This is a genomic window from Bacteroidota bacterium, from assembly GCA_016720935.1.
In the GTDB taxonomy this organism is placed as follows: domain Bacteria; phylum Bacteroidota; class Bacteroidia; order AKYH767-A; family 2013-40CM-41-45; genus JADKJP01.
Genome location: JADKJP010000001.1, coordinates 1 through 57671, shown reverse-complemented (window position 1 = coordinate 57671; position 57671 = coordinate 1). Strand labels below are relative to the sequence as shown.

Genomic DNA, 57671 nt, shown 5'->3' with positions numbered 1-57671 from the left:
ACAATTCCGAGGTGCGCGTTTTTCTTTTTTACTTCTTTGGAAATATCTCCGAGATGCTCCGGTAATGGTTCCGGGTTGTGAGGAAACTGCCCTGTAGGTTCACAGTACAATTCAATAATTTCTTCTACGCCAAGCGCTTTAAGCAATACAGGAAGCACAATGCCACCGGATGAATTCACGCAATCAATAACGATCCGGAATTTACGGGCTTTGATGGCTTTTACATCCACCAATGGCAGAGAAAGGATTTTCTCGATGTGTTTGAGGTGATAATGAGGCTCGGTTGTATACTTCCCGAGCTTGTTCACTTCCGCGAAACTGAAAGCATCCTCATTCGCGATCCGCAGTACTTCAGCACCATCGGCAGCTGAAATAAATTCGCCGAGGTTATTTAAAAGTTTTAAGGCATTCCATTGTTTGGGATTATGACTGGCAGTGAGAATGATCCCACCGTCAGCTTTCATATCCTTCACCGCCATTTCAACCGTTGGTGTTGTTGAAAGCCCGAGATAGATAACATCGATGCCAAGTCCCTTCAACGTACCAGCAACGAGATTTTGTACCATCTCTCCTGAAATGCGGGCATCACGGCCAAGTGCGACAACAGGTCTGCGATTACTTTTCGGTAAATTACCCATGAGCCAGGTGCCATAGGCCGCGGTGTACTTAACAATATCTACAGGTGTCAAACCTTCTCCGGGTTTCCCGCCAATTGTCCCTCTGATTCCTGAAATTGATTTGATGAGTGCCAAACTGATTAAATTTATAGGGTAAAAATCAAGGATACAAAGATAATGGCTTTCCCTGTTTTTATTCGGAATATCCGGTTCTTTTATGCTGACTTTTCAACGATTCGGGTGGAAAAACCGCAAAAAAAAACCGGTTCTGTTGAACCGGTTTCTCCTGGTGGACCCAGAGGGAGTCAAACCCCTTTTACTTCAGTTTACATCATTCCCGCTGAAAGATGCGCTGAAGGCCTTGTTTCCAGAGGGTGAACGCAATATGTTGTAAAGTTTGAGCATATTGTTGATAAGTTAAACTAATGTAATTTGGTCCCGACTTGGTCCCGACTTATCTTTACTGAATCAATCTTGGACGATTATGAAATACAAATTCTTTTTGGCTGATCCCCAATCAGCGTCAGAAACTACAATTCTGCTTTTTGTTCGGAGGACTATCAAGTCCGAAGACGGCCTGAGATCACAACGGCAAACCACCAAGATAAGCACTTCTGAACGGATCAAGCCCAAAGCTTGGAACCAACAGAAACAGCGTGTATTGGCTTCTTATTCCGGTGCTGTTGAACTGAATATCAGACTCGAAAGGATAATCAACCGGGCAAAGGAATTTAACGATAATCTCGCAAGAGATGGGCGCAAATTGTCCCCTACTCAATACCGGACTGAAATAATTGATTTCATCTTCGGGAATCCAATTGAATCGAAGCGAGACTTCTGGGATGCTTTTAACAGGTTCACTTCAGAGAAGGAAACAAAGAGAGGTCTTTCAACTATTAGAAAATACAAAAACCTTCAGCGCTTATTGGAGGAATTTTCACAGATCAGGACCGTTGATTTTGAATCAATGAACCCTGATTTCTACAGATCACTTCAAAACTACTTTGTCAAAGAGAAGAAATACGTTAATACAACCACCAACAAGAATTTCAAACTACTCAGAACATTCATGAAATGGGCAGAATTAGAGGAGCTCACAACCAATAAAGGATGGAAGGGGTTTGAATTCTTACCACAGCACAAACCGAATGTAGTTTACCTGTCGAAGGCTGAGATTGAAAGTATTTTATATTACGATTTCAGCAAATCAAATTTATCGGACGCTACTATAGAAGCCTACGAACGTGCCAGGGATCTTTTCTGTTTTGGTTGTTACACCGGGCAAAGGTGGGGAGATATTTCAAAGATCACCAGAAATCAAATCAAGGGTAATTTTTGGAGTGTTTCACAGGAAAAAACAGATACACCTGTAAGAATTCCTTTGTCTGATCCGGCCCTGTATATTCTTTCTAAGTACAAAAGTGACACCTATCCCCTTCCACGTGTTAGCAGTACGAAAGTGAATAAGCATATCAAAGAGATTGCAAGACTGGCAGGAATTGACGAACCGATTACAATAGTGAAAAACAAAGGAACCGCAAAGGAGGCGATCACAAAACAAAAATGGGAATTGTTGTTTGTTCACAGAGGCCGTTCATCATTCATCACAATCAGTCTACTTGATGGAATGCAGCCTGAAGTTATTATGAATGTTTCAGGTCATACAGACTATAAAACAATGCAATCCTACATCAAGATCACTGAAAAAATCACTGAATCTGAAGTCAATAGAGTTTGGAATAAAAAGCCAGATTCAAACATGAAAGTAGTTTAACCAACATAAATTTTCACATTTCTAAAATCAAACACCGATGAAAACCACAGCCAGAAAATCAATTTCATTGCCAGTGAACAAACCATCTGTTGAAGTACAACAGCAAGAATTCAAATACTCAAAAGAACTACTGACAATTTTTCATGCCGCCCTTGATATTGTAGGGATACAGAGTGCGGAAAAAACAACGGAAGAGCTGAATACAATGTTTGAGCTTGCATTAACAGATCCAAATTATGCTGCCCAGGGCACTAAGATCGCTGAAAAACTGACCCTTATCAATAACCTTACAGCAAGCCTCCGAAAAATTGAAGGTGCAATAAACACAATTCCAGAAAACGAATTCAACAAGCTATCAGCTCAGTACATGGGCTTACAAAAATAGTAGTACATTTTTGCGCCCGGTTCTTAATTGTTCCGGGCGCGTTTACTTAAACTAATTTCTTGGACGAATGGAAAGAGAAAAAAAAAGTTTTAGTGATTTTGCGGACCAAAGTTATTATTCATTGGTTTTTAAAAATGAAGCTCGTAAATCGAAATTTCAGATTGAGATTGATGAATTAAGGAGCGAAGCAACAGATTCAGATTTTACATATTTGAATTCTCGGGTTGAAGGCGAATTCATTCACAATTTCAAGAATTTCTTTTTGGAGTTTCAGGATTATATAAAATTTCATCTTGATGAATTCAAAGGAGAAAAACGGGATTTTATTCAACACCTTACTAACAGTATTCATGCTTCGATAGCGAGAACAAAAGGAAGTTTGTTTACTGAAAAAAAGAGAGCTGAAGCTGGTTTTCCAAACAACATTGCATATAGAATGCAAGGAATTAAAGAAAGAGAAACAATACTGGCTTGGATTCAAAGCGACTTATTGCCATTGTTTAACGCAAGCGCCAGTCTGTCACCCGTAAAAAACAGGAATAAGGTTATTGGAACAGTGCTTTATTTAATTTTTACAAAAGAACTTCAACGTGATATCCCATACCATGCCCCGTTACTTAGAATTGAAGTTGAAAAACACTTTTCTGAATGGGGAAGCTTTTCAAATAAGGATATTCAAAATATTCAAGGTGCAATTCGAAAATTTTCTGATGTAGCAGCACCAATACACACAAGTTACACTCAAAACGAAGAACGAGCTGTTAAGGGAGTTCTTTCTAAATTCAATTATACAACTGCTTTGTCTATCGCAAACAGAGAAGTAAGGTATTTACACAAATCCTGATTAGTCCCTAAGTTCCCTAACTTAGGGTGGTTCTGGCACAATATGTTTGTACTTATAAATTGAAGTATAAGCATGAAAGCTGCAATTCTGTCACCAGAAGAAATCGAAGATCTTATTCAACGAGGCGCCAAAGCCGCGTTAACTTCCTTCCTTACCTCCCATCCTGATTTTAAGAAGCAACCTACTAAGGTCCAGGAGCAAGATTCGCTTTTGACTACAAAGGAGCTGCAGGAGGAATTGAAGGTTTCGCGCGTTACTATCAATGCATGGATGAGGTCCGGAGAAATCCGATTCAAGCGCATTGGTCGCAGGGTATATTTTTCGAGAGCTCAAGTGATGGAGATGAACAGCGCGAAGGGGGGCCGGAAGCATGGGCAATAGTTCACCTGCTTTTCAATTTTATCCTGGTGACTGGCTCCGGTCCTTACGTGTTACAATGATGACACACGAAGAGCAAGGAATATACATGAGGCTGTTGTGCTATTGTTGGTTAAACGGTTCAATTCCCAAAAACACCAAACAACTAAAGTCGCTTGTAGGTGGTCGGTGCAAGCAGCAAAGTATAGAAAAAGTTAAAGAAATGTTCACACAAGACCCAAGCCATACTGAAAGTCTTGTGCATGACAGGTTAGAGTCGGAAAGAATAAAACAGGCAGATTTCAGAGTAAAAAGGTCGAAAGCTGGAAAAAAATCTGCCGAAAGGTTTAAACGGATGAACAACACATGTTCAACAAGTGAACAACAAGCGGACAACTCTTCATCTTCATCTTCTGATAGGAACGGTGTTGTTGAAAATGGAAATTATAAACCAGTGAAGGAGCTGAACCAATGAGAGCTGAAAATAAAAAAATCTGGTTTCAGCCTCTTGACATAAAAGACAGGCTTGATGAGATAAAGCGCACCGGTAATTCTCGCGGCAAATCAACTGGATTCAGTAGCCTGGACGATCACATGACACTCATGTTACGGACCACCCTGTATTTTTACGGCGCTCCATTCTCAGGAAAATCTGAAATAATTTACGACCTGCTTATTTACTGCATACAAGTTCACGGATGGAGGGTTGCAATTTTTTCACCTGAATCCGGATCAAAAGAAGAAATTCTTGCGGAAATAATATCTAAAGTAAACAGACGGCCTTTTTACAAAAATCAGGACGGTAATGTTTCCGAAGATCAGATGTATCGGACTGTTGCCGAACTACAGGATAAACTTGTCATCATTGATCCAGGCTACAATGACATAACGCCTGACCAATTTTATGAGCTTATTGACGAGGCCGAAAAGCAAACCGGAAAAATTCAGGTTACTGTGATAGATCCTTGGAATGAGTTAAAGCATGATTTCGGAAAAGCAAACAGGCAGGATCTGTATTTGGAAGAAAAGCTTGGTCTGATCCGAAGGAATGCGCAAGAGAAAAACAGGCTCAACATAGTTTCTACACATGTAGCCGATCAAATGTACGTGCAAGACGGGAATTCAAGATTCTACCCGGTTGCATCTCCCAGAGAAATTGCAGGCGGGCAAGCGTGGTATCGGAAGGGCATGAACATGATTTCTGTCTGGAGGCCACCGTTTGGATTGAATGACGAATCTGGAAGGCCATACGAAGAGAACGAAGTTCATCTTGTTATACAAAAATACAAGCCGAAGGGAGTCGGAAAGCGCGGAACATGCACGCTTTATTTTGATAAATATTCCAATCGGTATTATGAAAAAATAGATGAAGTCAGGAGGTTTCCTGCATCATGAATATAGAGGCACTGGCTCAAACATTCGAGCCCATCAATAAGATGAAGGCCGACATGCTTGAAATCGAATTAGCACACAGTCTTGGAGATAGACTCGACTTACTTCAAAAATTAAAGTTGTTGTTTGAGATTTATCACGAGGCCTACGATCAACTGAATATTGCTTTGCCGGCAGCCATATCGCTGAGTAAACAAAATAGACAATACGAAAGCAAATTACTTGACACCCTATCAGAAATTGAACGACTGAAACTTGAATTAGAATTCCAAAAATAAGACCACAATGATAAACCCACTAACCAAGAAGCTTCAAAAGCAAATTCACCGGCTCGAAAGCGAGCGCGATGAAGTTACCAAGACATACAAAGCAAGGATCAAGGTTATCTCCTCAAAAATCCACTGGCTTCGTGATCAGGTTGCCAATAATAGTGCCCGTTAAAATAACGGCAAAATATCGGGTACAGAAAAAATCAATTAGCGAAGAGATACGCACACGCGTTACAAGGACAATAAAGCAAGGGACAATACAAATGATACAACTCACCAACTCGAAAGATATCGTTCAAAATTTGGAGCCACTGCGCTCTAAAAGCGGGTATTCTTTGACCCGTGTCCATGAATCAGAAAAGGGATTCATTTACGAAGAGGTATTTAATGCATCCGGAAAAATCCATGGATATGAAGTTTTCAAACGAATAACATTCGGTGCATTCAGTATTGCGGGCAAAAGCTTCCCTGCAGGTACACGGTATCCAGGTAACGAAGATTTCGGGAAATGGGCATGGAGTGTTCATAGCTCCTCCCGGGACTGAAATAAAGGAATCCATAAACTTGAATAACAATCGATTGAATCCGAGACATCAAAATAACGGGACCACCAAGGGACCTAAAAAGCAGAAACCCGGCTTTTTACGCAGGTAAAAGACCGGGTCCTGATCAAAGCTTGGACGAATTGATAGATCAAATGTACATGAAAAAAGCAAGATTCACCACAACAGAATTTCTTCTTGATGTAGTTCAGGACCCGAGTTATCATCCAATTATGAAGGAATGCGAAAACACATTCCCAGGCGTAAGCACAATGTTGAGAGAGGCAGTTAGCGGCTACAGGCCAGATGGAATTGAAATGAGTATTGATTCGCATGAGGGAATCATATCAACAAGGTTTGGGCTTGTAAATGAAGTTGGAAGTAGATGTGAAATGATTGCATTCAAGGATCAAGAATTGGGTGGGAAAATTATTGTCAGCTTAAAGTTCCGAGATATCAAGGGAAAGGAATTGCAGTCTTTCAGTTTGTCAGATTACGGTATCGAACAGTTTAAAACCGCTCTCAAGCAAATAAAAAATATTGGACTATTAAAATGAAATCAAGCTACTCCTATTCTGAAATAATTGAGCAAATCAACAGGCCTTTAAGTTATGAAGACAGGCTGATTGCTTCCGAACGTTTGTTCCCTGGGGTTATCGAATTTGTTGATGATCTATCGGATCTGCTTGACAGCAAAGGAATCACTGTTCAACTTGAAATAGATTCTTTGAATCGTGAAGTTATGGAGGTCACGCTATACAATCAGAACAGGAAGTTCATTAAATGTATCTACACGTGCAAGCGCAGTGCCAATGACGAGATTACTACCTCGCAAGAAATCGATTTATATAATTCATCCGGATTGTTAGCCCATGTATTCAGGCAGGATGATTTCAGTCGAATCACCTTTGAATTAATGTTAAACCAAATAAATATTCTCATACAGTGCATTTAAAAACCAAAACCAAAGCAATGAAAACAACAAATGAAAAAGTACTCGTCTACAAAAATGAAGATCAAATAAACAGGAGAATCCTTTCAGCAAAACAAGGGCTGATTCCTATTCAGGTATTTCTTGACGAAGCGAAAGAAGCGGGAATACCAATTTCAACAGACAACCTTTCAGAGGCGCTTCATGATCCCGAAAGATTCGCAAAACGCTATTTTGAATCTATCGCTCCCGAAACTCCCGCGCTTCCTGGTGGATTCAAAGAAAGTCGACGGTCGTTTCTTGATAGAATTGAATGGCCCAGTACGTCCAGATTTTGTCATTCCGCGAATGAGGGACTGAAACGAACTGAAAGAATTGCCGCCCCTTTGGACGCTTATGTTATTTCGGATTATGATGTAACTATTTCTGAAACATGGCTGCATTCAGTTGAAATCGAATCTTCAGTCTTCGCAGTCACAGAAAAAGAAAAAGAACTGCACGAAGCATATCAGGGAATGATTGATTCAATCACAAAGTTCAATGAATTCACGCGCAAAGAAACCGGACTGAATCGCGCTATTGACCCAAATGGCACACAAGGCGGAACACTCCGGGACTATGTTGGATTTGACAAAAATGGCGGTCTTGCTATTTCTTTGGGCCCATGGATCGATCTGGTCAAACGTCTGAAAAGTTAAAGTGAACACCTGTTGCAACAGTGTTGCAACACTTATTCAAATTCAATAAGGTAATTTAAACGAAAGAACAAAAAATGAAATCCAATGAGAAAAATTCCGGACGAATTTCTGATACAAGCGCTATGAGATTGAAGGAAAGAATCGAAAAGCTTTCCCTGGATATTGCCAGACTGGAAAAGGCGGACCGGAAAAAGCAATACCGTTCAACTAAGTCGAATAGTGAAGCGAGCGAAGTAATTGGTCGCAACACAACCGGGAGGAGGTATTTCTAATGGCAAGAAATTCAACTTCATTTAATGTTGAACGGGCAAAGCTCGCTAAACAAAAGGCAAAGCCCAGAGGTCCGGATAAGCGAAATAAACTTGCAAGAGAATTAATCACGAGCCTGATTGAATCAGAATATGACAACATTCTTGCAGCTATTGCAAAGCTCCGCAGGAGAAGCCCAGCCAGGTATCTTGATATCATGATATCACTATTTGAGTATGCAATCCCGAAATTATCAAGGGCTGAACTCGAAGTGAACAGCACCGCGGAACAAATCCTTACAATCGTTGTACCCAATGAAGATACCAGATTAGAAATTGAAAAACTAAAAGCGTCAGTCCAACACCCTCCTACTCAAGGATCACAGCAAACTGTTATCGGGCCGACAGTTGAATGATTTCCTATTTAGTAAACATTAATATTTTAAACAGAAAGTAATGAGCATTGGCAGAGGTAAAAGATAAAGTCCTCCTTCAGGTGGATGTGGACATCAAAGGTCTGATCACCGGAATTGCAACAGGAAGAGAGAGCCTTCAGAAATTATTCAAAGAACAGGCAGAGGTAGCAAAGCAGATGAGCCTGCTGGCAGCTGCCGGAAAAGAAGCCACTCAGGAATTTAAGGACCTTCAGCGTGAAGCCATCCTGCTTGAGCAAAAAGAAAAAGCCTTAACCACAGAAATCCGCAACCAGGAGAAGGCGGTACAGCTTTCTCTCGCCGCTGATCAAAACAAACAGGACTCGCTTCGTCAGCTTCAGAACCAGCTCGCGGCAAGTATCCGGGAATGGAATCTGCTTTCTGAATCGGAACGCGAAACATCAGAACGCGGAAAAGCTCTGTCTGCTTCCATTACTTCTCTCAATACAAAGCTGAAGGAGCAGGAAGCAAGTACCGGAAGGAATCAGCGGAATGTCGGTAACTATGCCGGAGCTCTTGAATCGGTAAAGCAGAAACTTACAGAGCTTGCTAACCTGAAAGCCGATATCAACAAAGCAGGTTTTGAGAATGCGCAGAATACGCTGGATGATATCAACGCAGGAATTTCAAATCTTGCTGCTGAGTCAAAGGATAAATTTTCACAGGTTCAGGCTGCTCTTCTTGCAACCGGAAAGACGACCATCGAGCAGGCGGGTTCATTAAAGGAACTCACCCAACTCATCAAAGCATACAGTGATGCTTCACTCCTTGCAACCGATGATGTGAAGGCTCAGTTTGTTAATCTGGCAGCGGAGGCCAAGGACAAACTCGGAGACATCAAGCAGGAGATCAAAAACCTCGCTTCAGATACCTCCACATTCAATGCGATTACCGAAGGGGTGAAGACCGTTGTTGCAGGGTTCACGCTTATTCAAGGAGCTTCCGGACTTTTCGGCAAGGAGTCTGAAAATATTCAGCTCGCTATCCAGAAGACAGCATCAGCACTTCTGGTTCTGAATTCAGTTACCGAGATCACCAATGCGCTGCAAAAGGAATCTTCTCTGGTAGTGAAAGCAACTGCCGCGGCTCAATTTCTCTGGAATGGTGCGCTTGCAGTTTCCACGAACCTTCTCAGGATTTTCGGTATCACCACATCTGCCACAACTGTTGGCGTAAGAATTTTCACGGCTGCTTTGATCTCGACCGGCATCGGTGCGCTGGTTGTTGGTATTGGTCTTCTGATTGCGAATTTCAGTAAGGTAAAATCAAGCATTCAAGACCTATCGGCATTCATTCAAAGCAAGGTTGGAATCTTCGGGGTTATCTTATCGCCGATTCTTCAGCTCATTTTCCTGGCCGATAAATTAATCGACATCCTTCCTAAAATAGGTAAAGCGATCGGACTACTTGACAACGATCAGGCAGAAGGACTGAAGAAAAATGCGGAGGCTCTGAAAACACAACAGGAAGCGATTGTACAGCGTTATGAAATAGAATCTCGTCTTGCCAAGGCTGCAGGTCAGGATACTGCCACAATCGAAGCAGAGAAGCTCAAAGCGCAGAAGGAGAATATCACCAAGCAAATCGGAAACCTGCTTCTCTTAAAACAGGCAAATGGTAAACTCACAGATGATCAGATCAAGGATCTGGACGAACTCAAGAAGGCCTATGTAAAAACGTATGCCGATATCGTTGTTGCTCAGAAAGAATTCGAAACGGAGAAGCAGAAAATTGCGGACAAATTACAGACTGATCTCCTTGCCATAGAAATCAAGCGCAGACAACTCGAAGGATCTGATACTACCAACCAACAACTGGAACTGGCTGAGAAAGAACGTGAGCAGGCCGTGAAAATTGCCACAGCAAAAGGCGAAGACATCACAGGCATCGAAGCAGCATTCTCACTTCGTGTTGCTGAAATCCAAAAAGAAGCTGCCGACAAGCAGCGTGCGCTCGCTTTTGATGTACGTCAGTCAATTATCGATATCACAAAGGACGGTCTTGAAAAGGAAATTGCAGCCGAACAGCTTGCTCGGGACCGGAAACTTGCTGCCGTGAGCGGGAATTCGAAAGAAGAAATTCGGATCAGAGAGAACATTCTTGAGGAAAGTAAAAATAATCTCAAGTCACTCAATCAAAAATTTGCTGAAGAAGAGCTTCAGACCCTTATCAGAAATGAAGAACATGAACTTGAAATAAGAAGAACTCTTGCTGAAGCAAAGGATCAACAAGCAATCGCAGAAGCAAGAACCCAGCTTGAAAGAAATGCAAGGGAACTTGAAGAAATAAATCATCAATCAAAATTAAAGATTGAGGCACTTGAGCTTGCAAAGAAAAAGGAACTGGCTGCAGAAGATAAACTCACAGCAGATGAACTACAGAGGATTCAGGGCACTAAGGATTTCAAGCTACTTTCTGAGCAAGAGAAAATAAATAAACTCAATGGCATTACTGAGCAAGGTGCTGTCAACAGGGAGTTAATTCAACAGAAATATGATGCATTAGAATTTGAATCGGTTAAAAGCAGTACCGATAGAATCAGTCAAGTAAAACTTGAAGGACTTAATGCACTTGCCCAGGCTGATTTAGAATTCGCAAATCTTCGCCTTGATGCAGGAGCGGAGAATGCATCCAAGGAACTGGACCTGATGATGAGTCAGCTCAATGCTCAGGAGGCTGTTGAGATTTCAAGCAAGCAACGTACCGAGGAAGAAAAGAATCTGATTCATGAGAAGTACGAAAAACTCAGAACCCAGATCACACTTCAGAATGAAGCTCAGAAACTTGGTGTCATCACAAATGCCCTGGATACAGCTGCAGGATTCTTTTCCAAAGATTCAGCCCAGTACAAGGCTCTTGCCATCTCAAAGGCACTGATCAATACATATCTCGGAGTAACGCAATCGCTTGCAGCTTACGCATGGCCTTTCAATGCCATTGCTGCTGCTGCTTCACTTGCCGCAGGACTTCAGAATGTGGATGCTATCAGAAGTCAGAAGTCAGGATTTTATGATGGTGGTTATACCGGTGACGGAAACCCTACATCCGAATCAACTGCAGTCGGGCCAAGACCTTGGACGTATCACAAGAGGGAATACGTGATTCCTCACAAGGTACTATCGCATCCAGAGGTATCTCCGTTTGTAAAGAATGTGATCGAGCCGCTCAGAAGACGCACCCATGGAAGACAGAGTGTACATCAATTTTCCGGTGGCGGCTTTGCGCCAACTGCCGGGTTTACTTCTTCTCAAAGCATCCCCGTTCCAACAACCGAGGACATGGAGATTGCATTCACCAGGGCGATTTCAAAGATGCCTGCTCCGGTTACATTTATTGAAGACATTAAATCTGCTACTGATAGAACTACCCGTCTTGCAGAAAGGCAGAAGGCATGACAAATATTTAAGAAGTTGATAGGTTTGAATTCCTATCAACGGGCCGGTACGCCATTCCGGTCCTAGTTTGTTTTGAATGATGCAATTAGCCCGGAGAAATCCGGGCTTTTTGTTTATATTTGAAATACCAAAAACTCACTTATCATGAAAAAAAATAAATATTTTCTATTGTTAATTATTAGCTTAATGTTTACATCATTGTGCGAAGCGCAAAAAGACACTCTGTATAAAAGCCTTTTGGAGAAGTTTTCAGAACGCTCTGGATCTTTAATGAAAAGAGAATTTTTTGATGTTGGAAAAATCCGGGGTATGAAAATCAAAATGATGAAAATTACCAACCTGACAGATCCAGGGAGTAAAACATTGAGTGGTGCACGGTTTGAATGTTCAACACAATATTCAGACTACATTGCGTTTGTTGATGCGGATGAGCTGGATGGACTAATAGCTTCGTTGGATTTTATTCAATCGAAAATATTTAATGATACAGCTAAAACTTATACTGAAGTAGAATTTAAAACAAGAGGAGGATTTAAATCAGGATGTTATTTCTCACAGAACGATAACAAGTGGAGCGGCTATATTCAGGTGGCTTCTTATTCAGATAAGTCCATGGTGTTTCTTGAGCAGGAAGATTTCGGTAAGTTCAAAAACATGGTAGAACAAGTCAAAGAGCTGATGAAGCAACCTTTTGTTAAATAAATATAGAAATTCGACTTGTGCTAACATAATTACTTATGATTTTTAACACAGAACTTAGAAGGTCGGCTGAAATTTACAGGTTTTACGAAGCAAAGATTATAAATATTGAGCAAGTCGGACTTATCGATAAACTGCTGAAGGGACTATTTGTTTATCGGGGTCAATCCGATGAATCCTGGAGGCTGGAATCTTCGCTTGAAAGGTTTATACGGGACTCAATAACTGCAAGAAGCGAATATACTTTTTCAGAAAAGTGGATGCTACATGAATTCAAAAGAAAGGCACATTTTTTTAATATTCACAGACCATCAGAAAATAATAACATAGAATGGTTATCGATTATTCAGCATCATGGCGGTCCTACCCGATTGATTGATTTTACAAATTCATTTTATGTTGCACTGTTTTTTGCATCAATGGAACCCAAAAAATCTGGGTTCTCTGTAGTTGGTATAAATAATGATGCAATTTTTAACAGACTCCATGATTTAAAGGTTACTTCATACGACCGCGAAGAGACAACTATTGACGAAATTTACCACCTTCAAAGAGATGTTGCGAATTCATTCATTGGAAAAGAAAGTTCAAACGTTCGGCCGGCATTGATATCATTCGAACCCGAAATATTTTCAGAAAGAATATCAAGGCAGCAAGGGTTGTTCGTATTAGGTACAGATTCAGAAATATCATTTGAAAAAAATGCAATGTCGTTCTTTGACAAGGGAAAAGAGGCAATAAATTATGAATCGATTGGAATTGAAGATTTCACTGACCTATTTCAAGACCAAAAAAGAAGGCATGAAGTAGCTTTGTATAAATTAAACTTCTCAGCCAATCTTCGAGGACCCATCAATAGAATGCTTCGGATGATGAATTTGAATTATGAAATTTTATTCCCTGGGCTTGATGGGTTGGCAAAGTCTTTAATTTATAAAAACGGTTAAAACCTGATTTATCTAAAACCACCGATTAATTCATTCACGTATTTTTCCAACAAATAACTCAGGGAGTAAACCAATTTGAAAAATAAAATATTCAAATCGTCTGGTCCGGTAATAACCCACGTAAGCCATGAAAAGAGCTTGTGGATCGTTATTGCATTACCAATACCCTCAGACAGAAACTTTATTCCATCAACTATTTGTTGAATGGTAATCTTTGATCGTCCTTTCTTTTTTCGAGCTTGTTTCTTTAGTGTTCTCATCGGTTAGATTTTGAACACACAAAGTATCTTCAGAGGGGTCTTTAAAAAAGGACAGGTGCGGTTTTGGTCCCGTAGCGGTCCATTCAAAAAAAAAACACCCGACTATCTTTTTGACAATCAGGTGTTAACGCTTTTCAAAAGTGGACCCAGAGGGAGTCGAACCCCCAACCTTCTGATCCGTAGTCAGATGCTCTATCCAATTAAGCTATGGGTCCTGAAATAGATTTTGAGGGCGCAAAGATAGATTAAAAATCAATTCTGCAAATTCTTTCAGTTTGTTCCCGGATGATAATACTTTAAAGCGGTGGGCATGAATTCTCTAAGATTTTTAATCCGGGTTTGATCACTTGGATGTGTACTCAACAGTTCCGGTGGTTTTGCTCCTCCTTTTGAGGCCATCCGTTCCCAAAATGTGATCGACTTCTGAGGATCATAACCTGCCATCGCGGCGAAAATCAATCCGAGTTTATCGGCTTCTGTTTCGTGTGTCCGTGAATATGCAAGTGTTCCTAATACAGAACCTGCTCCGTAGGCTGTCATAAAAATATTCCTGGTCTCCGCGCTTTTTTGGGACAATGCCACATCAAGCGCCATTCCGCCCAAAGTAGAAACCATCATCTGGCTCATCCGCTCATTACCATGTCGCGCAACAGCATGGGCGATTTCATGACCCATGACAATGGCCAGACTCGATTCGTCCTGCGTAACGGGAAGTAATCCACTATATACGACAACTTTCCCGCCGGGCATACACCATGCATTCACTTCCTGAGAATTTACGAGATTGAATTCCCATTTATAACCGGCAACTCTTTTTGCATAACCGTTTTGATTCATGTAACGCGTTACGGCAGCTGAGATTTTTGCTCCTACATTCTTCACCATGTTCGCATCCGCGGTTCCATTGACGGCAGGATGTTGATTGAGGAAATCTTTGTAATTGCTGAGGCTCATCGACATCAATTCACTCTCAGGTAATAAATTCATTTGCTTCCTTTTTGTGATCGGAACTTTACTGCAGGAGAACAGGAAAAGCACAAGAAAGACAGAGGAAAGAAGTTTCTTTTTCATTTGTTTGGCTTAAGTACACTGTAAAAACAAAAACCCTACCAACATCAGTTTTCTGATGAAGCGGGACGGAACAAATTAATTCGAAATTATTTGATCACGGCTGAAAGACCACGGTCACACAATGCTTCACGCATCGGGTTGAGATCAGAATAAGAGCCGGATTTCACCACACATTTACCATTGTAATGAACAATATAAGTACACTGCTCCGCCTGAAGCATGTCGTGATTGCAAACTTCTACCAATGCTTCTATCACAAAGTCAAAGGTGTTTACATCGTCATTAAATAAAACGAGATCCCGCTGGCGAGCTTCGACGACTTTTTCATCGACGACTTCTTTAAATTCCAGATCGTGTGCAGTTCCGGAAAGATTCATGGCTTATTTCTACAATTGTGAATTGTAAAAATAAATAAAATTTGGGAATAATCAATTCCGGATCTGTTTAAAAGCTTCCGAAAGGCTGATTCTCTGCCCGTTTCGAAGCGCTACGATAAAGGCGTCCTTTACTCCTTTTTCGATCACTTCCTGCTTTAATTGCAATGCAGGGGCATATTCCGTGAAAGTTCCGGCATAGAAAATATGCAAGCCACGACTGTCTGTTTCCTGATTAATCCCCTTATCGCTGATCTTTAAGAAGGATTCTACCATCTGATAGGGAACGTTGTTTTTAAAGGCTCCCAATTGAACACGGAACACAATTCCGGGCTGAACTGCTGATTCATTTGCAGCAGGAACAACAGTCTCCGTTGTAGACCTCACCACTGGCTGGTTGCTCACAGCGGAACGGGAAGAAGCTGTCTGACCGAGACCGGCAAGAGAAATTCTTCTTCCATTTCTATAGACGATGATAAAGGCATCTTTAACACCCGTATTCACTGCGATCTTTTTGGCAGAATCAGCCTGAGCAAAATAATTGTAACGGCCATTTGTGAAACGGTACAAGCCCTTTGACAAAGGTTCGGTATACAATGGTTGTAAGGTGGTCAGGATAGCCGGCGGATTCTGATTTCTATAAACTCCAACCTGGACTGCATACAATACTTCTTCAGTGGCCGATGCACCTCCAGAACTAACAATCTTTGATGCATCCGATCCATAGAATTGTCTTGCATCATCATCCAGATTCTGTAAATTGGAAACATTAAACTCTTGCGCGATATCCAGAGTTTTCAACATGGCTATTTCACGAGCAGCTTGCTGTGCATAAGCGGCTCTCAAGGCTGACTCCTCACCATTTAATTTCAAATAAGCTTCACGTAATGAGATTCTTTTACCATTGAAATAAGCAACAACGAATGCATCCTTGAAGCCATTTTTTCTAAGATCCTGTTTCACGAGATTCGCAGGCTCAAAGGTTTTAAACATCCCCACACAATATCGGATCCAGCCCGGTCGGGTGTTTTCACCGGTTACAGGTTGTAAATTCTTAAACGTTTCATCCGGTATTGGTTTGTGGAATGCTCCAACCTGAATTTTAAAGACCAGACCTTCCGGTAAGGAAGGATTCATTGGAATCGGATTCAATGTGGAATATACCGGCGCGGCGCTACGACTGAAAACTTTCACAGCCATAGAGGTTTTTTCTTCTTCTGTGAGGACTACAGCCGGACCTGCGAGGATACTCTGGATTTCGGCAACCGGACTTCCATCCATTGCAGGAGTTGTGCCTGCATCATTTCCGGATGTCTTGTTTTCAGTATCTGAGTTGGTATTTACAGCAGCAGTATTTGCTGCAGTTTCCTGTTGCGGGTTTGTAATGTTGTCAGTGACTTGTTGAGCAGAGGTAGCTTGTTTCGTTGCAGAAGGAATCACCAGTTTACTTTTTACTGATTCCAATTGCCAGGTCAGGACTTTTACTTCAGAAGTTTTTTGCTGGGCTTCCGTAAACTTCTGCTTAGACAGTGCTTCTGTCTTTTGAGATGCCTTTCCTAACTTTTCAGCTTCTTTAAACAATTTATCCTTTTCTCCCTGGTCAGATGTACGATCAGCTTTTTCTAGCAGATCCAATTGTTTTTGCTTTTGTTCTACAGCCTTTTTATTCAGGTTAATGGCTGTAGCGAAAATATTAATCGTTTCTACCTGTGCGTTATTGATATCCTTTTGGATTTTAATATAACGAGGATATTCTTCTTTTGTAGTATCCAATTGTTCCTGTACTACCGGAGAAGATGTTGTCGCGGAAGTATTCCTCTCAGTTATTGCCCCTGCTTCTTTTTCCTGAGCTGCATTATTTGTTACAGGTTGAGAAACTGAAGATTGTTGAGAAGCTGGCTGTCCTGACTCATTGGATTGCTGAGTTTTGCTTTCAGCTAAAACATTTTGAGAAGGAGTTGTATTTTCTGTGTTTTCAGGTTTTACCGCCTTATTTGATTCGGGTTGAGTTGAAGCTGGTGTTGCAGATTTTGTATTCGAAGTTGTTGCCTGTGCCGGAACTTGATTTTTTTCGGTGTTTATTAATGCTACATTCTGAGAATTATTTCCTGAAGTAGGTACAGATTTTTCAACTGTGGTATTTTCATTTGCATTCGTTTGACCGGAAGTTGTATTCTTCTGATTGTTTTCAGTAGCAACTTGATCAACCGACTGTTTTGTTTGTGTGTTCTTTGTTTCGACAGTCTGTACAGACTGATTATTGCTAACCGTATTGGATGCCGGAACATTTTTCAAACTTTCTGAATCTGAATTATTCTCAGCAGGTTTCTTTTGCCCGGAAGCTGGCTTTACCTCAGCATTTTGAGCCGTATTTGATTCGGTAGATGTGATCGGAGTTTTTTGTTCAGTTGCCACTACCCTGTTTTCATCCGTATTTATTCCAGAATCAGAACCGGAGACCGAATTGTCCGGTGCGACAATAGCCGGATTTGAAACCGTCGAATTCTGTTTCGATGTCTGATTCGTATTTTCGCCTGACTTACTATCACTCACAACAGTTTGTCCATTCGTGATTTCGGCTTTTGAGTTATTGACAGAAGGTTCAGTTCCGTTTTGTTTCTGTGCAGTAACAGGAATTGTCTCAGTTGACTTGCCGGAAATTTGATTTGTCGGAGAACTACTTGCTTTTTGTTCAGAACGAACGGCAAGTTCAGATTGTCCCGAATTATTATTTTCCAGAGTACCTGAATCGGAATTTTGATTCCTGGCAGTTGTCTGTTTATTGTCTACAGTTGAATTATTACCGGTACCGCTCGTTGCTCCTTCGGGACTTTGAACTCCCGATGTTGTTGACACAGAATGATCTTTTCTTGCAGTGTTGGATGCACTTACAGTAGAAGCGTGTGTTGATGTATAGGTTTGAACCTTATTCTCAATTTCAGGGTCAATGCGTTTCGCATCTGCCAGTTGTTTTTGTGCCTCCTGCCAGTTTTGGATAGATTCACGACTAATTGAATTTGAAACTTCAATTAAACTGTCTCTCACCGGAGAAATTTTCATGGATGCAACACGCTTTTGCAAATTCTCTGACTGTGACGCCAGTGAACGAGAACGTGTCATTTTATCTTCGTAACCTTTATAAGCTATAACGGCTTCAGGTTTTACATCCGGAATGGCGTTGAAATCAACACCTGTTGTACTCGTCGTGCTTTCGTTTTGATTTACCGGTACACTGCTGGTGCGTAATGGTGATGTATTGCTATTTTCGTTTCGTTCAGTAGCAGGTTCATTATTAGCAGCAAGATTTTGTTGCGCATTGTTGCCTTGATTTTCAATTGATCCTTGCTGAGCCGAACCATCCTGATTCGTTTTCACTGTTCCTGCAACCTGATTTTGTTTGACCAAAGGCTTCGAAGGCTGTTGTGTTGAGGCCGTTTTGCCTGATTGATTATTCACATTTTCTACAGTATTCAATGCAACTTCTGAATTTGAAGGAACCACAGTATTCTTATCTGTTGCCGGGTTTTGACCATTCAAAGTTGAATTATTCCTTTCTTCAGTTTGCGCAGATTTGGTTTGTAGGTCAGCCTGCTCTCCTTTTGATTGAATCGGAGTTTCCGTTTTGTTCTCTGAAATTTGTTGATCAGCAGCCTTGTTTCCTGTATCCCCTGAAATCTGATTCTGTGCAGTACTCTGATCTGCGGTTTCGCTTCGCTTTTCACCGGAATTTACAGGTGAATTTGAAACAGCTGGAGAATCGGATGTAATACTGTTTTGTTTATTAGTTGTAGATGAAGTACCTGAAACATTGGATGGACTTTCATTCAATGCGATGTTATTTTCACCACTTGTTTTCTCGGCATTTTTCTCCGTTGCTTTATTTCCAGATGGTTCCGCAACAACCGGATTTGCAATTTTCCCGGATTTATGTTCCTCAGTTGAATTAGTTTGTTCCGCGGAAATATTTGATTTTGTTTCTGATGTTGAAACCTGATTATTGGTTGTTACATCACCTGATTTGCCTTGTTCATTTGTTTGAGGAAGGCCAGAATTTTCCGTTGCGGAAACTTCCTGCTGATTAGGATTTCCCGTCTCACTGACCGGAATATTTACAGTCTGTGAATTTCCCTTTATTGATTTTTGATTCTTCTTAGAAGAGTTATTTGCCAATGTCTTGTTTTGTTCATTTATTAAAACAATCTGTTTGGCATCCTGCAATGCAAGTCTGGCTTCTGCCTCCCTCTGTGAAGAAAGGTCCTCAAGCAAAGACGCCTGTTGTACCAGTTTTTCTGCTTCAGAACGGGAGTCTTCTGATTGGGTTAAAAGAGCATTGGCTTTTTCTTCGTCTTTACCTTTCGACTGTTCTGATTCTGTTTTAAGGACTATAGACAAACTATCTTTCTCCGTGGCCTGTGCCCGGAGCGATTGCGCCTCTTTCTTCAGACTGTCTGCTTCCATCTCCATGGAACGCGCATCATCAAAGGCAAGCTTCGCAAGTTCATCATTGCTTACATTCACATCTATTTCTTCCGCCTTTCCCTTTTCTTCAAGTGTAACTTCCCTGGTCCGTGTTGCTTCTTCCTGCTTCTGTTGAAGCTCATCAGGAGTCATATTCTTCTCCAGATAAGGATCGTACTTTTCTTTAGGGGTCTTTTTTGAAGAGCTTAATTCTTCTGTAGTATCTTCAGGCAAATCATTTGCTGCCATCTGTGAAGCCGGAATCGGATTGTTTACGTTCGTCTCTGTAACGGGAGATGTGCGTGTATTTTTACTGATTGTTTCATTGCTGATGTCGACAGGAGATTCTGTTTCTGTTTTAGTGACATTATCTTTTCCTGAAGGAGGTGCTACATATACAACTTCATTATCAATACGAACAGGAATCAAACTGCTGGTGTCGCGGTTGGTCACATCATATGCCTTGGATTTCGTTTCTGTTGGAACATCAGACACCGCCAGTGCACCCTGATTTGAACTTGCCGTGATTGGTGTAAAGAAATTGACGAGAGTCATTTCTTCCTTTTCTTTCGATTTGTTGAGCTTAACCTCCTGGCGCAGATTTGCCATTGGCATGGAAGGTATTTCAAAAGTCTCGGCATGCGGGACATAACTGCCACCTTCAACAAGAAGAGTGTATTCATGACCGGGTTCCAATACGAGTTCATATTTACCTGTCCTTGGATCCGTTCGAACTGAAGTGATAATCCCCCGGTCACTGGTGCGCAACACAGTTACACGGGCATCACGTCGGGTAACCTGGTCAAGTGAAAAATATGTACCGGAAATGGTAACATAGTTATTGCTTACATCCCCAACCTGAATTTTATTCAGCTGAATCTTCCCGCTCCCTGCATCCATCGCGGAAACATAAGTGGCAAGATCACCTTTCATGGAAGGCAAATACAAAAAGTCATCTTCAACAGTATTAATTGGAATACCTAAGTTCTGGGGTTCCGACCATTTACCCGTATTAAAATCAAACTGACTTTTAAAAATATCATACCCTCCGATACTGTTGTGGCCACGGCTACTGAAGTAAAGTGTTCTGTTGTCTTTATCGAGGTATGGGTAATCTTCATTCTCAACAGAATTTACAGTAGCCCCTAAATTTTCAGGCTCTCCCCACTGACCATTGGTCATCTTTCTTCTCAGATAAATATCCTTACCACCGGTAGTATTTTTCCCATAGCTCGCATAATAAATGATCTGTCCATCCTTACTCATAAACATGAGCGGATTTAGTTGAAGATCTTTATCCGTACCGGTAAGAAATTGTTCGGCAGTTGGAAGCAAACGTCCATTTGACTCGGAAAAATCATATGAATTGTAAAAATTTGTTCTGCTTATTTCCTGGCTGCTGAGAACAGCAACATTTCGTCTGGATTTTAGTAACTCCTCTGCATTGGTACAATTTCCAATCAATAAGTCGGCTTCGAATTTCTTTGCTTTCGCCTGACCTGCATTTTTCTTGAGTTGTTCGAAAGCATTTTTTGCATTCTGAAATTTCCCGGCATACATGTAACCACGTCCGAGGTAAAACCAGACATCCTGTTCCATGTTCGTCTGAATGGAAGCATATTCTAAATATCCAATTGCATTGACTTTCTCTTTGCCTGCTTTAATGAGGCAAACTCCGTATCGATAATTATAAATGGGATCTTTGGGATATAAACTCAGCAACTGAGAATAAACCGGCATGGCTGGTTCATACTCGCCTGAATTAAAAAATCGTTCCGCTTTTTTCTTCAAATCATTTTCAGAAGCAGTGTTGGTCTGTGCAGACACCACACCTGAAAGGAGCAGAACAATGAGAAAAATCCAATACTTTTTTCCGGCAATCATTTGTTGTACAAGAATATACTTAGACTATTATTATTTATACTCGAAAAGACCCGTTTAGTTTCTGGTAAAACTTGTTTTTCAGAAAGAAAACGTGGATTTTTAATAGCCCAATGCCATTTTTGAACAACTAATGATGTTTCTTTTTTAGCCTGGCCACAAAAAGTGTATCGGCTCCGATCGCTGAGCCTTCCAAATAATCCATGGAAATTACGGAAAAGCCAAAATTTTTCTCAAAAAACTGAATATTGCCTTCATTTTCTTTCTCAAAAATGGAACAAGTGATAAAAACCAATGTGCCAGAATTTTTTAGAGAAAGTGTAAGATTTGAGACAATTTTTCTCTGCAGAGGGACGAAATGCTTTGAGATCAATTCCGGATTGAAACTGATGAGGTTCTCAGGAGTTCTCGTCCAGGTTCCCGAACCTGAACAGGGAACATCAGCAATAATTCCATCAAACAAATCTTTGGATGAGCTTCCACTGGTATGCAACAGGTCCAGCATTTCAACACGAAATCCTCCGATCCCTGCCTTTGCCATTCTGAGTTTAAGGTTCATCAGAATGGACTCTCTGTTATCGGTCGATAGCAGGTCGACTCCCGGTTGCAGGTCTTTCAGCAAGAGGCTTTTCCCTCCCGACGCCGCGCAGGCATCCCACCATTTTTCACCCTCCCCGGCTCCAAAAAATTGCCCGGTTTTTTGAGAGTTCAGATCCTGTATTTCAAACCATCCTTTCTCAAAGGAAATAAGTGTGTTTAGAGCAATACTATTCCGGAAACCCAATGCCAGCGGCATTGAAGGCTCAGTGATGTATGAAATATTTTTTTCTGATAGTTCATTTTTAACATCCTCCAGAAATTTTCTTCGGACACGAATCCACACAAAAGGTTGCTTGAGGAAGGATAAATAAAAATCATCCTTATCAATCCGCGGAGACATTTCAGAGGAGAAAGGAAAAATCTCATCTACATTGAATTCCGGAAAAGTATTCCGGACAATCTGAATCTTTTGCTCAAGTGTTTTACCGGGATCTTCACCATTCAATCCGGGAACTTTTGAGAGCAAATAGTCCAGCGAAGGATAGGAATTAGTACTGCATAAAAAATTTGCTGTGGCCAGTCGGCTAATAAAATCAGCCCCAGGAATCGCATTACCGAGTCTGAAAAAATTGAACATCCATTCACGGGTTTCCCTGCGATCCCTACCCCCCATGTTTCTGTTTTGGGCGAAATAAGCCTTCAGGTAACGTGCCAATGGTTCCTCATGACGATATTCCTGTAACAGCTGTTCTACTTTTCTGATTCTGGCTTCTTCCCTCATGGTACAAAGAACGCAATACAATTCATAAGTGAAAAAGGATTTTTTCCACTACAATCTTATTACTTTTGAGTACTTGAATGCTAACATACTTTCGCCTGATGAAAATTTCAAGAGTGCACTTTCTGTTGTTTCCACTGATTGCCACCTTACTTTGTTCCTGCAGTCAACAAGAGAAGAAAAAGACTGAAACGGTAAAAAATCAAGAGGTAAAAATCCAAAAAGATAATTTCAAAACTGATTCAGTTTATGTATCTGTTTTAAGTTCAGACGGGCTTCAACATTTTTCAGTTTATCTGCCGGCCGGATGGAAACCAGAATTGCATTTACCTGTCATGATTTTCTTTGATCCCCATGCGGATGGTTCTTACCCTGTACAGAAATACAAAGGGCTCGCTTCAAAATTCAATTTCGTATTGATGGGTTCGAATGATGCGGAGAACGGAATGAATTTCGATCAGACCAATGCAATTGCCGGCAAACTCATCAATGAGGCAATCCTCCGTTTCTCATGCGATTCAAAACGGATAACTTTGTCGGGTTTTAGCGGTGGTGCAAAAGCAGCACTGGCAGCGGCAAGTACTCATCCTGAAGTAACGTCGGTTTGTTATTGCGGAGCAGCTTTCCCTGCGGGAAGTTTAACCAACATTCCTCCTGCTCTGGGATTTGCCGGGTTAAAAGACATGAATTACACTGAAGTAATTGCCTTCAATGCAGCTCTGGATTCGTTACCGATTCAATATGCTGTTGAAGAATGGACCGGCAAACATGAATGGCCGGATAGTTTATCATTTTCGGCGGCTTTTGCCTGGGCCTTATTGAAATCTACAGCAGTGAAAAATGAAGATCAAATCATATTGACTGAAGCTTTCCTTTCCGGATTTGAGAAAAGATCTAAAAGTGTCGACATTTTAGTAAAAGAAAAATCTATGCGTGAATTGATCGCCTTTACGAATGACATTACAATGAAATCAATTTACATCAGGCAACTTCAGACCCTTCGAAAGAATGCGTCCTTGATATCCAGAATAAAACAGGAAGAAACAATTTTCGCGAAAGAAAATTACTCGAAACAACAATATGTCCAGGCATTTGAAGCAGCGCCACTTTCCTGGTGGGAAACTGAAATCAATAAATTAAAAACAAATAAGAGTGATTATAGTCAGCAAAGACTTCTGGGATATATTTCCCTGGCGGGCTGGTCCTTTTCAAATAATGCATTGAAGCAGGGAAATTTAACCGCTGCTGAAAAATCAATTGCCATTTACGGACTCGCAGATCCTGAAAATCCGGAACAACATTTTTTTGAAGCCTGTTTGTTAGCAGCTAAACATGAAGACGATAAAGCAATAAATGCTTTGAAAAGATCCGTTGAACTTGGTTTGACAAAAAAATCCAAAGTAGAAAATGAACCGGCTTTCAGCGGTTTATTTTCCAGAAGCGATTTCCAGGAAATATTACGAAGCTTGAATTAACTTTTACTAAGGATTTATTCTTACGAAAGTCGGCCCAATGAAGTAAGAATATTTTTCTCAATTCTTTGTATTGGATTTGCAGTTTCCTGCTTTGGAAATTTCTCGCCAATTAGTTTCTCGTACAATTCAATGTATCTGCCGGATATCGTATCTACCCACTCATCTGACATTTCCGGAACAACCTGTCCTTCTTTTCCCTGGAAATTATTTTCGATCAGCCATTGGCGGACAAACTCCTTGGACAATTGTTTCTGTGCTTCACCTTTTTGCTGCCGTTCTTCATATCCATCCGCATAAAAATAACGTGAGGAATCAGGGGTGTGGATTTCATCAATCAGCGTAATAACATCACCCGATTTTCCGAATTCATATTTGGTATCGACCAGAATTAATCCTTGTTTTTCGGCAAGTTCTGAACCACGTTTAAAAATGGCATGGGTATAATTTTCCAAAGCTTCATAATCAGAACGATTGACAATTCCTTTCTCAACAATATCTTTTGCGGAAATATCCATATCATGTCCAAAAGCTGCTTTGGTAGTCGGAGTAATAATAGGACGAGGAAATTTATCATTCTCTTTCATTCCATCGGGCATTCTTACTCCGCAAAGCATGCGTTTACCCTGCTGATATTCTCTCCAGGCATGACCTGACAGATAACCACGAATTACCATCTCAACTTTGAAAGGGGAACAAACCTTTCCGATTGTCACATTTGGATCCGGTACATCAATAACCCAATTGGGAATTATATCAGCGGTAGCCTTCAGCATTTTCGCTGCGATGCCGTTCAGAACCTGTCCTTTGAAAGGAATTGCTCTGGGTAATACAACATCGAACGCGGAAATTCTATCACTCACAACCATTACCAGGTATTTATCCCTGATGGTATACACGTCTCTTACTTTTCCTTTGTAAAAGGCAGTCTGTCCGGGCAACTGAAAAGCTGTTTCGGGAATAGATTCAGCTATTGGATTCATTGTATTTGACATTGATTATTTGTTGTATGCTTCAATGATTTCTTTTACCAGTCGGTGACGTACAACGTCCTGAGAATCGAGGTAAATGAAATCCACACCTTTGATATTGGAAAGAATTTTAATCGCCTGAATCAATCCAGATGGCTGATTCCTTGGAAGGTCAATTTGGGTGACGTCACCAGTGACAATGAATTTCGCGGAAGGACCCATCCGTGTCAGGAACATTTTGAGCTGACTTTCTGTAGCATTCTGAGCCTCGTCAAGAATAACAAACGCGTTATCCAGTGTTCTTCCCCTCATGAAAGCAAGAGGTGCTACTTCGATAATTCCATTTTCAACATAGTTCTTCACCTTTTCGCCTTGTATCATATCGTACAATGCGTCATAAAGTGGCCTGAGGTAAGGATCAATTTTTTCCTTGAGATCGCCCGGCAGAAAACCAAGGTTCTCCCCTGCTTCCACAGCGGGACGTGTAAGAATGATCCGTTTGATCTCCCGATTTTTAAGAGCTCTTACGGCGAGTGCAACAGCAGTATAGGTTTTACCGGTTCCGGCAGGACCGATGGCGAAGACGATATCGTTCTTCTCCGAACTTTCCACCATTTTTTTCTGGTTCGCGGTTCGTGCCCGAACCATGATACCATTTTGTCCGAATACCAGAACATCCGTTGGTGGAGCCTGTGGTCCACCCTCCTTATTCGACTTATCTGCAAGGAAGTGTTCCACATTATCAGGAGTAAGGCTTCCGAATTTCTGATAATGCTGTATGAGACGGTTTATTTTTTCACTGAAGAGATGAATGTTTTTTTCATCTCCGATGACTTTAATTTCATTGCCTCTGGCCACCAGTTTCAGTTCAGGGAAATTTCGCCGGATTACTTCCAGGTTGCTGTCGTTAACACCGAAAAACTCAACGGGATTAAAGGTATCGATTGGAATGATTACTTCACTCAAGGTGCTAGGGTTTTAAGTTCAACATAAAATCTTCTATTCAGGCTAATAACATTCACTTGTGAATAGTCGATGGATATTACGTTTCAATACTACCTAAATCTAGTTACTTTTGGCTTCGCTGAAATTACAAGTTATCAACACAGCGCGTTTGAGCACCCGAAACGATGGCACTACTGACATTAACTACTGACTGGGGTTTACGGGATCATTACGTCGCTGCATTCAAGGGCGAATTGTTAGGTCTGTATCCGGAAATCCAAGTGCTTGACATTTCGCATGAGGTAGAACATTTCAATATTCTTCAGGCGTCCTTTATTCTTCGGAGTTCATTTCCATTTTTTCCTGCGGGAACGATACATTATATCGGCTTGTCAGGATCTGATCCGAGTCAGAAATCCCGGAACCCCGACTTTCTTATTGTGAATTCCAAGGGGCACACATTTATCGGTCAGGATAGCGGAATTTTTTCATTGCTTCTAGGCGATAGTCCCAAGGAAATTGTTCGTTTGAATTCAACAAACAACTACACCCCCGAAGAGCAATCAAAAAACCTGATGAATGCGTTGGTTCATCTGGTAAAAGGAAAATCTCCTGCTTTACTTGGAGAAAGTCAAAGTACATTGCATCAAAGTTACCTAGCTCAGCCGACTGTTGACAGTGACAGTATTCGGGGGACAATACTTTATATTGACTCATTTGGAAATGTGATTGTGAATGTTGAAAGGCAATTGTTTGAACAGGAAAGAAAATCAAGAGACTTTACTATTTACCTGAGAAAATCGATGTATGATATCAATAAAATAAGCAACAATTATCACGAAGTTGAAATTGGAGAAATTGTCGCATTATTTAACAGGGAAGGATTTCTGGAAATTGCCATCAACCACGATTCCGCTGCCCATTTGCTGGGTTTAAAAATGATGGATCCCATTCGAATTGAATTTTATGATCGTTAGAATTGTACAAATGACCTTCGAACCCGCTAAAACAGAGGAATTTTTGAAGGTTTTTAATAGTGTGAGCGACCAAATCCGTGCATTTCCGGGGTGCAGACACCTGGAGTTGTGGCATGCCCATGATCCGACAAATGTTTACATGACTTATAGCATCTGGGAATCTCAGCAAGCGCTGGACCATTACCGGTTTTCGGACTTGTTCAAATCGACCTGGTCGGCGACAAAAGTGCTCTTTTCAGCGCCACCACTGGCTTTCAGCCTTGAGAAAAGCTGGCCGACAAGTAGTTAAAATTACCGAAAACCTTGTCAGGAAAGGATTTTATAGGTAACATTGTGTAACCAAATGGATTTCAAAAAGCACGTTTCTTGAATTACCGTTATTTTCACAGGGAATTATCTTACGCTCGCCAATTTTGTGTGGCGCTTTACATAAGAATTTAAGTCTTCGACTTAGCAATAGCCTATTTTTACAAAATATTCAAATAAGCAAAACAAACCAACCCAATAACAACGATGATGAAAACAATCTACACAGCTTGCATTAACAGGGTTCTGCGATTAAGGATAGCTCTGTTGTTTCTAGTTGCCACGGTGTTCACCGCAAACGACACGTTTGCGAGTCACATGGCAGGAGCCGATCTGACGTACGAGTACATTGGCAATGGCCAATATCTCGTAACATTCACACTTTACCGTGACTGTTTTGGTATTCCTGCACCAACAACTGAGTCTCTTACATTGAGCTCTGCAACATGTAACAACTTTTCTCAGTTCTTCACACTGGATGCGGTGCCGGGAACAGGTCAGGAAATTACCTATACCTGTGATGGTACATTGACAACTTGTAACGGTGGTACAGCTCCTGGTATTCAGGAATGGCAGTACCAGACTATCGTTACAGTTCCTGCTCAGTGTCCGGATTGGGTGTTTAGTGTTTCAGACTGCTGCCGTAACCAGGCCATCACTACAATTGCAAATGCAAGCGGTGATAACCTGTATATCGAAGCGTACCTTAACAACACCATTTTCGATAACAACTCACCAACTTTCTCAAACGTTCCGATCGCTTTCGAATGTATCGGTCAGAACAATTTCTACAACCATGGTGTGATTGATGCTGATGGTGATTCACTCGTTTATTTCTTCATTCCTCCAAGGAATGGTCCGAACGATCCACTGGCTTACAACCCTACTTACACCATTGCTAACCCTATCACTTCAATTCCTGCAGTAAGTATCAACCAGCAGACCGGTGATATCGCTATGCATCCTACACAATCTGAAATCGGTGTCATCGCGATTTTGGTTCAGGAATGGAGAAATGGCGTACTGATCGGAAGCGTAATGCGTGATATGCAGATTTATACTGTTCAGTGTAACAACACTCTTCCTTCAGCAACAGGTATCAACGGTACAACAGATTTTACTACTACATCATGTATCGGTGGTCAACTTTGTTTCGATGTAATCTCTGCTGATACTGATCCGAACGATACATTAACAATGACCTGGAATCAGGCAATTGCCGGAGCTACATTCACTACTACAGCAGGCCCTCGTCCTGTTGGTCATTTCTGCTGGGCACCAACCCCTGCTGATGCACGTCCGCAACCTTACACATTCACTGTGACTGTTCGTGACAATGCATGTCCTTCAAATGGTGTTCAAACTTACTCTTACTCAATCACTGTTTCCAATATGTCAGTGGCTGTAACATCTACACCTTCTGTTGCATGTCATGGCGATCATAACGGATCAGCATCCGGAACTGCTACCGGAAATCTTCCTCTCAGCTATGTCTGGACAACACCTTCCGGTGAATTGTTTACTCCTTCGATCTCTCACCTTAGCGCAGGTAATTATTCAGTGAATATTACCGATGCCAATGGTTGTGTTGGAACTGAATATTTCACTATTGCTGAACCGGCGCCTATCAGCCTGACTCTTTCCAGTGTTGACGCAGGTTGCGGAAGTCTTTTTGGTGAAGCAAGTGTTGCCGCTGCTGGTGGTACAGGTGCTTATTCTTACCTCTGGAATGACGCGAATGCACAAACAACTGCTACTGCAACAGCACTTACTACCGGAAACTATTCAGTAGTTGTTACTGATGCAAACGGTTGTCATGCCGGTGGTTCTGTTGACGTACTCGGTGGACTTCCAGTTTCTGCGACTATTTCTTCTACTCCTGCTACTTGTGTTGCAAACGATGGTTCAGTTACCGTTGTGGTAACCGGTGGTAGTGGCGATTTCAACTTCGCTTGGACTCCTAACGTTAGCTCAACTTCAAGTGCAAGCAACCTGACTGCAGGTGCTTATGATGTTGTTGTAACAGATAACCAAACCGGTTGTATCATCAACCTGACCTCAATCGTTAACAACTCTTCAGGTATTACAGCTTCAATTACCGGTGCTACTGACGCTACTTGTCAGAACGGTGAAGATGGAACTGCTTGTGTAGTTGGCTCAGGCGGAATCGCTCCATACACTTATGACTGGATGCCTAACGGTGACACCACTGATTGCGTGAGCAACCTTTCTCCGGGAACGTATACTGTACGTGTTACAGATTACACAGGTTGTAGTGCTTATGCATCTGTAACTATCGGTTACATTAATGCTTCTCCTGCAGTTGAACTTGGTCCGGATACAGTTGGATGTATCGGCACAACAATCACTCTGGATGCAGGTGCAGGTTATGCAAGCTACCTCTGGTCTGACAATAGTACTGGCCAAACTCTGGATGTAAGCGCTGACGGTATCTATTCTGTTCTGGTGACAAATGCTGCCGGTTGTGAGAATTTTGATGCAGTGAATGTTACATTCATCAGCTGTCAGACTCAGCGTCCGGTTATTCACCACGCGAATAACACCCAATCATTCACCCTTTCTCCAAATCCGGCTCACGGAAATGTGGTTATCGGAATCGCTAAAATCAGAAACACTGATGTTACCGTAACAATCTCTGATATCATTGGAAATAAGGTGTTCATGTCTAAAGAAACTGCTGATTACAACTTTAACAAAACCATCGACATTCATGAATTGCCTGCCGGTGTATATATGGTAAAAGTTGAATATGCAGATCAGGTAACAACTACACGTCTTATAAAAGAATAATTCCAAGAAAGTTTTATTAAAAAGGTCGTCCTCATCAGACGACCTTTTTTTTATGCCTGATTTTCAAAAACAACCTTTTTCATTCAATTTCAAAGGTTTTAAAATTGCCACTGAAGAGCTTTTTACCTTAAAAAAACCTCCATTTACTATCTATTTCCAGGTGTAAACAGAAGATTATTGATCCGGGCATGAACCAGGGTTATTTTGCCTTTGTTCATTTAACCCTGATTTATGATCCAAAAACAAATCAAAGCAAAGCGTGATGTAAAATCTAATAAAGTGCTGATATTTAGCATTTTATTTACACTTACAACACTCCTCCAGCAGAGCTTCGCGTCCGGCAACAGAAAAGAAGTAACAGTTGATCCGGCTGTCAGCCATCTGATTGTAAGTGGAATTGACGGTACTGAGGATTTCAATACCAGAGTATGTCCTGGTGCCGCTTTGTGCTTTGATGTTTTCACAGATTTGGTTTTTGACAACCAGTCAGTAGTAATGTCATGGGACGCAGCCATTCCCGGGGCGAGTTTTAATGTTGAAGGAAAATCTGCTCCGGTAGGTCATTTTTGCTGGACTCCTGCGGCATCTGACGCCAGGACCGAACCGTATAATTTTACCGTGAGTACCTATGATGAGAATGGCCTTCTCAGCAATAGAAAGGATCAGATTTACAGCATTTTCGTAACTACCCCAAGTATTTCCTTGCAAACAACCCCAGTGAGCTGTTGGGGCAAAATGGATGGTTCTGCAACTATTATAAACCTGAATGGAGAAGAAAACCTCCAGTATTTCTGGTCTCATACAGATGAAAATCTACCCGCAGTAAAAGGACTGGCAGGAGGTTATTATTCGGTAGTGGTGAGTGACGAATCCGGCTGCAGTACAAATGCCTCCTTTTTCATTGACGAACCACAAAAATTGGAGATTGCAACAAGCTCTACTCCTTCTGATTGTCATTCAGGTACCGGAACCGCACGTGCGCTTGTTTCAGGCGGAACCATGCCTTACCACTATTCGTGGCTTCCGGGAAACGCTGATGAAGCACAAATTGAAGGATTAAATTCCGGCTGGTATACGGTTAATATTGAAGATGCAAACGGTTGCAGGAGTTCCTCTCAGATAAAAATAGGTGGCAATGGTCCGGAAGTAGAAATAGCAAGCGTAAACCCGGCAAGTTGCGAAGATTCACATGATGGGTCTGTTCAGCTAAACCTGAAGTCCACCGGAAGCCATGTAACAGTTGAATGGAAACCGGAAGGCGGACATGAACTGAGTGCTACCGGTTTGGCTCATGGCAATTATGAAGCAATCATCGTTGACGAATATGGTTGCTCCTTCACGCAGACTGTATCGATAGGGTTCAAGCATCGCCTGCCGACTCTTGATCTGGGTAACGACAAAATCATAGGGAATAACGAAACGATTGTCCTGGATGCAGGCGCAGGCTTTAGCAGCTATTTATGGTCTGATAACTCCATGGATGAGTTCCTGGAAACCAATCACCCGGGGACCTATTCCATTCTTGTCACCGATGAATTCGGTTGCCAGTCGATTGAAGCAGTAGAGCTTCGTTCTGTTAATGATACGGATGCTGATAATTCCATGAATCAGGAGACATTATTATTGTACCCAAACCCGGCGAGTGAATCTGTCTTTTTAAACTTTTCCAATCCTGACAAGGAATTGGTTTCAATTGATGTTTATACGCTGTTAGGATCCCGTATTCCAGCAAAGCACGTTGAGACAAAATCCAATAGCGGTGAATTGAATGTGCATGACCTCAGTTCCGGAATTTATCTTATCCATGCTAAATGTGGTGAAATGGTGTATGCTGCCCGACTTGTCAAATTATAATTCGCGGATGCCAATTGCTGTTTCTCTGTAAAAATATTATTGACGTGTATACATCAAAAAAAACTACTTTTGGGGGCTAATTTAGTCCTGTGTTCGCACTGTTAAAAAAAGAAATCGACAGCTTCCTCAATTCCCTGATAGGATATGTTGTCATCCTTGTTTTTTTATTGAGTATTGGTCTGTTCCTTTGGGTATTTCCTGGTACGGAATTTAACCTTGTCGAAAACGGGTACGCGAACCTGGATCCTTTGTTCATTCTTGCTCCATGGCTTTTCCTCTTCCTGATCCCGGCAATCACCATGCGGATGTTTGCCGAAGAAAATAAAACAGGAACGATCGAACTTCTGCTCACCCGACCTTTGACAGATTTTCAAATTGTCTTCGCGAAATATGCTGCTGCGGTAATGCTGATTTTATTTTCAGTACTCCCTACTATCGTTTATTACATTACTGTTTACAAAATCGCATCCCCTGCGGGAAATATAGACACTGCGGGGATTGCCGGATCGTATCTTGGACTTCTGTTTTTATGCAGCGGCTTCGCTTCGATCGGGATTTTCGCATCCGCCCTTACCAATAACCAGATCATTGCATTTATCCTTTCAATGCTGTTGTGCTTTTTCTTTTATTCAGGATTTGATTTTCTTTCCTCGCTCACCACTTCCACATTTGCCGGCAACATTTTCAGTTATTTCGGAATTTCCCGTCATTATGCTTCCATGAGCCGGGGTGTTATTGATACCAGGGATCTTGTTTATTTCATTTCGCTGACTGTTTTTTTTCTCCTGCTTGCAAAATTTATCCTTGAAAAAAGAAAATGGTAATCCTCTTTCTCTAACCGATCCACATGGCCTCCAGGAACCTGAAAAAACAAAGTCTGCTACAGCTTTTCTTATTGCTGTTGATTCTTGTATTTGCAAATATCGTTGCAGGCTCGTTGTTCACGCGTTTCGATCTTACATCTGAAAATAGATATTCACTTTCGTCTTCTTCAAAAAAGATCGCAGGAAATCTGAAAGATATAGTGCTCTTTAAAATATATCTTGATGGTGATCTACCTCCTGGATTCAAACGACTGCGAAACAGTACCCAGGAATTACTGGATGAATACCGGATTTACTCAGGTGAAAATATCCAATACGAGTTTATCGATCCGTCTTCGAATCCGGATGAAAAGGAACGGGTTCAGTTGTACAAACAACTTTCTGAAAAGGGGCTCACTCCTACCAACCTTGAAGAAAGAGACAAAGACAGTCGTTCCCAGCGTCTGGTTTTCCCGGGTGCCATTGTTTCCTACAAATCACGATCTGTTCCTCTTCAATTACTCAAGAGTAAAATCGGAACCGAACCCGAGGTAATGTTGAACAATTCGATTGAAGGTCTGGAATATGAAATCACTTCGACTATTCGAAGGCTGACCAATGATGTCGCACAGGGCGTCGCTTTTCTGCAGGGCCACGATGAACTGAATACAAAACAGATCACCGATATCGCCAAAAGTCTTAGTGAATATTATTCGATTGATACTGTTACAATCGATGGCCGACTGGATGCACTGAAACACTACAAAGCCCTGATCATTGCAAAACCAATGCTCGCTTTTACTGAGAAGGATAAATTTATCATTGATCAGTTCATCATGCATGGTGGCCGTGTGTTGTGGCTGATTGACCGTATGGAGATCAATATGGACAGCCTTGTTGAAACCAGCACCAATATTGCCATTGCCAATGATCTGAATCTGGATGACCAGCTCTTTCACTACGGTGTTCGTGTAAATCCGAATCTTGTCATGGATTTGCAGGCGGCTCCCATTCCCGTTGTAACAGGCATGGTTGGCAATCAGCCCAAGCAGGATCTGTTTCCATGGTTTTATTTTCCACTCCTTAACCCGATCAGCAAGCATCCGATTGTAAACAATCTGAACGCGATCAAAGGTGAATTTATGAGTACGGTAGATACTGTAGAAGCTGAAAATAACCGAAAAACCATTTTACTCACGACATCCAAATATTCCAAAGTACAGTTTCCTCCTGCCAGGGTGAGTTTGAATATCCTCCGTGACCAACCGGATCAACTGGAATACAACAAGCTCTACCTCCCTGTCGCGGTATTACTGGAAGGAACTTTTCATTCTAATTTTACAAACAGGATTCCATCCGCGATTGCTGAAGCAAAAGAAATAGGATTCAAGCCAATCAGCGACTCGACCAAGATGATAGTTGTATCGGATGGCGACATCGCGGCTAGTCATGTCAGTAAAAAAGGTACCATTTATCCTTTGGGTTATGATCGTTATACTCAACAAACGTACGGCAACAAAAATTTCATACTAAACTGTGTTGACTACCTTTGTGATGATTCAGGCATCCTGGAATTGAGAGGAAAGGAATTCAAATTGCGATTGCTGGATACATCGAAAACAGAAAATCCCGGCTTCCTTAGCTGGACAAATGTGTTGTTGCCGGTTACCTTAGTTTTTCTTTATGGATTGATCAGAATCTGGCTCCGTAAGAAAAAATATACGAGATAATTTTACTAAAAAATTTATGCTTTAGTATTATGAGAAAAAACAGAATTTTAATTCTGCTCACAGTTTTGCTGGGAATTCTGGCAGTTTATTTTCTTTTTCGTAATGACAAGAGTTCGTTCAAAAAAGAACTCAGGGATTTTGCTGTAAAGGATACTGCCGCGATTTCTAAAATTTTCCTTGCTGACAGAAATGGAAATTCCATCACACTTGATCGAATGCAAGATGGTAATTGGCTGGTGAATGAGAAATTTGCCGCCAGAAAAGATTTGTTGCAAAGTCTGATGACAGCGATCTACAAAGTAGACGTAAAAGAAAATGTCACTCGTTCAGCATATAACAACACTATAAAATCGCTTTCTACTTCAGGAGTTAAATGTGAAATCTATCTTCACAACGAGGACAAACCATTCAAAGTGTATTATGTTGGAGGATCTACTCAGGATGTATTGGGAACATACATGATGCTCGAGAACTCCAGTGCTCCATTTATCACTGAGATACCCGGTTTCAATGGCTACCTCACTCCACGGTATTGTCTCAATTTAAATGACTGGAAAGATCCGGTGTTGTTCAAATACACTCCTGATCAAATTCAAAAAATTGAAATTGATTATGCTAAATTCCCCGAAAGGAATCTGTTTCTTCAACGGAACGGAAATAAGTTTCTTGTTTCGGTGAATGCAAGCACTCCCGGCATTCGCAGAGTTGATTCAGTTGCTGTAGACAATTACCTGGAATTGTACAGAAACCTGTATTATGAAAGTCAGGAAAGTGATCTCAACGCTGCTCAACACGACTCTTTGAAACAAACAACTCCGATTTGTTCAATTGGAGTAACTGATGTTCAGGGTAAAAACAGATCGCTGATTATTTTCCCTATGCCACTGAGTGAAAAATCCCTCACACGTCAGGACACTTTGGGTAATCCCTTGAAATACGATGTCGACCGAATGATTGGATTTCTTGAAAATGAAAGTGAATGGGTTGTAATTCAGCACTATACATTTGACAGAATTTTCAGATCCTCCATAGATTTCGACATGGATCGCAGGAAGCAAATGAAAAATAGCTTTTAAAAAAGCAATCTGAAGATTCGCTTTTGTTGATATTTTCTAATTTCCCTGCTGTTCTTTTCTTTGCAGTTTAGATCGAATGAATTAGGTTTGTGTGCATCAAAGTGGAGAGCTAAAGCGGGCTCATTTTCAACCAATTTCAACATTTAATTTGGACCGGGATTAATTTTCCGGGAAGAAAAAAATGAAGAAAAAATTTATCGAGAAACAATGAAATTTATCGTATCAAGTCAGACTCTTTTAAAGCAATTGCAACAAATCAGCGGGGTTTTGAATTCAAGCAACCCTCTCCCTATTCTTGACAATTTTTTATTTATTGTTGAGAAAGGAACTTTGATGATTTCCGCATCTGATCTTGAGTCTACAATGACAACACAAATTAGCCTGATTGAAGGAAAACAAGGTGGTAAAATTGCAGTTCCCGCAAAAATCTTACTGGAAACTTTAAAAACATTTCCGGAACAACCTTTGACTTTCATAATTGATGACAAGACGCATGGAATTGAAATTGTTTCTGATTTCGGGAAATACAAACTCACCGGTTTTGACGGAGAAGAATTCCCAAAGGTTCCCGCGATGGATGGAGGAAAATCCCTCGAGATTGCAGCAGGTGTGATGCAAAATGCGATAAGCAAAACTTTATTTGCCACAGGCAATGATGAATTACGACCGGTAATGTCAGGTGTATTTTGCCAATTGAGTAAAGAAAACATCACTTTTGTTGCGACTGACGCGCACAAACTTGTTCGTTACAGAAGGTCTGATTCAAAATCAAAATCTGAAGGCGCATTTATTGTGCCCAAGAAACCATTGAATCTTCTTAAGAATATCATTTCAGACGCTGAAGAAAAAATCAAAATCAGTTATACCGATAGTAACGCATTTTTTGAATTTGGAAACTACTCGCTGATCTGTCGTTTGATCGATGGAAGATATCCAAATTATGAAGCAGTGATTCCTGTTGATAATCCAAACAAACTCACCATTAGCCGTCAGGCATTGTTGAATTCAGTGAGAAGGGTTTCCATCTTTTCGAATAAAACAACACACCAGGTTCGTTTGAAAATCAATGGCAGCGAACTGCATATCAGTGCTGAAGATCTTGACTTCGCGAATGAAGCAAATGAACGACTCAGTTGTCAGTATGCGGGAGAAGATATGGAAATCGGGTTTAACGCGCGTTTCCTGAGTGATATGCTGAGTAACCTTGAATGCGATGAAGTCACTGTGGAAATGTCAGCCCCCAACCGGGCAGGTATCCTTGTTCCGGCAAATCCTGAAAATAAAGACGAGGATATTCTTATGCTTGTAATGCCTGTGATGCTGAATAACTAAGAATTAAAATCATTCTATAAAAGAAAAGCCCTGCCTGGTTGATACAAGCAGGGCTTTTTTATTTCACTTCGCTCACCTGTGTTCCATGCCATAGTTTTGCTGACCGGCAGAGTTGTCTGAATTCATCGTGTTTTCGTGCGGGACCAGGAGAAAAATAAAAACTGCGAGTCCGATACAGAAGAGAATGAACATCAGATTGAATGTGCTAAGCTTTTTCATGATTGATTAGTTTACAATTTGCGCCATGAGGATTGTCGATTCATTCACAGGGCGACCCAGTTTCATTGGAGCATCCATTTGATGATGTGAACGTGCCGATTGATAGGCAACTACGTTTTTCGCCGGAATGAAATAGTATTCAATTTTTGCTTCCGGAATGTTGTAACGTGATACGATCATTCCTTCGTCAGTATTCCCGTCAATGAAAGTGAATTTACCAGTTTGACTGATCAGGTTTTGCATTTCGCGTATACTCATTGTTTGTTTTGTTTTAGGGGGTGAATGATTATGAAACAAAAGTATACCGATCGTGACCGGACTTCAACAATGTTTGGTAAACGGCATGAATAAAGGGGAATGGCAATGGTATTTGTTGGTGAATCGATATGAGAAGGAGGTAAAAAACACTTTAAAAATCCTCCAAAAAGCCCGCCAATACTGGAAAAACATCAAAAATAAGCTAAAAAGAAAACCCCGCCAGTACAAGTACTGGACGGGGCTTCTCGTCTAACCAAAAACCACTCTTTAATGGATTACCACTTTTATATTTTCATGACCCTCCGTACGATTTACATCCAGAATATAAAGTCCTTTTGCAAATCCGGTGAGATCAATAACTTCATTATTTAAACCTGATATAGATTCACGATTCAGAGAAACAACTTCTCTTCCTGTGATATCAATCATCCGTATTGAATACTTTTCATTCGCAGCTCCTTCGAATTGCACTACTAATTTATCTGTAGCCGGATTCGGGAACACATCTACTTTTGAAATTGAGACTACGCTTCCATCACCGGTTGTACGGCAAGGATTTACAATTACTCCCACTACTCTTGCAGGACTGACTCCGCAATCATTCTTTGCGGATACACTTACATCTCCGGATGTCGCACCGAGATATTCAATAGTAATTTGTGTCGTTCCCTGACCAAGGATGATGGATGCACCGGGAGGAGCTGTCCAGATATATTCTGTTGCACCGAAGACAGGTTGTACTTCATAATATGCCTGACTAATCAAAGGATTGGAGTTACATGCACCCGTTGGACCATCGATCAGTCCAGGTGTTTGCGGACGTGCAAATACAACTCCGCATCGTGCCACACTGCTTCCGCAAGAATTGTCAGCGGTTACACATAATGTAGCCTGACTGAACCCCGCATTGAAATCAACATAGATAGTATCATTTCCATTACCAGAAATAGTAGTGTTTAAACCCGGTGTGAAACTCCATGAATAAGAAGTTGCTCCCGGTACGGAATCCACCCAATACATGACCGCGGAAAGGTCACAAACCCCATAGAATGGGCCGTGAATGCCACCCGGTTTAGGAGGAACGGAACGGATTTTTAATTCACGACGAGGGCTTGAATTACATCCGCTGTTTGCTGACACAAACAAAGAACCATAAGTAAAGCCTGCAGGGAATGTAATTTCAACACTGTTCACACTTGATGTAAGCGGATTACCACTCGCTGCAGCAGTACTTACAATACAACCAGCAGGCGCATACCATGTGTACGATGTTGCACCTACTACAGGAGCAACTGAATATGTATATGTTCCACCCGCACAAGCACCTACTGCAGGTCCTGTTACAGCACCTGGTCGGCCCGGAGCTGAAAATACTCCGATCGTATATTGACCGGATGTTCCACGACAATTCGATGCAGATACACGAAGATATCCCCACACAAAGCCTGTGGCCACAGAAACGTTAATTGAATTTGTTCCCTGTCCGTCAATGATGCTCATATAGTTTGGTACAACCCAGTTATAGGAAGCAGCCAAAGGATCAGCAGTTACTGAATAAGTATACACATGACCCGGACAAACTGTGTTTGTCGGACCGTTCATTGAAGTTGGTGTATAAGGTTTATGAGGTGCCAGGCTTGTTGTAATGCAACTTGCAGCACCCGGGCCGGTACCATCATCACCGGTAACACAAATGTCACCGAATGTATTTGTGAAATCAACAGTAATTGTATTTGTACCTTGTCCTGAAGCAACGCTGGCTCCTGCGGGAACGGTCCAATCATAAGTAAGAACACCTGCAACAGCTTCAACAGAATAAGTTACCCCGGTTTGGTTCTCACACACTGCAGCGGGACCAGAAACTGTACCCAAAGCAATGGAAACCTGGTTTGATTCGCTACCGGGACTTGCGCCTGCTACCATGGCCACTGCCAGATTCAGCAGTACCATAAGAATCATCGTAAAGAGCTTTTTCATAAGATTGATTTTTGATTTTAATCCAGACTCTTATAGTAAGGCAGACACAACTTAGTTCCTGACTGAATCTCACCAATCTGACATGTGTAAGATTTCTGTCTTTATAGTAAGGACATTTTGTAATTCACATGGAGAAGAATCCAAAATGGTTTGTTCTTTTGGATTATTTCGAAAAAAAGGAAGTTGACTTATAAAACTCTGGTACCTCCATGAAGAGAATAATCTGTTTCCTTTTTGTAAGCCTTCAGTAGAACTTACCTGAAATGGATTTAATGAGTACTTTGAAAATATTCCTTACACATTCATCCTAAACAGAAAAATTAAAAAAGATTGTACGCAGACCAGAAAAGGACTAGTACTCTGAACTTTGTTATGAGGAAAGACAATATTTGAGTCCATTTGGTCCAAAAAAATTGTTGTTCCGATTCTATGTAATTGCCTTTAACAACTTTAATTTTCTTTCAAAAAAGAGAGACAACCCTGTTGAAATTCGGGAAAAATTGTACTTTTGCAGCCCTATCCTCAGTTTTTGCCGATAATTGGCACACTGCTTTAATAGCAAAGTGTTGATTATCAAAATAAAATGAATAATGCGCAGGTGGCGAAATTGGTAGACGCACCACTTTGAGGGGGTGGCGGGCAACCGTGCGAGTTCGAGTCTCGCTCTGCGCACACCGTTTACCAGGGTACATTGTCTTTCACAATCTTCCTGGCTCGTAGAGCCGAAAAGATGCCCGGATGGCGAAATTGGTAAACGTTGCGGTCTCAGAAGCCGTTGGAGTTATATCCTTGTGAGTTCGAGTCTCACTTCGGGCACCGAAAAAAAATCCTTCCAATTGATTGGAAGGATTTTTTTTTGAATAGTGCCTGGTGGTTGGTGGTTAGTGATTAGTGCTTAGTGATTGCAATTTGATTGATTTTTTTTTGATGTATAAACTAATTCTGTTGCAATTGAATTTATTTTAACTGCACGAACATCTAAGCTCTAAGCACTAACCACTAAGCACTAAGCACTAACCACTAAGCACTAAGCACCCATAAATTACTTCAGATACTTATCCAGCCAATCATAAAATTCCCTCTGCCAGAGAACACTATTTTGTGGTTTGAGTACCCAGTGACCTTCATCAGGAAAACAAATAAACCTGGCGGGAATATTTTTTATGCGGGCCGCACTGAAAGCTTCGAGACCTTGTGAATAAGGTATCCTGTAATCTTTTTCGTTTGAAATAATCAGAATCGGTGTATCCCAATTTTGAACAAAGCGATTCGGTGAAAATTCATTGTAACTTTTTGGGACAGGACTTTGCCAGTAAGGTCCCTGGAATTCTTTGTTCTGGAAAAATAATTCTTCTGTTCCCCACATGGCTTCAAAATTGAAAACACCGCAATGTGAAATGAATGCTTTGAATCGTTTTTCATGATGACCGGCAAGCCAGAAAACGGAAAAACCTCCATAGCTGGCACCAACAGCTCCCATTTTGTCTTTGTTTACATAAGGTTCTTTTGAAACATCATCAATGGCACTGAGCAAATCACGCATTGGCTGTCCGCCCCAGTCGCCAACAATATCATCATTCCATTTGGATCCAAAGCCGGGTAAACCGCGTCGATTGGGAGCAACAATAATATAGCCGTTAGCAGCCATCAGCTGAAAATTCCATCGGTAAGAAAAGAACTGGCTCACTGTGGATTCAGGACCACCCTGACAATATAAAAGCGTTGGGTACTTTTTTGAAGGATCGAAATCCGGAGGATAAATAACCCAGGTGAGAATTTCTTTTCCATCTGTTGATTTCACCATTCTCTTTTTGACATCCGCAAGTTTGTAATTGGAAAGAAAATCCTTATTCGTGAATGTGATTTGCTTTGAAACCCCTGACTTTGAATCGATCAAAAATAATTCAGTGGGTTCAGAGATGGACATTCTGGAAGCGACAATAACATCCTGCTTTGCCGGAAAGCTTGCTACCGATATTGCGGTGTAATCAGCAACATCTTTTGTCAGTTGATACATAGGGTGAGCAGACTTGTTGTACAGATCATAAAAAAAGATCTGATCCGTCGCCTGGATATCAGCCTTGAAATAAACTCTTCTTCCATTGCTACCCCAGACCGGATTTTCAACATTGAAATCAAAATCAGCACTGAGTTCACGTTTTGACTGTGTCGCGAAATCATAGAGGAATAAACGATGACGATCGGCTTCGTTTCCATTCTCCGCCTGGCTTTCCCATACCAGTTGATTTCCCTCCGGAGAGAATGCCGGATTCTTATCATATCCAACCATTCCATTTGTCAGGTTGGTAGTTTTCTTATTTTCTACATCGTAGAGATAGATGTCTGAATTTGTATTTAGTGCATATTCTCTTCCGGAATATTTTTTACAAGTGTATGCAAGCATCTTTCCATCCGGTCTCCAACTGATTTGCTCCTCACCTCCATCCGGTTTCATCGGTGTATCAAAGCGCTCATCTTTCATGATGTCTACAGGACGACCGGAAATTTTTCCATCCTGAAATGGAGCAACAAAAATGTGACTGTAATTTCCATCCGCCCAGGAATCCCAATGACGCATCATCAAATCATCGTAAACCTTTCCGGTGGATTTTGGAAGATCATTGTAAATATCTCTACCGAAAAAATTATCCAGTTTTACATCCTGAGCAATCCAAATCATTGTGCCGGATGGTGAGATCCCATACAGATTGATATCGCTTTCAAGTTTTGTATTTTGCTTTTTATTTATTCCGTCTATCGAGCAACTCCAAAGCTGACTGCTTCCTCCGGCATCATTCAGATAATAGATTCCCGTGCCATCCATATTCCAACGAGGCATGGTTTCATTTGAACTGTCGGTGGCTACAGCGGAGGCAAGGTTTTTCTTAATATCATAAACCCAGATATCTGAATTTCCTTTGTTTGTCGACAGGTTGTAATTCCTGATCGAATACACCACCTTTTCACCATTCGGAGAAAGTTGCGGGTCTGAAACTCGTCCCAGTTTCCACAATGACTCCGGAGTGAGTACCTGCTGTGCAAAAGAAACACCTGCAATGAATGTAAGCAGGCAGAAGAGGATAATGTGCTTGTTCTTCATAGTAGTAAATTTACCATGCGAAGTTAGAAACTCTGTTGATTTTCCCCAATACAAGGAAAGAGAACAAAGTTTATCTTTACAACCTGATAAAAATGCCGGTTTATGAAATCAAACTTCCTGTTATTTCTGTTTTTACTTCCTTTATGGGTTGCCGCTCAAAAGGATAAAGTAGTATGTGATACTTTAAAAGCTGACCTGGATTCCGGTTTCGTTAATAAATTGAAGCCGGATGCCCATATTGATTCTTTGAAAAAGTACTTGCCCTGTTATTCAGAAGAATTACAGGCAGGAGAAGATTCAAAATGCGGCGCCGGTCTGGTCTATGACAGGTTGAACTTTGCTGCTTACGTCGACAACGATTATTTTGAATTCCGGAAAGGATTTATCGGTTCCATCAATTATCAATTGTTTGGACACGATGAAGAATATGTTCAGTCTGTCCTGGGAGAACCTGTGCGGGTAACCGACGTGCAGGAATTTGACGGATCACCAATGCAAACGGTGTTTTTCTATAAAAAGTTCTACGGGTATTTATTGGTGTGGCTTGATCCTGATCACAAGGTTTTTAAATTGCAGATGTATGCTAAAGACCTTGACAAAATTGATCTGTGTTTCTGATGCTGATCAGGTGAGCATGCCACCATCTACATTCAACACCTGACCGGTGATGTAAGCCGACATATCCGACGCTAAGAACACCACTGCATTTGCCACGTCAGCAGGTGTTCCGCCACGTTTAAGTGGAATAGCTTCTCTCCATTGTTTTACAGTTTCTTCGGCCAGGACGGCTGTCATCTCTGTTTCAATAAAACCGGGAGCAATTGCATTGCAACGAATATTTCTGGATCCCAGTTCCAACGCGATTGATTTTGTAAATCCGATAATTCCGGCTTTGGATGCTGCATAATTCGCCTGTCCTGCATTTCCTTTCACTCCCACTACACTACTGATGTTGATAATGCTACCGCTTCTTTGCTTCAGCATTTGTCGCTGACAGGCCTTTGTGATGTTAAAAACGGAATTCAAATTCGTCCGGATCACTTCATTAAAATTCTCCTCTGTCATTCGCATCAACAAGCCATCACGGGTTATACCGGCATTATTGACAACAATATCCAATGCCCCAAACTCGGTGACTACTCCATTCACCAATTCTTCGGCAGCTTTCATATCGGCTGCATCCGAACGGTATCCTTTGGCTTTTACGCCAAACTGCTGCAATTCCTGCTCCAATGCCAAACCTTTTTCTACTGAAGACAAATAGGTGAAAGCTACATTAGCACCATGTTGCGCCAACGTGATTGCAATTCCCCTTCCAATCCCTTTAGAAGCACCGGTAATAAGTGCAGTTTTTCCCTGGAGTAGTTTTACCATTTTTGTTAGTTGTTAGTGATTAGTGATTAGTGATTAGTTGTTAGTGATTAGAACCAAATACACTCAATAACTCAATAACTTAATAACTCAATAACTTAATAACTCAATAACTTAATAACTTAATAACTCAATCAAGCCGGTATTTTCTTCAATACAGATGCCATGGTCAATCCAATAACAGCGGGAGAATCGACAACAGTAATTCCACATTCACGCATGATTTTCATTTTAGCAGCGGCGGTATCGTCGGCACCACCAATGATCGCACCGGCATGACCCATACGTCTACCCGGAGGAGCTGTTTGTCCTGCGATAAATCCTACTACAGGTTTTGTTCCGTTAGCTTTAATCCACTTTGCAGCCTCGGCTTCCAGACTTCCACCAATTTCACCGATCATGATGATTCCTTCAGTCTCCGGATCATTCATAAAAAGTTCAACTGCTTCTTTTGTTGTAGTGCCAATGATTGGATCTCCGCCAATTCCAATAGCAGTAGAAATTCCCAGGCCTGCTTTCACTACCTGATCAGCTGCTTCATACGTCAACGTTCCGGATTTAGAAACGATACCAATTTTTCCTGGCTTAAATACAAAGCCGGGCATAATACCAACTTTACATTCACCGGCAGTAATTACACCCGGACAATTGGGTCCGATGAGGCGAGTGTTTTTATCTTTTAAATATTCTTTCACCATGATCATATCCTTCGTCGGGATACCTTCAGTGATGGTAACAATCAAACGAATCCCTGCTTCTGCAGCTTCCATTATCGCGTCCGCGGCAAAAGCCGGTGGAACAAACACAATGGAAACGTCAGCTCCTGTATTTTTAACGGCGTCAGCAACTGTATTGAATACCGGACGATCAAGATGAGTGGTTCCTCCTTTTCCCGGAGTTACTCCTCCTACTACATTTGTACCATATTCAATCATCTGAGTCGCATGGAAAGTGCCTTCACTTCCTGTGAAACCCTGAACAATAATTTTGCTTGCTTTGTTGACGAGAACACTCATTGGATGGGTATTAGTTGTTGGTTATTAGTTGTTAGAGCTTAGTGGTTAGAGCTTAGTGGTTAGTGGCTAGAGAAACGTTCCTCGCCCCCAGTCCCCCGTCCCTATTTATGCTTTGGATAATTCGAACGAAGGTAAGATGTCCCTGATTCAATTTCCAGGCTTTTGAAGCACTGCGAAAATAGAGCTTTTTTTAGGAAGAGTTCATTGGAATTTGGATAAATTTGGTCTCTTTTTCAACATGTACACAATCAACAGAACAGACCCGATTATTGCAATCGCCACCGCGCCCGGAACAGGAGCAATCGCGATTATACGCCTATCCGGTACGGGCTGTATTGAGATTGTTTCCAGGCAATTCAAATCCCTGAAAAAGAAATCACTGCACCTCACGCAAGCAGCATCTCACAGCCTTCATTTTGGCATTCTGGAAAGTGAAGACTTAGTTTTAGACGAAGTGCTGGTATCTGTATTCAAAGGCCCTCATTCTTATACAGGGGATGATACCATTGAGATTTCCTGCCATGGCTCTCCCTTATATTCAGCAACAAATTGTCTCTTCTTTCCTAAAAAAGGGTGTTCGTCATGCTCAGCCTGGAGAATTTACTTTACGCGCCTTCTTGAATGGCAAAATGGATTTGTCGCAAGCCGAAGCTGTCGCGGATCTGATCGCATCCGATTCAGGTTTTTCTCATCAACTGGCTTTACAACAAATGCGTGGTGGTTTTTCAGGAGAAATAAAAAAACTTCGGGAAGAGCTCATCCATTTTGCCTCTTTGCTTGAACTTGAATTGGATTTTGCTGAGGAAGATGTTGAATTTGCTTCCCGCAACGAGCTCATGAATACCGTGAATAAACTATTAAAGACCATTCATACACTCATTGAGTCCTTCGAGCTTGGAAATGTTATTCGTACCGGAATTCCTGTTGTGATTGCTGGTAAACCAAATGTCGGGAAAAGTACTTTATTGAATGCCTTGCTGAACGAAGAACGTGCGATCGTCAGCGAAATAGCGGGAACTACACGGGATACTATCGAAGAAGAAATTGTTCTTGGCGGCATTAAATTTCGATTCATTGATACAGCAGGTATTCGTGAAACAACCGACACCATTGAACGCATCGGTGTACAAAAGACCTATGAGAAAATAAAACAAAGTCCGATCATCCTTTATTTATTTGACATTCACGAAACCGATGCGCTTGAAGTTCAGAATGAATTGAATGATCTTCGCACACATCTTGCTCCCGATTTTCGATTAATCCCGGTTGCCAATAAGATTGACGGACATGATCCTGAGCAAGTGATTCAGGATTACAAATCAGTTCCCGGAACCATGTTCATTTCCGCGAAGGAGAAAAAAAATGTCCATGCGCTGGCTACTTTTCTGAGAGATCAATTCCAAACCGGAAATCTGAAAGGAACGGATACTACCATTTCAAACATTCGTCATGCCGATGCATTACGCAAAACTGCAGAAGCTCTTGAAAGGGTTCATGAAGGTTTATCGAATAAGATAACCAACGATTTTATTGCAGGCGACCTGAGAATTGCATTGCATTATCTTGGAGAAATTACCGGGCAGATTTCTACAGACGATTTGCTGGAGAATATTTTTTCGAAGTTTTGTATCGGGAAGTGATACGTTCACATTACATTTCAATTTCAATTTGATTTCAAATACATTTCAGAAAACAATGACCATCAGCTCCACCCTCTTTAAAGATGCCTCTCTTGTAATTGATATTGAAAAATATTCAAAGCACAAGCAACTGGAAAAGGATGACATCCTGATGGAAACAGGCGATGCAATTCAGTTCATTCCGATTGTACAATCCGGTGTCCTGCGTATTGTACGCCAGGATCCTGATGGCAAAGAGGTATTTCTGTATCATTTGTATCCCGGACAAACCTGTGCCATGGCGCTCAATTGTTGTCAGACCGGGAAAAAGAGTATGGTGAAAGCGATTGCTGAGGACAAAACAGAAATCCTGCTGATTCCTGTACAGCAAATCGAAGACTGGTTCAAATACCCGGAATGGCGTTCCTTTATTAATACAACGTACGGAAACCGGTTTTCCGAATTGTTGAATGTGATTGACATGATTGCTTTTAACAATCTTGACAAGCAACTTCTTCATTATCTGCAACAAAGAGCAAAAGCTGTGAATACCAAAGCTTTATACATTACACACCAGGAAATCGCGGATGAATTGCATACTCACAGAGAAGTTGTATCCCGGCTTTTAAGAACCATGGAAGAAAAAAGATGGTTATTCTGGGAAGAAACACCATCGAACTCCTGGTCGATTGACAGTTTCTGCATTTCAATTATAGAAATTCTGCTTTTTTAATTCTCTCCATTCAATTTTTATGATTTATCCAACAATTGTCACATGGACAGCGGTTGCTTGTCCCGACATTTGCATAAAAATAAGCAGATATCTAAATGGAAAAACTAATTCAGGAACTCCGTAATGGCAATGCCACAGTAGTTGACGTTCGTTCTTCACTTGAATTTATGGGTGGACATGTAGCGGGTAGTATTAACATACCTATGGACGAAATAGAAGAACGAATTGAAGAATTGAAAAAAATGAAAAATCTGATTCTTTGTTGCGCCAGTGGCAACAGAAGTGGCATGGTTGCCGATTATCTAAATTCAATTGACATCCCTTGTCACAACGCAGGCTCATGGCTTGATGTAAACTATTTACAACATTCAAAATAAAAAGAATTATCATCACTATACACACTACACACTTCACTCTACACACTTCACACTACACACTTCACACACACTTCACACTCATACCATACCTCACACCTTACTAAATCATGCTCTCTCTCCTCAAAAAAGCTTTCGGAATCAGTCCATCTGTAAATGTCCATGAATGGATTCAGAACGGCGCCATCATCGTAGATGTAAGAACACCGGATGAATTCAGATCCGGTCACATCAAAGGATCGCTGAATATCCCGTTGAACAATTTGCCGGGACAATTATCAAAAGTGGATAAGGAAAAACAAATTCTCACCTGTTGTGCTTCCGGAATGCGTAGCTCTTCCGCCCGACACATTTTGAAGTCAAAAGGATTTGTGCATGTACACAATGCCGGAAGCTGGGTTAGTTTAAAAAAGTATTTCAAATGATTAATTCTCTTGTACGATCACTTGCTGCCTGGAACCTGGTTCGCTGGATACGCTTTGGTTTGGGAACTTCCCTGCTGATTCAGGGAATTGTCTACAAAGATTCCTTGTCGGGTTTATTTGGTGCATTGTTGTTCTATCAGGCAATAACCAATACCGGATGTTGCGGTGTGAGTGGATGTACAACTGATCCCAATCCGAAAAATTCCTCACAAAACAGTATTACTGAATTCGTGGAAATAAAATCGAAACCTTCAGAATCTATAAAACAAAATTCTCGCTCCTGAATTTAGCTCAGGTTAGAGATATAAAACCAAAATAAAATGTCATCCTTTCAAGAATTAATCAGTTCCGGAAAACCCGTACTGGTCGACTTTTCCGCAGAATGGTGTGGTCCATGTAAAATGATGGCCCCGATCCTGGAGCAGGTAAAATCCAATGTCGGCGACAGGGTTACAATCATCAAAGTTGATGTGGATAAAAATCCTGGTGCCGCGGGAATGTATCACATCCAGGGAGTGCCTACGCTGATTTTATTTCAAAACGGAGAAATAAAATGGCGTCAATCCGGTGTTGTACCAGCCGATCATCTTACCAATATCCTCTCAAAATTTAATTAAAAGACTATGGAAAAGGTTCATTATTATGATGTAAATTTGAAATGGGATTCGGATCGCAAAGGAACTATGAATTCGCCGGTGCTGACTACTTCCATAGAAGTCGCGACACCTCCGGAATTCGCAAAGGGAATGCCGGGAATCTGGTCTCCGGAACATTTGCTTGTCGCTGCCGTCAATTCCTGTCTGATGACAACCTTTCTGGCCATTGCTGAAAATTCTAAATTGGAATTTCTTAGTTTTGAATCCGCAGCAAAGGGAAATTGGAAATAGTCGATGGTAAATTTATGATATCGGAAGTTGAACTGATGCCAAAACTTTCGATTGCTAAAAGCACTGATCCGGAAAAAGCATTACGAATACTTCAAAAATCTGAAGCTGCCTGTTTGATTTCTAATTCAGTTAAATCAAAAATAATATTCAACCCAACAATACTCGTTCCTGAAACCATATGAGAAAATTCTTATCTGTTCTTAGTCTGCTTGTTTTTATTTCAACTGTATCATTCTCCCAAAATTCAGCAGAGAAACAGGCTCCAAAGACTCAAAGCAACACTCCGATTTTAAAAAATCTGAACGTTATTGCATATGATCTGTTGATACAAAATAAAAATGACATTCAGATTGTAGACGTAAGAACACCGGAAGAATACAAAGGCGGACATCTGAAACATGCCATGAATATGGATTTCAGAAGTTCTGATTTCAAGACCCTTATCAGTACTCTTGACAAAAGCAAACCGACATTTGTTTATTGTTTATCCGGTGGTCGCTCCTCCTCTGCCGCTACTATGATGGCTGAAATGGGATTCCGGGAAATTTACAATATGGAAGGCGGAATGATGAAATGGAATGCTGCAGGCAAAAGTGTTGAAAGCGCGAACGATGCTGCAAATGAACCGGGAATGAGTCCTGAAGATTTTAAAAAATCACTTTCACCGGATAAATATACTCTGGTTGATTACAATGCAACATGGTGTGCACCTTGTAAAAAGATGTTGCCGGTTCTGCAGTCACTTGCCAATGAAAAGAAGGATAAAATGATTCTTTTATTGATTGATGCTGACAAAAACAAAAATCTGCTGAAGAGCAAAGGCATTGATGCAATCCCATATCTTGAATTGTATAAAAATGGCAACCTGCTGTGGAAGCATAACGGATACATTGAAAAACAGAAGCTTTTAGACGAAACAAAATTATAAAACACTGATTCATGTCATCTGACATGATTTTAATTGAACATTTTTCACTCTTTAACAGTTCATTTCTTCAACTTATTTTTTCCTGGCGCAATCAAACTTTTCTTTCCTTTGCACCACGAAATTATAGTCATTTATGATTGACAGGTATATTTATTCCAGAGCCGATGAGGCATTACGTGTAATTAAAAGTGGTCAGCGCGTATTCATACACGGAAGTGCCGCTACCCCAACCTACATGTTACAGAAGCTGGCGGAAAGAGCTCCCGAACTCAGAAATGTTGAACTGGTGTGTATCAGTGTTCTAGGTGATTTCCCGGTAGCCAATCCGGAATACGCGAACAGTTTTTATACAAATTCATTATTTGTCTCAGAACCCATCCGACAGGCCGTTCACGATGGCCGGGCTGATTATGTTCCGGTGTTTCTCAGTGAGATTCCGGATCTGTTTCGGAATAACATTCTGCCGTTGGATGTCGCTATTGTACAGGTATCCATTCCTGACGAACACGGCTATTGTTCCCTTGGTGTTTCTGTTGACATTGCCCGTACAGCTGTAAACCGTTCAGCACATGTTATTGCTCAGGTGAACCCCCAGATGCCAAGAACACATGGCGACGGAATGATCCATGTAGATGCCTTTCACGCACTTGTTTATGCGGATGAACCGATCCACGAAATGACTTTTGGAGAACGGGTTTCAGATGATGAAAAAAGAATTGGTGAATACATCGCGGAATTAATTCCGGATAAAGCGACGTTGCAAATGGGAATTGGCGCTATTCCCGATGCTGTACTCAGTTTCCTGGGAAATCACAAAAACCTTGGAATTCACACAGAGATGTTCTCGGACGGAGTAATTGATCTGATCGAAAGTGATGTCATCAACAATAAATTCAAAGTCAAACATCCGGGCAGAAGTGTCACCGGTTTTTGTCTGGGATCAAGAAGATTGTATGATTATGTGCACGACAATCCATCCTTCGCTTTTCATGACATTGATTATGTAAACGAAGTTTCTGTGATTCGTCAGAATCCTAAAGTACATGCCATTAACAGCTGTATTGAAATTGATCTCACAGGACAAATTTGTTCAGATTCAATTGGAACATATCAGTATTCCGGAGTTGGAGGACAGATGGATTTTATGCGTGGTGCGGCATTATCTGAAGGTGGAAAACCAATCATCGCGCTTGCATCCAGAACCCGCAAGGGTACTTCGCGAATCGTTCCATTTCTGAAACAAGGCGCCGGTGTTGTAACTACACGTGCACATGTACATTATGTTGTTACGGAATTTGGTGTCGCTTTCCTGCTCGGAAAAAACCTCAGACAAAGAGCACAAGCCCTGATCAGCATTGCACATCCTGATGACAGAGAAATGCTGGACCGTGCAGCACACGACAGGTTTGGTGGAAAATTCATTTGATTTGATCAGAACGTTTTAATCTGATCAAATTCATTCATCAGAAGTCAATCATTTCAGGCGTATCCTGTTGTGGCATATTTCCACGTTGATTCTTTTTCTCTGGAACAGATTGCTGTCTTGTTTTCCAAAACGATAAGTCAGTGTCAGCATTCCAACTCTGGATTCACGTGTCCGAATCATGTGGGAAATGTAATAATCGTTAAATGAAGTGATGTCCATTTTTCTGGTGCCAAAAACATCCGTTACATTCAGACTTAATGATCCTTTTCCTTTCCACAAATCCTGTCGTATCCCCGCATCTACTCCACTCATTCCTTTAAATCGTGATATCGGGCCCTTGAAGGGTGACATGTAATTGCCTGTTAGCTGAAATCCTGTAGTCTTTCCTAATCTCAAATTGACATTCAACCTTGCTGACCACTGTGTAGAAGCGCTTTGCAAATCCGCTTCAATATTTTTTCCGTTGATCGTATTCTGATAAACATTAAAACTACCCATGACATTGCCGAGCTTATCCATTGTATACCGAAGGATTGCTTCCGCTCCGATATTTTCCGACGAACTGTAATTGATAAAAGTAGCGGTAGAAATCCCGGTTGTACCTTCAATGGTCCGATAACGTGAAATCAATTGATCGGTGTGACGATAATAAACTGTTGTAGTCAAATTAAAATTGTTGATCATTCTTGAATAACCCAATTCAAGTGAATGAATAAATTCGGGTTTTAATTCCGGATTCCCTTTCCTGAGAAATAAGGAGTCAGAATAATCCACAAAAGGATTCAAGGAACGCATTTCCGGTCGGTTAACTCTTCTGCTATAGGAAATTTGCATATCCTGTTTATCAGAAATTATATATTTCAGAAAAGCGCTTGGAAAGAAAGCAAGGTAATCCTTACTGAAAGAAGTTGACTGCGACCTGGAATTTCCATTCGTCAGCGTTTGTTCAGCCCGTAAGCCGGCATTGTACTCAAATTTTTCCATTTCCCTGTGTACATTGAGTATGCCGCAAAAAACCTGCTCATCAAAAATAAAATGATCGGATTTTAATGCATTGGTGAGGTAGTCTGATCCGGCACTATCGAGGCTGGAAATTATCTGATCGTTATCGAATTGACGCAAGGTATTTTTTAAACCCGCTTCAAACTTTGAATTGTCTTTTATTGGCTGGACAAAATCAATCTGACTGATGATGGTCTGATATGTATTCAGGTTATCACTCAACTGATAAGGTTTATCCTTGTCAAAATATTTGCTGCTTGATAAACTACTTTCTTCTGTTCTTTCATTGGAAGTATAATTAACACTGCCGGAAAGCTCACGCTTAGAACCTGTCCAGGTTCGTTTGTAATCCAGTCCTGCATCATAACTCGTGTTTTTATCTACTTCAGTAGACATCGTGTAATAGCTTTCATCACATTACCAAGACTATTCATAAAAGAGTAATCCGACTGACCAGGCTGATCATTTTCCGTCTTGTAACGGAACCATTTATCCCAAGAACATTGTTTTTATTGAGATAAAAATCAGCACCGATTTTTCCGGTGTGAAATTCAGATTTATTTGTGGAATGTGAATTGTACTCATAGGAATACCGATCCTGTCCCGGGAAATAATTATCCTGATCGCCCGATCCGGTGTTAGTACGGTTTTCATGGCGAAATGAATAGTTCGCATAGAGATTCATTTTGGAGCTCCTGTTATTTAGTCCAAGCGAAAAGTTGTACTTATCATTGGTGCCAACTCCGGCAGCGACATTTCCATTCATCCCCTGCAATTTGCCTTTCTTGGTTTTGATATTGATGATTCCTCCCATTCCGTCAGCATCGTATTTCGCGGATGGATTTGTAATGACTTCTATCTGATCGACAGCACTGGCCGGAATCTGCTGGAGAACTGCTTTTCTGTCACCACCCAGCATACCTGATGGTTTTCCATCGATGAGGATGGTAACATTTTCTGTTCCACGCAGACTCACTTTTCCATCCATGTCAACATTCACGGAAGGAATATTGGAAAGTACTTCAGTAACAGTTCCTCCGGTATTGACTATGTTCTTATCGACATTGTAAACTTTTCTCTCCAGTGAATTGATCAGGTCGGGCCTTTCAGCGGAAACATTGACTTCTTTCAATCTGGCAGTACTTGGATCAATAGAAATAATGCCTGCATCCACTTCAACATTTTGCGGAGTGATGACCATAGGTTCAGTAAACTGAATACCATATCCAAGAATTGTGATCTTGAGACGAAAGCGCCCCATGGGTAAATCTTCTATGAGAAATTTACCTTTTGTGTCGGTCAGTGCACCACCAACCATAGAAGAATCACGGGGTTTGATCATGACGACGGAAGCATACTCGACCGGTTTATTGGTTTTGGAATCAATGATTTTCCTGACAATTTTCCAATTTTAGGCATGGCGTTACGCAGGAATCCGAACCGGGTCTGTTCATCCTCCCTGAATCCTGTGCTTTCAGAAAAAACCTGCGCTGACAAAAAGCGCGATGAGAAAAAATAATCTTATGGCATTCGTTTGCTTTCCATCGCTGCAAAGGTAATCATTTGGGTAGGTCAGACTAACTATAAATATTTCTTCATTCGTCCTTAAGAATCGTTAACCTGTTCAAGTTCAAGGATCGAGAATGGAGAATACAGAATAAATTATGCTGATTCTGAATGAAAATTGAACCGCCTTTGTAAGTATCTTTATCGGATCAAATTCCAAGATGACACCACTGGCAGAAAGGATGCGCCCAAATGATCTTGACCATTATATTGGCCAGGAACATCTTGTTGGCGAAGGAGCAATTCTAAGACGCTCCATTCATTCAAATTCAATTCCATCCATTATTTTCTGGGGTCCTCCGGGTGTTGGTAAGACTACGTTAGCCGGAATTATTGCACGTCAACTTCGCAGACCTTTTTATGTTTTGAGCGCTGTAAGTTCAGGTGTAAAAGATGTACGGGAAGTCATTGAAAAAGCAGCCCGGTATGCTACGGAATTGAAAGAAGTTCCGGGAGCCCGGTTTTGTTCATCGATGAAATTCACCGGTTCAGCAAAAGCCAGCAGGATTCATTATTGGGTGCTGTTGAGAAAGGACTTGTAACACTCATTGGCGCGACTACGGAAAATCCTTCCTTCGAAGTAATCTCTCCATTGCTTTCAAGATGCCAGGTCTATGTTCTGAAAGAATTATCAAAGGATGATCTTGTGCGAATCCTGGATCAGGCGATGAAAACAGATCCGATTTTACAAAAACGAAAAATAAAACTTGAAGAGACTGAATCATTACTTCGTTTATCAGGTGGTGACGCACAAATTGCTGAATCTGTTTGAACTGGTTGTCAATACTTTTCCGGAATCTGAAGAAGCCGTGATTACAAACGCTGTTGTGCAGGACATCGCCCAGGAGAAAACTGCTCTTTACGACAAAGGTGGTGAGCAACATTACGACATCATCAGCGCATTTATAAAATCCATGCGAGGTTCTGATCCAAACGCGGCAGTGTACTGGCTAGAAAGAATGATGCAGGGAGGAGAAGATCCATTGTTCATTGCGCGCAGAATGGTCATTCTCGCTTCCGAAGATATTGGGAACGCGAATCCTACCGCTATAGTAATTGCAAATGCTTGTTTTGAAGCTTGTCAAAAGATCGGTTTTCCGGAAAGCCGGATCATACTTTCTCAAACTGCCGTATACCTCGCATCTTCGGCTAAAAGCAACGCGTCTTATATGGCTATTGAAGAAGCATTGTCGCTGGTAGATAAAACCGGTGATCTTCCGGTGCCTTTAAATATCCGCAATGCACCGACTAAACTCATGAAAGAGCTTGGTTATGGTAAAGGCTATGATTACGATCATTCGAAGGAAGGAAATTTCGCTAAACAGGAATTTTTACCTCAGGGAATCAGTGGAAGTAAATTATATGATCCGGGAAACAATCCAAGGGAAAATGAACTACGCTTATTCCTCCAACATCTTTGGAAGGAGAAATACAATTATTGATTCAATATCATATCAACCTTCAGTAAATTCCTGATTTTTACTTAAGGTCTCTGATCGGAATTCACGGTTCCTGAATCCAGAATAGGAATGACCTATTCGTGACATTCCCTGTTCAATGTTCTAATATTTTTGCATCTTTACGCAGAAGCAGACTTGTGAAAAAACACTCATCCCTCTACTTTTCTTTCCTCCTCTTCTTACAGTTTTCCTGTAAAAAAGAAAATGATCGTCCTCAATGGGATGTCGCAGTGACAGGTCCGATCCTGAAAGCCAGATTGAGTATTGACCAGTTGATCGCCGATTCATTGCAACAAATCAATCCTGACGGGTCAGTAAGTATCTTTTACTCATCAGATGTCTTCAAACTTGATCCTGATTCTCTGTTTAAAATTCCGGATACAACATTAAAGACCCTGAACATCTGGCAATTCATTCCATATCCAGTTCAACCCAACACTCCATTCTATAGTGTAAATAACAATATTCGATTGGGAATTTCAGGTCCTCAGCTTACAGAAGTATTAATCCGTTCAGGTAAAATAAGACTTGAAATTCGAAACACATTACCAACCAAGTAAAAGTGACCTACATTATTCCGAAAGCAATGAAAGATGGTTTGCCTTTTAAAGTTCAGGAATATGTCGACTCCGGGTCTGTAACATCTCCGGTTACTTTTAGTGGAACATATGATCTGGATGGATATTTATTTGATCTTACCGGTGCTGCCGGAAATCAAACCAACACGGCATATTACAATGTTGAAGCAGTATCTGATCCCAATGGCCAGGTGTTCACTATTTCAATGGGCGATACTTTAATTAATTTTAAATACTGTCATTCTCAGTCTTGTTCCTGAATATGGAAAAGGATATCTCGGCCAAAACAATTCATCAGACCAACGAGGTACTCCGGAATTGGCGATTAATTCAAAGTGGTACTGTTCAGCTTGACAGTCTTTCGATGGGATCTTAAAATTGAGAACGGACTTGGAGCGGAAGTTAAGACCTTGCATCATCTTTCAATCAAAGAATGAACACCCCGGAACTACAATTGATCTCCTTGCTCCAACTGCCTTCAGATCGTTACATCAATCTCAACAGGGCTACTGAAACCGGGAATCCTTTGTCACCTGTCAGCCCAACCTATACCACGCTTCATTTAGACAATTCAAACAGCAACCTGATTGACCTTGTTAGGAATTTACCGGATAGGTTTTAGTACGATCTTACATTTCCAGTCTGAACCCTTTGGGTAACGTTTCGAGCAATAGCATTTCTTATATCATGACCATTTGGTGAACAAGCACATCTGACCTTCAATTACCATTAAGGTTTGCGTTGAATCAGGTTCAACTCGCAGACACACAGGAAATCGCGACATCGGATCTGTTGAATCTCGATCCGGTTGGACTCCTCAACTTTCACGCTTCTTGCTGATAATGGCTTTCATTTTACCATGGATCTTCAGCTGTTTCTGTTGAATGAAAACGGTGTAATGACCGATTCTCTGCTCATACCTTCTTCGATTGCATAAGCCAACACCGATGCATCCTTCAGGTAATTTCCAAAGAACAAAAATACCAATTCCCGTTGATGCATCCACCAAGCAACATTTGCTTGATGCGGAGAAGATGCAATCCGTGCAAAATTCACTACTCCTTCTTATCCCGGCCTTGTACAGATGTACTCGGTTATCACCTGGACCTGGAAATTAATTGATGGAATTTATTCAATACGTTAATTTTCTATAAACGCTGTCTTATTCTTTTGCTTTTTCCTTTTCGCCTCAATTCATTTTGAAAGCAGGAACATGGTAGCTTGATTCTTTCGGAAGGATACGCAAAAAAGTCGAAGATTGAATTAAGTACAGGATATGATTTCGAGTGATGCTATCACGAATAAACTTGCCTCTTCTTATTTTTCCTTGATTCCATCAATACTGATATGAAAGATGAGGTCAACAAAATCTCTTTGCCGTAAATCGTTTTGGGGCTGATGCAAGTTACGCGATTACTTATTCGCATGACTGGATAAATTATTTCAGAAAAGAAGGATTTTCATGGAACATCGGCATTGCTGATCTGAATCATCTTCAGTAGTTTTACCCGCGATGCGTTTGAAATTTACTTCAGAGAATTCTGCATATGCAGGAAAAACC

Annotated in this window: 52 protein-coding genes, 3 tRNA genes and 3 pseudogenes (1 of these 58 running past the window's edge); 41 read left to right on the top strand and 17 right to left on the bottom strand. The window is 41.2% G+C overall.

The window, feature by feature from the left end:
* Positions 1 to 752 carry the 5' portion of a phosphoglucosamine mutase gene (gene glmM / locus IPP86_00290; GenBank protein MBL0136952.1) on the bottom strand. 619 nt of this gene lie to the left of the window's left edge, so 752 of the gene's 1371 nt are visible here — the first part of the coding sequence; its start codon is at positions 750 to 752; its stop codon lies beyond the left edge, outside the window.
* Positions 753 to 1101: 349 nt separating this feature from the next.
* Here glmM and IPP86_00285 point away from each other — a divergent pair, with 349 nt between their 5' ends.
* The 17 genes from IPP86_00285 to IPP86_00205 all read left to right on the top strand — a co-directional run bounded on the left by IPP86_00285 (position 1102) and on the right by IPP86_00205 (position 13532).
* A complete protein-coding gene (locus IPP86_00285) occupies positions 1102 to 2391 on the top strand; it encodes a site-specific integrase (protein MBL0136951.1) in 1290 nt (429 codons plus the stop codon).
* A 37-nt stretch (positions 2392 to 2428) separates the two neighbouring features.
* Positions 2429 to 2776 (top strand): hypothetical protein, encoded by a 348-nt coding sequence (locus IPP86_00280; GenBank protein MBL0136950.1) that lies wholly within the window; start codon positions 2429 to 2431, stop codon positions 2774 to 2776.
* A gap of 67 nt (positions 2777 to 2843) precedes the next feature.
* Positions 2844 to 3620: a hypothetical protein gene (locus tag IPP86_00275; GenBank protein MBL0136949.1), complete on the top strand. Its 777-nt coding sequence runs from the start codon at positions 2844 to 2846 to the stop codon at positions 3618 to 3620.
* A 72-nt stretch (positions 3621 to 3692) separates the two neighbouring features.
* The gene (locus tag IPP86_00270; GenBank protein MBL0136948.1) at positions 3693 to 4001 is read left to right on the top strand and encodes a helix-turn-helix domain-containing protein; all 309 of its coding nucleotides are present in this window, start codon (positions 3693 to 3695) and stop codon (positions 3999 to 4001) included.
* A complete protein-coding gene (locus IPP86_00265) occupies positions 3991 to 4452 on the top strand; it encodes a DUF1376 domain-containing protein (GenBank protein ID MBL0136947.1) in 462 nt (153 codons plus the stop codon). Before IPP86_00270 ends, IPP86_00265 begins: the two co-directional genes overlap by 11 nt.
* Entirely contained in the window at positions 4449 to 5372 is a 924-nt protein-coding gene (locus IPP86_00260) for a hypothetical protein (GenBank protein ID MBL0136946.1), read from the top strand. The genes IPP86_00265 and IPP86_00260 overlap by 4 nt, the downstream gene beginning before the upstream one ends.
* Entirely contained in the window at positions 5369 to 5647 is a 279-nt protein-coding gene (locus IPP86_00255; GenBank protein MBL0136945.1) for a hypothetical protein, read from the top strand. The genes IPP86_00260 and IPP86_00255 overlap by 4 nt, the downstream gene beginning before the upstream one ends.
* Positions 5648 to 5654: 7 nt before the next feature.
* A complete protein-coding gene (locus IPP86_00250) occupies positions 5655 to 5810 on the top strand; it encodes a hypothetical protein (GenBank protein ID MBL0136944.1) in 156 nt (51 codons plus the stop codon).
* A 91-nt stretch (positions 5811 to 5901) separates the two neighbouring features.
* On the top strand, positions 5902 to 6183 hold the full coding sequence (locus IPP86_00245) for a hypothetical protein (GenBank protein MBL0136943.1): 282 nt from the start codon (positions 5902 to 5904) through the stop codon (positions 6181 to 6183).
* Between the two features lie 158 nt (positions 6184 to 6341).
* Complete coding sequence (locus IPP86_00240) at positions 6342 to 6737, top strand: hypothetical protein (protein MBL0136942.1); 396 nt, start codon at positions 6342 to 6344, stop codon at positions 6735 to 6737.
* Positions 6734 to 7135: a hypothetical protein gene (locus IPP86_00235; protein MBL0136941.1), complete on the top strand. Its 402-nt coding sequence runs from the start codon at positions 6734 to 6736 to the stop codon at positions 7133 to 7135. The genes IPP86_00240 and IPP86_00235 overlap by 4 nt, the downstream gene beginning before the upstream one ends.
* A gap of 17 nt (positions 7136 to 7152) precedes the next feature.
* On the top strand, positions 7153 to 7809 hold the full coding sequence (locus IPP86_00230) for a hypothetical protein (protein ID MBL0136940.1): 657 nt from the start codon (positions 7153 to 7155) through the stop codon (positions 7807 to 7809).
* Between the two features lie 74 nt (positions 7810 to 7883).
* Positions 7884 to 8081, top strand: coding sequence for a hypothetical protein (locus IPP86_00225; protein MBL0136939.1), 198 nt, complete (start codon positions 7884 to 7886; stop codon positions 8079 to 8081).
* Entirely contained in the window at positions 8081 to 8473 is a 393-nt protein-coding gene (locus tag IPP86_00220) for a hypothetical protein (protein ID MBL0136938.1), read from the top strand. The genes IPP86_00225 and IPP86_00220 overlap by 1 nt, the downstream gene beginning before the upstream one ends.
* A gap of 47 nt (positions 8474 to 8520) precedes the next feature.
* Positions 8521 to 11886: a hypothetical protein gene (locus IPP86_00215; GenBank protein MBL0136937.1), complete on the top strand. Its 3366-nt coding sequence runs from the start codon at positions 8521 to 8523 to the stop codon at positions 11884 to 11886.
* 144 nt (positions 11887 to 12030) lie between these two features.
* On the top strand, positions 12031 to 12588 hold the full coding sequence (locus tag IPP86_00210) for a hypothetical protein (GenBank protein MBL0136936.1): 558 nt from the start codon (positions 12031 to 12033) through the stop codon (positions 12586 to 12588).
* Positions 12589 to 12623: 35 nt separating this feature from the next.
* The gene (locus tag IPP86_00205; protein ID MBL0136935.1) at positions 12624 to 13532 is read left to right on the top strand and encodes an FRG domain-containing protein; all 909 of its coding nucleotides are present in this window, start codon (positions 12624 to 12626) and stop codon (positions 13530 to 13532) included.
* A gap of 8 nt (positions 13533 to 13540) precedes the next feature.
* Here IPP86_00205 and IPP86_00200 read toward each other — a convergent pair whose 3' ends face one another.
* The 6 genes from IPP86_00200 to IPP86_00175 form a co-directional block, all read right to left on the bottom strand.
* Positions 13541 to 13792 carry a hypothetical protein gene (locus tag IPP86_00200; protein MBL0136934.1) on the bottom strand — a complete coding sequence of 84 codons (252 nt, stop codon included), beginning with the start codon at positions 13790 to 13792 and terminating at the stop codon, positions 13541 to 13543.
* Between the two features lie 141 nt (positions 13793 to 13933).
* A tRNA-Arg gene (locus tag IPP86_00195) sits at positions 13934 to 14007 on the bottom strand.
* A 55-nt stretch (positions 14008 to 14062) separates the two neighbouring features.
* Positions 14063 to 14863, bottom strand: coding sequence for a M48 family metallopeptidase (locus IPP86_00190; GenBank protein ID MBL0136933.1), 801 nt, complete (start codon positions 14861 to 14863; stop codon positions 14063 to 14065).
* Between the two features lie 86 nt (positions 14864 to 14949).
* A complete protein-coding gene (locus tag IPP86_00185) occupies positions 14950 to 15240 on the bottom strand; it encodes an ATP-dependent Clp protease adaptor ClpS (GenBank protein ID MBL0136932.1) in 291 nt (96 codons plus the stop codon).
* Positions 15241 to 15291: 51 nt separating this feature from the next.
* Entirely contained in the window at positions 15292 to 21579 is a 6288-nt protein-coding gene (locus IPP86_00180) for a PD40 domain-containing protein (GenBank protein MBL0136931.1), read from the bottom strand.
* A gap of 127 nt (positions 21580 to 21706) precedes the next feature.
* Positions 21707 to 22897, bottom strand: coding sequence for an RsmB/NOP family class I SAM-dependent RNA methyltransferase (locus tag IPP86_00175; protein MBL0136930.1), 1191 nt, complete (start codon positions 22895 to 22897; stop codon positions 21707 to 21709).
* A 98-nt stretch (positions 22898 to 22995) separates the two neighbouring features.
* On the opposite strand from IPP86_00175, the gene IPP86_00170 reads away from it, so the two are divergent.
* Positions 22996 to 24369 carry a hypothetical protein gene (locus tag IPP86_00170; GenBank protein MBL0136929.1) on the top strand — a complete coding sequence of 458 codons (1374 nt, stop codon included), beginning with the start codon at positions 22996 to 22998 and terminating at the stop codon, positions 24367 to 24369.
* Between the two features lie 20 nt (positions 24370 to 24389).
* Here the strand turns inward: IPP86_00170 and IPP86_00165 are convergent, their stop codons facing one another.
* Positions 24390 to 25349: a phosphoribosylaminoimidazolesuccinocarboxamide synthase gene (locus IPP86_00165; GenBank protein ID MBL0136928.1), complete on the bottom strand. Its 960-nt coding sequence runs from the start codon at positions 25347 to 25349 to the stop codon at positions 24390 to 24392.
* Between the two features lie 15 nt (positions 25350 to 25364).
* Complete coding sequence (locus tag IPP86_00160; GenBank protein ID MBL0136927.1) at positions 25365 to 26303, bottom strand: PhoH family protein; 939 nt, start codon at positions 26301 to 26303, stop codon at positions 25365 to 25367.
* A 164-nt stretch (positions 26304 to 26467) separates the two neighbouring features.
* On the opposite strand from IPP86_00160, the gene IPP86_00155 reads away from it, so the two are divergent.
* From IPP86_00155 to dnaN, 8 genes are all read left to right on the top strand, one after another.
* A complete protein-coding gene (locus tag IPP86_00155; protein ID MBL0136926.1) occupies positions 26468 to 27259 on the top strand; it encodes an SAM-dependent chlorinase/fluorinase in 792 nt (263 codons plus the stop codon).
* Positions 27249 to 27548 carry an antibiotic biosynthesis monooxygenase gene (locus tag IPP86_00150; GenBank protein ID MBL0136925.1) on the top strand — a complete coding sequence of 100 codons (300 nt, stop codon included), beginning with the start codon at positions 27249 to 27251 and terminating at the stop codon, positions 27546 to 27548. The genes IPP86_00155 and IPP86_00150 overlap by 11 nt, the downstream gene beginning before the upstream one ends.
* A 227-nt stretch (positions 27549 to 27775) precedes the next feature.
* Positions 27776 to 30376, top strand: coding sequence for a T9SS type A sorting domain-containing protein (locus IPP86_00145; GenBank protein MBL0136924.1), 2601 nt, complete (start codon positions 27776 to 27778; stop codon positions 30374 to 30376).
* A 231-nt stretch (positions 30377 to 30607) separates the two neighbouring features.
* On the top strand, positions 30608 to 32230 hold the full coding sequence (locus tag IPP86_00140; GenBank protein MBL0136923.1) for a T9SS type A sorting domain-containing protein: 1623 nt from the start codon (positions 30608 to 30610) through the stop codon (positions 32228 to 32230).
* 89 nt (positions 32231 to 32319) lie between these two features.
* Positions 32320 to 33054, top strand: coding sequence for a gliding motility-associated ABC transporter permease subunit GldF (gene gldF / locus IPP86_00135; protein ID MBL0136922.1), 735 nt, complete (start codon positions 32320 to 32322; stop codon positions 33052 to 33054).
* A gap of 23 nt (positions 33055 to 33077) precedes the next feature.
* Positions 33078 to 34763, top strand: a complete 1686-nt coding sequence (gene gldG, locus IPP86_00130; GenBank protein ID MBL0136921.1) for a gliding motility-associated ABC transporter substrate-binding protein GldG — start codon at positions 33078 to 33080, stop codon at positions 34761 to 34763.
* Between the two features lie 29 nt (positions 34764 to 34792).
* The gene (locus tag IPP86_00125; protein ID MBL0136920.1) at positions 34793 to 35839 is read left to right on the top strand and encodes a DUF4340 domain-containing protein; all 1047 of its coding nucleotides are present in this window, start codon (positions 34793 to 34795) and stop codon (positions 35837 to 35839) included.
* A 207-nt stretch (positions 35840 to 36046) separates the two neighbouring features.
* Positions 36047 to 37171, top strand: a complete 1125-nt coding sequence (dnaN, locus tag IPP86_00120) for a DNA polymerase III subunit beta (protein ID MBL0136919.1) — start codon at positions 36047 to 36049, stop codon at positions 37169 to 37171.
* A gap of 72 nt (positions 37172 to 37243) precedes the next feature.
* Here the strand turns inward: dnaN and IPP86_00115 are convergent, their stop codons facing one another.
* From IPP86_00115 to IPP86_00105, 3 genes are all read right to left on the bottom strand, one after another.
* On the bottom strand, positions 37244 to 37390 hold the full coding sequence (locus IPP86_00115) for a hypothetical protein (GenBank protein ID MBL0136918.1): 147 nt from the start codon (positions 37388 to 37390) through the stop codon (positions 37244 to 37246).
* A 6-nt stretch (positions 37391 to 37396) separates the two neighbouring features.
* Positions 37397 to 37648 (bottom strand): hypothetical protein, encoded by a 252-nt coding sequence (locus tag IPP86_00110; protein MBL0136917.1) that lies wholly within the window; start codon positions 37646 to 37648, stop codon positions 37397 to 37399.
* A 267-nt stretch (positions 37649 to 37915) separates the two neighbouring features.
* Complete coding sequence (locus IPP86_00105) at positions 37916 to 39625, bottom strand: T9SS type A sorting domain-containing protein (protein ID MBL0136916.1); 1710 nt, start codon at positions 39623 to 39625, stop codon at positions 37916 to 37918.
* 592 nt (positions 39626 to 40217) lie between these two features.
* On the opposite strand from IPP86_00105, the gene IPP86_00100 reads away from it, so the two are divergent.
* Both IPP86_00100 and IPP86_00095 read left to right on the top strand, forming a co-directional pair.
* Positions 40218 to 40297, top strand: a tRNA-Leu gene (locus IPP86_00100).
* A 60-nt stretch (positions 40298 to 40357) separates the two neighbouring features.
* Positions 40358 to 40441, top strand: a tRNA-Leu gene (locus tag IPP86_00095).
* Between the two features lie 226 nt (positions 40442 to 40667).
* Here the strand turns inward: IPP86_00095 and IPP86_00090 are convergent.
* The gene (locus tag IPP86_00090; GenBank protein ID MBL0136915.1) at positions 40668 to 42725 is read right to left on the bottom strand and encodes a S9 family peptidase; all 2058 of its coding nucleotides are present in this window, start codon (positions 42723 to 42725) and stop codon (positions 40668 to 40670) included.
* A gap of 102 nt (positions 42726 to 42827) precedes the next feature.
* Here IPP86_00090 and IPP86_00085 point away from each other — a divergent pair, with 102 nt between their 5' ends.
* Positions 42828 to 43343 carry a hypothetical protein gene (locus IPP86_00085; GenBank protein ID MBL0136914.1) on the top strand — a complete coding sequence of 172 codons (516 nt, stop codon included), beginning with the start codon at positions 42828 to 42830 and terminating at the stop codon, positions 43341 to 43343.
* A 6-nt stretch (positions 43344 to 43349) separates the two neighbouring features.
* Here the strand turns inward: IPP86_00085 and fabG are convergent, their stop codons facing one another.
* Both fabG and sucD read right to left on the bottom strand, forming a co-directional pair.
* Positions 43350 to 44099 (bottom strand): 3-oxoacyl-[acyl-carrier-protein] reductase, encoded by a 750-nt coding sequence (gene fabG, locus IPP86_00080; protein ID MBL0136913.1) that lies wholly within the window; start codon positions 44097 to 44099, stop codon positions 43350 to 43352.
* A gap of 131 nt (positions 44100 to 44230) precedes the next feature.
* Positions 44231 to 45112 (bottom strand): succinate--CoA ligase subunit alpha, encoded by an 882-nt coding sequence (sucD, locus tag IPP86_00075; protein ID MBL0136912.1) that lies wholly within the window; start codon positions 45110 to 45112, stop codon positions 44231 to 44233.
* Positions 45113 to 45350: 238 nt separating this feature from the next.
* On the opposite strand from sucD, the pseudogene mnmE reads away from it, so the two are divergent.
* The 9 genes and pseudogenes from mnmE to IPP86_00030 all read left to right on the top strand — a co-directional run bounded on the left by mnmE (position 45351) and on the right by IPP86_00030 (position 51504).
* A pseudogene (mnmE, locus tag IPP86_00070) lies at positions 45351 to 46752 on the top strand (tRNA uridine-5-carboxymethylaminomethyl(34) synthesis GTPase MnmE).
* Positions 46753 to 46807: 55 nt separating this feature from the next.
* A complete protein-coding gene (locus IPP86_00065) occupies positions 46808 to 47464 on the top strand; it encodes a Crp/Fnr family transcriptional regulator (GenBank protein MBL0136911.1) in 657 nt (218 codons plus the stop codon).
* Positions 47465 to 47559: 95 nt separating this feature from the next.
* Entirely contained in the window at positions 47560 to 47841 is a 282-nt protein-coding gene (locus tag IPP86_00060) for a rhodanese-like domain-containing protein (GenBank protein ID MBL0136910.1), read from the top strand.
* 107 nt (positions 47842 to 47948) lie between these two features.
* Entirely contained in the window at positions 47949 to 48263 is a 315-nt protein-coding gene (locus IPP86_00055; protein ID MBL0136909.1) for a rhodanese-like domain-containing protein, read from the top strand.
* A complete protein-coding gene (locus tag IPP86_00050) occupies positions 48260 to 48547 on the top strand; it encodes a hypothetical protein (GenBank protein ID MBL0136908.1) in 288 nt (95 codons plus the stop codon). Before IPP86_00055 ends, IPP86_00050 begins: the two co-directional genes overlap by 4 nt.
* A 36-nt stretch (positions 48548 to 48583) precedes the next feature.
* Positions 48584 to 48880 carry a thioredoxin gene (trxA, locus tag IPP86_00045; GenBank protein MBL0136907.1) on the top strand — a complete coding sequence of 99 codons (297 nt, stop codon included), beginning with the start codon at positions 48584 to 48586 and terminating at the stop codon, positions 48878 to 48880.
* 6 nt (positions 48881 to 48886) lie between these two features.
* Positions 48887 to 49332, top strand: a pseudogene (locus IPP86_00040) (OsmC family protein).
* Entirely contained in the window at positions 49329 to 50078 is a 750-nt protein-coding gene (locus IPP86_00035) for a thioredoxin (GenBank protein ID MBL0136906.1), read from the top strand. The pseudogene IPP86_00040 and the gene IPP86_00035 overlap by 4 nt, the downstream one beginning before the upstream one ends.
* Before the next feature lie 133 nt (positions 50079 to 50211).
* Entirely contained in the window at positions 50212 to 51504 is a 1293-nt protein-coding gene (locus IPP86_00030) for an acetyl-CoA hydrolase/transferase family protein (GenBank protein MBL0136905.1), read from the top strand.
* Positions 51505 to 51552: 48 nt separating this feature from the next.
* Here IPP86_00030 and IPP86_00025 read toward each other — a convergent pair whose 3' ends face one another.
* Together IPP86_00025 and IPP86_00020 are read right to left on the bottom strand one after the other, a co-directional pair.
* On the bottom strand, positions 51553 to 52902 hold the full coding sequence (locus IPP86_00025; protein MBL0136904.1) for a TonB-dependent receptor family protein: 1350 nt from the start codon (positions 52900 to 52902) through the stop codon (positions 51553 to 51555).
* Between the two features lie 34 nt (positions 52903 to 52936).
* A complete protein-coding gene (locus IPP86_00020; GenBank protein ID MBL0136903.1) occupies positions 52937 to 53848 on the bottom strand; it encodes a TonB-dependent receptor in 912 nt (303 codons plus the stop codon).
* Between the two features lie 385 nt (positions 53849 to 54233).
* On the opposite strand from IPP86_00020, the pseudogene IPP86_00015 reads away from it, so the two are divergent.
* The 3 genes and pseudogenes from IPP86_00015 (at position 54234) to IPP86_00005 (ending at position 56370) form a co-directional block, all read left to right on the top strand.
* A pseudogene (locus IPP86_00015) lies at positions 54234 to 55514 on the top strand (replication-associated recombination protein A).
* A gap of 155 nt (positions 55515 to 55669) precedes the next feature.
* Positions 55670 to 56092, top strand: coding sequence for a hypothetical protein (locus IPP86_00010; GenBank protein MBL0136902.1), 423 nt, complete (start codon positions 55670 to 55672; stop codon positions 56090 to 56092).
* A 2-nt stretch (positions 56093 to 56094) separates the two neighbouring features.
* Positions 56095 to 56370 carry a hypothetical protein gene (locus IPP86_00005; protein ID MBL0136901.1) on the top strand — a complete coding sequence of 92 codons (276 nt, stop codon included), beginning with the start codon at positions 56095 to 56097 and terminating at the stop codon, positions 56368 to 56370.
* Positions 56371 to 57671: the final 1301 nt, after the last annotated feature.

What these genes read in the sequence shown, in the direction of transcription:
- IPP86_00285 (MBL0136951.1), top strand. Translation starts at nt 1,102, where the DNA reads ATGAAATACAAATTCTTTTTGGCTGATCCCCAATCAGCGTCAGAAACT.
- IPP86_00280 (MBL0136950.1), top strand. Translation starts at nt 2,429, where the DNA reads ATGAAAACCACAGCCAGAAAATCAATTTCATTGCCAGTGAACAAACCA.
- IPP86_00275 (MBL0136949.1), top strand. Translation starts at nt 2,844, where the DNA reads ATGGAAAGAGAAAAAAAAAGTTTTAGTGATTTTGCGGACCAAAGTTAT.
- IPP86_00270 (MBL0136948.1), top strand. Translation starts at nt 3,693, where the DNA reads ATGAAAGCTGCAATTCTGTCACCAGAAGAAATCGAAGATCTTATTCAA.
- IPP86_00265 (MBL0136947.1), top strand. Translation starts at nt 3,991, where the DNA reads ATGGGCAATAGTTCACCTGCTTTTCAATTTTATCCTGGTGACTGGCTC.
- IPP86_00260 (MBL0136946.1), top strand. Translation starts at nt 4,449, where the DNA reads ATGAGAGCTGAAAATAAAAAAATCTGGTTTCAGCCTCTTGACATAAAA.
- IPP86_00255 (MBL0136945.1), top strand. Translation starts at nt 5,369, where the DNA reads ATGAATATAGAGGCACTGGCTCAAACATTCGAGCCCATCAATAAGATG.
- IPP86_00250 (MBL0136944.1), top strand. Translation starts at nt 5,655, where the DNA reads ATGATAAACCCACTAACCAAGAAGCTTCAAAAGCAAATTCACCGGCTC.
- IPP86_00245 (MBL0136943.1), top strand. Translation starts at nt 5,902, where the DNA reads ATGATACAACTCACCAACTCGAAAGATATCGTTCAAAATTTGGAGCCA.
- IPP86_00240 (MBL0136942.1), top strand. Translation starts at nt 6,342, where the DNA reads ATGAAAAAAGCAAGATTCACCACAACAGAATTTCTTCTTGATGTAGTT.
- IPP86_00235 (MBL0136941.1), top strand. Translation starts at nt 6,734, where the DNA reads ATGAAATCAAGCTACTCCTATTCTGAAATAATTGAGCAAATCAACAGG.
- IPP86_00230 (MBL0136940.1), top strand. Translation starts at nt 7,153, where the DNA reads ATGAAAACAACAAATGAAAAAGTACTCGTCTACAAAAATGAAGATCAA.
- IPP86_00225 (MBL0136939.1), top strand. Translation starts at nt 7,884, where the DNA reads ATGAAATCCAATGAGAAAAATTCCGGACGAATTTCTGATACAAGCGCT.
- IPP86_00220 (MBL0136938.1), top strand. Translation starts at nt 8,081, where the DNA reads ATGGCAAGAAATTCAACTTCATTTAATGTTGAACGGGCAAAGCTCGCT.
- IPP86_00210 (MBL0136936.1), top strand. Translation starts at nt 12,031, where the DNA reads ATGAAAAAAAATAAATATTTTCTATTGTTAATTATTAGCTTAATGTTT.
- IPP86_00205 (MBL0136935.1), top strand. Translation starts at nt 12,624, where the DNA reads ATGATTTTTAACACAGAACTTAGAAGGTCGGCTGAAATTTACAGGTTT.
- IPP86_00200 (MBL0136934.1), bottom strand. Translation starts at nt 13,792, where the DNA reads ATGAGAACACTAAAGAAACAAGCTCGAAAAAAGAAAGGACGATCAAAG.
- IPP86_00190 (MBL0136933.1), bottom strand. Translation starts at nt 14,863, where the DNA reads ATGAAAAAGAAACTTCTTTCCTCTGTCTTTCTTGTGCTTTTCCTGTTC.
- IPP86_00185 (MBL0136932.1), bottom strand. Translation starts at nt 15,240, where the DNA reads ATGAATCTTTCCGGAACTGCACACGATCTGGAATTTAAAGAAGTCGTC.
- IPP86_00180 (MBL0136931.1), bottom strand. Translation starts at nt 21,579, where the DNA reads ATGATTGCCGGAAAAAAGTATTGGATTTTTCTCATTGTTCTGCTCCTT.
- IPP86_00175 (MBL0136930.1), bottom strand. Translation starts at nt 22,897, where the DNA reads ATGAGGGAAGAAGCCAGAATCAGAAAAGTAGAACAGCTGTTACAGGAA.
- IPP86_00170 (MBL0136929.1), top strand. Translation starts at nt 22,996, where the DNA reads ATGAAAATTTCAAGAGTGCACTTTCTGTTGTTTCCACTGATTGCCACC.
- IPP86_00165 (MBL0136928.1), bottom strand. Translation starts at nt 25,349, where the DNA reads ATGAATCCAATAGCTGAATCTATTCCCGAAACAGCTTTTCAGTTGCCC.
- IPP86_00155 (MBL0136926.1), top strand. Translation starts at nt 26,468, where the DNA reads ATGGCACTACTGACATTAACTACTGACTGGGGTTTACGGGATCATTAC.
- IPP86_00150 (MBL0136925.1), top strand. Translation starts at nt 27,249, where the DNA reads ATGATCGTTAGAATTGTACAAATGACCTTCGAACCCGCTAAAACAGAG.
- IPP86_00145 (MBL0136924.1), top strand. Translation starts at nt 27,776, where the DNA reads ATGAAAACAATCTACACAGCTTGCATTAACAGGGTTCTGCGATTAAGG.
- IPP86_00140 (MBL0136923.1), top strand. Translation starts at nt 30,608, where the DNA reads ATGATCCAAAAACAAATCAAAGCAAAGCGTGATGTAAAATCTAATAAA.
- gldG (MBL0136921.1), top strand. Translation starts at nt 33,078, where the DNA reads ATGGCCTCCAGGAACCTGAAAAAACAAAGTCTGCTACAGCTTTTCTTA.
- IPP86_00125 (MBL0136920.1), top strand. Translation starts at nt 34,793, where the DNA reads ATGAGAAAAAACAGAATTTTAATTCTGCTCACAGTTTTGCTGGGAATT.
- dnaN (MBL0136919.1), top strand. Translation starts at nt 36,047, where the DNA reads ATGAAATTTATCGTATCAAGTCAGACTCTTTTAAAGCAATTGCAACAA.
- IPP86_00115 (MBL0136918.1), bottom strand. Translation starts at nt 37,390, where the DNA reads ATGAAAAAGCTTAGCACATTCAATCTGATGTTCATTCTCTTCTGTATC.
- IPP86_00110 (MBL0136917.1), bottom strand. Translation starts at nt 37,648, where the DNA reads ATGAGTATACGCGAAATGCAAAACCTGATCAGTCAAACTGGTAAATTC.
- IPP86_00105 (MBL0136916.1), bottom strand. Translation starts at nt 39,625, where the DNA reads ATGAAAAAGCTCTTTACGATGATTCTTATGGTACTGCTGAATCTGGCA.
- IPP86_00090 (MBL0136915.1), bottom strand. Translation starts at nt 42,725, where the DNA reads ATGAAGAACAAGCACATTATCCTCTTCTGCCTGCTTACATTCATTGCA.
- IPP86_00085 (MBL0136914.1), top strand. Translation starts at nt 42,828, where the DNA reads ATGAAATCAAACTTCCTGTTATTTCTGTTTTTACTTCCTTTATGGGTT.
- fabG (MBL0136913.1), bottom strand. Translation starts at nt 44,099, where the DNA reads ATGGTAAAACTACTCCAGGGAAAAACTGCACTTATTACCGGTGCTTCT.
- sucD (MBL0136912.1), bottom strand. Translation starts at nt 45,112, where the DNA reads ATGAGTGTTCTCGTCAACAAAGCAAGCAAAATTATTGTTCAGGGTTTC.
- IPP86_00065 (MBL0136911.1), top strand. Translation starts at nt 46,808, where the DNA reads ATGACCATCAGCTCCACCCTCTTTAAAGATGCCTCTCTTGTAATTGAT.
- IPP86_00060 (MBL0136910.1), top strand. Translation starts at nt 47,560, where the DNA reads ATGGAAAAACTAATTCAGGAACTCCGTAATGGCAATGCCACAGTAGTT.
- IPP86_00055 (MBL0136909.1), top strand. Translation starts at nt 47,949, where the DNA reads ATGCTCTCTCTCCTCAAAAAAGCTTTCGGAATCAGTCCATCTGTAAAT.
- IPP86_00050 (MBL0136908.1), top strand. Translation starts at nt 48,260, where the DNA reads ATGATTAATTCTCTTGTACGATCACTTGCTGCCTGGAACCTGGTTCGC.
- trxA (MBL0136907.1), top strand. Translation starts at nt 48,584, where the DNA reads ATGTCATCCTTTCAAGAATTAATCAGTTCCGGAAAACCCGTACTGGTC.
- IPP86_00035 (MBL0136906.1), top strand. Translation starts at nt 49,329, where the DNA reads ATGAGAAAATTCTTATCTGTTCTTAGTCTGCTTGTTTTTATTTCAACT.
- IPP86_00030 (MBL0136905.1), top strand. Translation starts at nt 50,212, where the DNA reads ATGATTGACAGGTATATTTATTCCAGAGCCGATGAGGCATTACGTGTA.
- IPP86_00025 (MBL0136904.1), bottom strand. Translation starts at nt 52,902, where the DNA reads ATGTCTACTGAAGTAGATAAAAACACGAGTTATGATGCAGGACTGGAT.
- IPP86_00020 (MBL0136903.1), bottom strand. Translation starts at nt 53,848, where the DNA reads ATGATCAAACCCCGTGATTCTTCTATGGTTGGTGGTGCACTGACCGAC.